The organism is Candidatus Krumholzibacteriota bacterium (genome assembly GCA_016932415.1).
Taxonomy (GTDB): Bacteria; Krumholzibacteriota; Krumholzibacteriia; order Krumholzibacteriales; family Krumholzibacteriaceae; genus Krumholzibacterium.
The window spans coordinates 1-57671 of the sequence record JAFGCX010000025.1; the positions used below are offsets into that span (position 1 = coordinate 1).

Genomic DNA, 57671 nt, shown 5'->3' on the forward strand with positions numbered 1-57671 from the left:
CATAACGGGTTATTGACGATTTTTTGTTCGTAATTGCGTCCCATGAAAAACATGCTGAGATGCGTGTAAAAGTTTCGTGATCTATTCTACCAGGGATGTGTTAATCCGCATTATTGTTTCTGAACGCGCTTTCAACCTCCAAATGCTTTCATGCGGTCGAGGGGAGATATTATTCGTGCTAAATCCTTCCTCGAGACATGGGTGTATATTTCAGTCGTTTTTGAGCTCTTGTGTCCCAGCAGTTCCTGAATATACCTCAAATCGGTCCCGTTTTCAAGCAGATGCGTCGCGAAACTGTGCCTGAGGGTATGCGTGCTGACCTGTTTGCTTATCCCGGCGCGGTGTGATGCATTTGTGATCATGTTCTGAACGCTTCTCGGAGAGATATACCGTTTTTCATCAGCTCCCGGAAAAAGCCAGGCCGAGGGACAATAAGCCCTTGTATAGTCGCGCAGCACTCCCAGTGCCACATCGGAGAGGATCGTGTACCTGTCCTTCCTGCCCTTTCCTCCCCTGACATGGATCAGGTGGCGTTCCGGATCTATGTCGCGCGTCTTGAGGCGCACCACCTCCCCCAATCGCAACCCCGCCGAATAGACAACCATCATTATCGCCAGGTGTTTTCTGTTTCTCACAACGGAGAAAAGACGCTGCACTTCCTCCATGCTCAGCACTGAAGGAAGCTTGCGGGCTTTTTTAGGCCGGGGTAACTCGCTGATCACAAACGATTTCCTGAGTACATGAGCATAGAGGAATTTCAGGGCGCTGACCGCCTGGTTATGATATGAGATCGATACTTGTTTCGTTTCTGTCAGATGAAGAAGAAAAGTCTCTATCTCGACTTTCCCGAGCTCAAGCGGGCTTTTCCTGAAAAACGCTACAAAGTTGGTTATCTGCTGGAGATAGTTTTTTTCGGTCTTGCGGCTGTATCCGCGAAGCCGCATCTGGCGGCGCATCTCGTCCTTGAGCTTTCCCATTTTCCCTTCCCTTCCGCCACCCCCGCCGCGCCAACAGGGAATCACCATCCAATTCCGGACCCTTCCGATGATATACTATCCCGCGCCAGGCATCAAGAGTTTAACATCCAATCGACAATCCGGTTGCCTCTTTGACAGGTGTTTTGTTTTTTCGGGAAATATTGCCCGTGCGCCACGCTATTTAAGCGAAAATCCCGATGTACCGAGGAATTCCCCTAGAGCTCGGTATTCGCCGTTGACATAGGTGATCAGCGGCACTTCAGAGATATCGAGCCTGCCCTCGGCCATCAGCGCCGCATCGGCGTGCTTGGCGACGACTTCTCCGATAAAGAGATGATGGACGCCGAGTTCGAGGACTTCACGTAATTCGCATTCGATATTCACGGGGCATTCGGCAACAAGTGGAGCATCGATCCTGCTTGCAGGCAACGGCGTAAGCCCGGCGCGTTCGAATTTGTCACCATTTCTTCCAGAGACGACTCCGCAAAGATCGACCTGGCGGACAATACCCGCTGTCGGCAGATTGACTGTGAAACAGCCGCTTTCCTTTATCATCCTGTACGAATGACGTCCAGGTCTTATCGATACATGCATCATCTCCGGATCGGAGCAATTTACTCCGCACCAGGCTACGGTGAGAAGATTATGCCCGAGTTCCTCATGGGCGCAGCCGACGAGGACCACGGGGACGGGGGCAAGGATCAAAGGGGTTTTGATCTCTCTCTTTTTTTCTTTCATTATTACCTTCTTTATTCCTGCATCATGAAAAACGACTCCGGAAGCTGCGGGGCACCTCACCCGGGAGATGAAAACCGCCCACATCATCTTCAAAAATATCCCTTTTATCAAGGACAAAAGATGATCGGTCAGAAACACCTGGGGCTCTTGACATCCGTCTCAATAATTTGTATTCTGTCAAAGCGATTAGGGACGATCAACTCCACAAAAGGAAAGGGATTACTATGATATCGTTGTCCGGCCTCAGTTATCGATATTCAAACAAAAATCCGCTGCCAGAAAGAAAACCCGGTTTTATCGCGCCTGCCCGAATCAGGGTTTTTCGCGTTATAACACTGGTACTGGTGATTCCCTCCCTCTTTCTTCTTACCTCATGCTCGAGCAGTACGTCGCCTGGAGGAGGCGACGAACCTGAAGCCGCGACATGGTTCGTCGACCAGGCCGGCGGCGGGACTGGATCTGGAGAGAGCTGGGATGACGCCTTCACAAACCTCTCGGCGGCGGTCACCGCTGCGAAAGCGGGAGACGAGATATGGGTGGTAGCCGGAACGTACACATCCGGCACTACCGATCACGACAGGCCCGTTGTTAGCCTCAAGAGCGGAGTATCCCTCTACGGAGGATTCGACGGATCGGAAGCCGCCCTCGCTGAACGCGATGTCGCGGCGAATCCAACGATTCTCGACGGCAACGACATGGCGTTCCACGTCGTCATCGGCGCCGATGGCGCCGTTCTCGACGGGTTCACCATCACCGGCGGCAACGCCAACGGGGAGGGCGAGGCCGGCCGGGGCGCCGGTGTATTCTTAAGCGGTATTTCTATGACGATCTCTCACTGCATCATAGAGAACAACTACGCGGAATTCGGAGCGGGGATCTACGCGACCGCCGATAACTCGACGATCAGCACTTCGATCATCCGCTTCAACGAGACCGGTGGGATGGGTTCCGATTATGCGGGCGGAGCGGGCTTTCTCGCGATGGATGCCAGCACGACGCAGATCACCGATTGCCATTTCTTCCAGAATGTCAGCGCGAAATATGGGGGAGGCCTTCTAAGCTACAACTCCGAGATAACGGTGACCAGGTGCGACTTCGACGAGAACTCGGTCTCCGGAAATTACAATAACGGCGGCGGCATATACATCACGAACTGGAATAACACGGCGCTTGAACCTGTATTCAACGATTGTGAATTCAGTGGCAATACCGCTTGGTATGGGGGTGCGTTCTATATGTACCAGTGCGTCGTTCATATCGATGGGTGCCTGTTTGACGGAAACATTGCCAACGGGGGCGGCGGTGCGATCAACACATATTACGCCTCGCCGCTGATACAGAATACCGTATTCAACGATAATGACGCTGCGGCGGGAGGAGCGATCTATTTCTATTATCCTCGCGGAGGCGATCCTGCAGACCTGTTCAACTGTCTTTTCATCGGAAACAACGCTATCACCGGATACGGCGGAGCGATCATGTGCAACAAGACATCTCCGAATGTTACGAATTGCACCTTCGCGGCTAATTTTGGATCTGTATGCGGCGGTATCTATATCCACACCGACGAGGTCCCCGTCGTAACGAACTGCATACTATGGGACAACACGACTTCAAGCGGCGGAGCGCAGATACACGAGAACGGCGCCGGCGAACCACTGATACAGAACTGCTGCATCGATCAGGCCGATTATGAAGGAATTGGAAACACGATCCGCCTCGATCCTTTATGGGTCACCGGGCCCGATGGAGATTATTACCTCTCGCATGTAGCAAGCGGACAGACCGAGACAAGTCCCTGCGTCGACGCTGGGAGCGATCAGGCGAGCCTTTTCAATTTCGACCTTCGCACGACCAGAATAGATATGGTTGTCGATTCCGGTGTCGTCGACATGGGATATCATTATCGCCGCTTGATCGTCGGCGCGGGACCGAGCCTTCAGTAAACGAGTCCGGCAACTGGTGACAAAAAGGATTTTGCGCGGGGGGATCATTTTCTGTTCGACAGGCGGCCCCCCCTGGTTTACTTCGCCGCGGCCGCCATCACCTCCGCGCCATCCACCCAGACAGCCAGGTACGGCAGCTCTGCGCCCTTGCGCTTGAGATAGAGAAGGAACGGCCTGCTGAAGATAATCGATCTTCCCTCGCCGCCTCCTTTTTTAAGGAAGAATACGCCCTCGGACTCAAGCTGTACCCCGCTGCTATCGAGCCTGAACCTGACGTCCTGCCTCGCTTCAGCGATGAAATATTCCCTGAATCCTTCATTGCGAAGATACCTGCCGAGAAGAGGCTTGAAGGAGCATTCCGTGGAAAAATCGACGATTGGAACCAGCAGGATATCTTTTTCGCCGATCAGCTCCGGACTGGCAGCTGACACCTTCCGCGCGATTTTTTCGTACGTCTTGATCAACGATTCTTCCGGTTCGACGCTTGCCAGTACAAGCTCCTCTTCTGGATCATCGGTTTCAAGCCGGATTATCATCTCCCCTTTCGGGCTATACTCGAGGATTTCAACCTGGCTTCTCAGGTCTGCCGATCCCCCCTGCGCGCCCGGGCTGATCCCAAAAGCATGGACTTCCATGCTTCCTGCTGACCCCGAAAACTTCATCGGTCTTTCATATTCCTGAAAAGGCACCCTGAATTTCAGCATTTTGCTGAGAAAAGCGTAAGCAAGTATCCCATCGTCATCATTATATCTGCTCTCGATGATGGGAGCATTCCCTCCGAATCTGACCCTCAATTCCCTGTTGCTCTTCCCCACGATATCGTCGGCGCCATATCCCGTCATCACAAGGAAGTCCCTTTCGTTGAGGCCGAATGACTCCCCCGTGACGCTGTTCAACAGGTCGGCCATCTCGATCTGCCTGTCGAGAACGATCTTCTCCCCTACGATCTCGGTCGCCATCCTGTCCCAGGCGATCTGGAAGGTCGCGCAGAAAAGAACAGCCTTCCCGGGCTCGAAATCATTATCGAGAACGGATGTTACGATAAGACCCACTTCCACTTTTTCCGGATCCTCAGCGGATACACTACCGGCTGATCCGGTCCCGCCGTTGACAACCAGGACAACGAGCAGAATCGCAACAAACAGGTAAATCCGTTTAACTCCAGCTATTTGATTCATTTCCATTATTTTTCCCTTCCTATTATTTAACCCTGCCTGATCTGCGGATATGGATTAACCTTTTTATCCTCGATAATTGCCTCCTTTTTAGATCGCTTCCCCGGATTCTCTGCATATTTGACAGGGAAAATTGGACTGATGTTCCTAAAAATCTGGATTATCCTGGAACAAATATTATTTTAATTCATTAAATATTCTTGACTGTAAAATGTTATTGTAGTATTGTGGTACTACAATTCTTGTATTTTGCTGGAGACCCGGTCTACAGTGATCGACAGCTTTCAAATATGGCTCTGGAATTGAAAGGATCTGCCTGATTTGAACGGATTTATAAAGATATCAAACGCTGCCTCCCTCGCGTTTCACGCGACGGCATATCTGGCCAGCCATGAAGGCGAACGTATCTCAAACAGGGAAATATCGGAAAGGTTCCTTGTCTCGGACGCGCATCTCGCCAAGATCATGCAGAGGTTGCAGAAAGCGGGGATCGTAAAATCGGTCAGAGGCCCCAACGGCGGATATCTGCTCACCCGTTCGCCGGACGATTTTACCCTTACAGAGATATACGAGGCTATCGAATCGAAAATCGAGACTGAAGGTTGCCTGCTTGATGAAAATGTTTGCGAGGGGGGATGCCTCCTCGGAGCACTTATAACCAGACTGAACAAGGAGGTATGCGAAAAACTGGAGAATACAAGACTGTCAGATGTCAGGATTTAAAAGGACAAGGGAAAATGGACCGGAAGGGGAAAAAGGCATCGACATAGCCTCTACCGGAAAAAAAGCAGTCTTAATTTATAGATCGAGTCAATCAGAAGGAGGATAGGGATGAATTTAAGAATGAACGCGAGATTCCTCATCGGGGTCGCACTGGTAATGCTCTTCGTCTTCGTGTCAGCTTCGCCTGGTTTTGCCGGCGGCAATAAAAAAGCCTGCTCGGCTGGCCTTTGCGAAGCAGCTGCCCTTTGCCAGGGTGAAAAAGACCAGGACAAGGTAAAAGAATCCAGGCCCTGCGGCATGCACGAGGGGAAAAAGTGCGAAAATGCCACCGAAGGCAAAGAATGTTGCAAGCTGGCCGGCGAAAAATGTGAACACGCGAAGGGTGATAAGGCGTGCTGCAAAATGGCGGAAAATAAGTGTGCCCATGCCGCCGGTGATACTGCCTGCTGCAAGCATGCCGGGGAAAAATGCGACCACGCGAAGGGTGATAAAGCATGCTGCAAAATGTCCGGTAATAAATGCGATCGCGCGAAAGCTGATAAGACGTGCTGCAAAATGTCTGAGAAAAAGTGCCCCGGATCTTCCTTAGACAGCGCTGGCTGCAAGCATGCGCAGGTCAGGTGCGACGGGTGCGGGCTGGTCAAGGGATCTCCCGGCTGTTGCAAGATAGCCAAAGGTGCGAAGAACGCCGAGCTCTGTCTGAAGTGTGGTCAGATCAAGGGCAGCGACCTGTGCTGCAAAAAGGGCCAGGAAAAGTGCCCCGACTGCGGTCTCGCTAAAGGTTCTCCCGGTTGCTGCAGGATACCCGAAGGCGCGAAAAAAGCAGAACTTTGCGTTAAGTGTGGATTTATCAAGGGCAGCGAGGATTGCTGCAAGATCGAGAAGAAGAAAGAATAGTGTAAATGCGATGCGTGTTTTTCCGGCAGGCTACCGCGCGGTCCTGTTGATCGCGTTTCTCATACCTGCCTCTTCCGGAGCTTTCGAAAGAGACGAGGCCCGGGATATGATGAAAGCCGTCGAAGCGGGGTTCGCTTCGGCCAGCCCGGCCGGTCCCGGAAACACCCTCGAAGACTACCTCGCTTACGCGGCCCTCAACAATCCCGGTTTGAGGGCCGCCTTTTACAGATGGAAATCCCGTCTTGAAGGTATTGACGCGGAATCTTCCCTTGCCGATCCGGTTTTTTCCTATAGCTATTTCATTGAGAATATCGAAACGAGGGTGGGCCCGCAGAACCAGAGATTCGGTATCAGGCAGAAGTTTCCCTGGTTCGGCACCCTCGGGGCAAAAAGAGATATGGCCGCTGAATCGGCTGCTGGCCTGTATCAGGCTTACCTGTCGGAAAAACTCTCCCTCTTTCTGCGGGTCAAGGAAGCGTACTACGACTGTTACCTTCTCCGGCGCGAAAGGGAGATCATCGAAGCGGGCGCCGGTCTGCTCGCTCAGATCGATGCTGTCTCCAGGACACGATATGAAACATCGAGCAGGCGCTACAGCGATCTGGTCAGGCTGGAGATCGAATCGAGCCTTCTCGAGGAGCGGCTTATATCTCTGGGCGACAGGGAAAAAGCCGCCTCGGCAAAATTAAGAGCTTCTCTTGATCTTCCCGGAACGGCAGAGATAGAAGTATCTGACAGTATTGCCAGGTTCACCCCATCTCTCGATTTTGAGACTGTAAAGAATGATATTCTCGCGAACAACCCCGATCTGAAAGCGCTCGGCCATATGATCGGAAGGGAAAAGGCCGCTCTGTCCCTTGCCCGCAGGGAAAGATGGCCGGATCTTACGATAGGGTTCGACTATATCGAGACCGGCGATGCTATCGATCCGACAATGCCCGGCAGCGGCAAAGACCCCTGGTCGGTCAACTTCGCCGTAGAACTGCCGATCTGGCATGGGAAGAACAGCTCCCGCGGGAAAGAAGCGCTAGCCGGCATCGAGATGACCAGATATCTCCTCAGGGACCGGAAGAACAGTCTTGTAGCTCTCGCCGAAGAGGTTTTTTCCGAATATATCGAAGCGGGGCGCGATATTGATCTCTACGGCAACGATCTGATCGCAAAAGCAGAGCACCTTCTAATCGTCACATTTGAAGAATATAAAACAGGAACGGCGGATTTTTCGGAACTTGTCGACGCGCAGCGCCAGCTTCTCGATCTGAGGCTTGAGCGTGAAAAAGCGATGGTCGTTGAAGCGAAAAAATTGGCGCTGATTGAGATGCTGACAGGGAAAGAACTCATGCAGGGTTCTGATTGAAAGGAAGTCATTGATGAAAATAATTACCATAATCTTCGCAGTGGTGATCGCCATAACTGCGTACGCAGGATTTTCTAACGCGCAGGTAACCGTGCCCAAACTTGTCGACGCCGGATCGATTGAAACGATAGGGTTGAAGAAACAGACCCTCTGCCCCGTCATGGGCAACCCGGTCGATCCAAAGATTTTCACAGATATTCAGGGCCAGCGGGTCTATTTCTGTTGCGCGATGTGCATCGACCAGTTCAGGGCAGCCCCCGGTAAATATTTCGAACAGGCGCGGATCGACTCGGTACTTTTCGAGAATATACAGACGACCTGCCCGATTTCCGGAGACGTGATCGACAGGAAGTTCTTCACCTGGTACAAGGGCCGCGGTATCTACTTCTGCGGCGAAGAATGCAAAAAGATATTTGATTCCGATCCGGAAAAACAAATGGGTAAACTCGGCAAAGAGGAAGAAAAAAAGATCGAAAAAGAAAAGATGAAAGTCGAAAATGAACAGTAAAACAGCTTTAAATAGCAGGAACGGGCTGATACTCCTCGCGGCCATTGTTCTCATTGCTTTTATGGCCGGGTACTTTTCCCGCGGAAATCGCGATTCCGGGGAAATCCCGGGCGAGCATGAGCATTCGGGCAGCGTTACAGCCGAAGTATCGCAAACGGCCTTGTGGACATGTTCGATGCATCCTCAGATCAAACTTCCCTCTCCGGGAAAATGCCCGATCTGTTTCATGGACCTGATCCCGGTTGAAACCGGCTCCGGCGATGACCGCCTTGAAGAACGGCAACTGAGAATGACACCGGCCGCAATCAAGCTCGCCGGGATCGTGACAGCTCCAGTCACGCGTGGGTTCGTCGAAGCTGAGATACGGGTGACTGGCGACATCACCAATGACGAGACCCGTGTCACCTATATATCATCCCGGATGCCCGGGCGGCTCGATCGTCTTTTTGCCGATTATACGGGGATCGAGGTGAAAAAAGGTGATCCTTTAGTCAGTATCTACTCCCCCGATCTTGTAGGCGCGCAGGAGGAACTTCTCCAGGCAGCCGTGATGAATAACAAGGAGAAAGGATCGAACAGGTTCCTGGAAAAGGGTGCAGAGCCGACCCTGGCGGCAGCGAGGGAAAAACTGAGATTGCTCGGCTTCGATAAAAGCCAGATAGAACAGATCGAATCTTCAGGAAAAACGACCGATCACATGACGATATTTTCACCGGCCGAGGGAACGGTAATTGAAAAATCCGCTTTCGAAGGGATGTATGTAGAGACAGGCACGAAGATATACACTATATCGAAGATGTCGAGCCTGTGGGTGAATTTCGACGTTTTCCAGAGCGATCTTCCCTGGCTGAGGGAAGGACAGCCGGTCGAATTTGCGACACCCTCGCATCCTGGAGAAAAATTCACCGGTATCATTTCTTTCATCGACCCTGTTTTCGACGATGAGACTCGCACGGTATCGATAAGGGCTGAATTCGACAACTCCGGTGGTCGGTTGAAACCGGGGATGTTCGTCAGCGGCAATATTAAAGCCCGCCTTGACAGGCTCGGCAGAGCTGTCGACGATCGGGCGGCAGACCTCTCGGAAGCTCCCCTTGTGATCCCGGCCACATCGGCTTTGCTGACTGGTACGCGGGCAGTGGTCTACGTTAGATTACCCGGCGGATCGGAGCCTCTTTTTGAAGGGCGCGAAATAGCCCTCGGCCCGAGGGCCGGTGAATATTACATAGTAAGATCGGGCCTTGAAGAAGGAGATCTCGTCGTCGTGAACGGAGCATTCAAAATCGACAGCGAGCTTCAGATAAGGGCAAGACCGGGTATGATGTCGTCGATCGGATCGGGCACTCCACGATCATCGAAAGAGAATGAAGAAAAGGCCGGTCATCAGGTTCGGCGGCAAGGTTTCCAGTCGCTAGGGCCTGTCTATGAATCATATTTCGCCGTACAGATGGCGCTGGCAGGAGATGACCTCGTTTCCGCGTCGAAAGGAAACGCCGCTCTCGTCAATGCTCTCAGGCAGGTCGACCGTTCTCTTTTCGAAGGAAAACTCGCCGGATCATGGAAAAAATTATCGGCCGATCTCGTCAGGGAAGCTGAAGCGGGAGAATCGGCCAGGACGATATCGGAATCGCGCGAAGCATTCTACAACCTGTCGAAATCGATGATCAGTCTTCACGATAATTTCGGACATCCCGGGAAGAACGATTTTTTCCTTACCTATTGCCCGATGGCCGACGGCAACAGGGGCGCCTTCTGGCTTCAGGCGGTCGACACTGTTTATAATTCCTTCTACGGAGCTTCCATGCTCCGATGCGGCTCGATTGAGAAAACCCTGCCCCCGGCAAGGTAGACGAAAGCAGGGATCGTGGAAAGTTCCAATGACAATTCCAGCGCCGGAAAGAACTCCTTCCTCGATCGGATGATCTCCTTCTGCCTTCAGAACAAACTGATAATGACCCTGTTGACACTGATCCTCGTCTTCTGGGGTATAATGGTCGCTCCTTTCGGCTGGAGTACCGGGATCTTCCCCCGCGATCCCGTTCCCGTCGACGCGATCCCCGATATCGGTGAAAATCAACAGATAGTCTTCACCGGCTGGAGCGGCCGCTCTCCCCGTGATATCGAGGACCAGATCACCTATCCCCTCACCGTGTCGCTCCTCGGGATTCCAGGCGTCAAGACGATCCGAAGCTTCTCATATTTCGGATTCTCCACGATCTATGTCATTTTCGACGAAAAGACAGATTTTTACTGGTCGCGTTCCCGGATACTGGAAAAACTCAGCTCTCTCCCCGATGGGACTCTCCCCGCTGCGGTAAGTCCGACGCTGGGTCCCGACGCGACCGCCCTGGGGCAGGTATTCTGGTACACACTGGAAGGGATGGATAAAGAGGGTAGCCCCACAGGCGGATGGGACCTTCACGAATTGCGTTCAATACAGGACTGGACGGTAAGGTATGCTTTGATGTCAGCCGGCGGAGTGGCCGAGGTCGCCTCGATCGGCGGATTCGTGCGGGAATACCAGGTCGACGTCGATCCTGACGCGATGCGCGCCTTCGGCGTGACTCTTCAGGATATACTCGCCGCCGTCCGGGCGTCGAATCTCGACACCGGCGCCGGCACGATCGAGGTAAACAGGGTCGAATACGTGATCCGCGGCCTCGGTCTGATCGGCGGGACTGCTGACATCGAAAACAGCGTCATCAGGGAATCGGATAATGTACCGATCAGGGTGAAGGACGTAGCGGCTGTCTCGCTCGGACCGGCTGCGCGCAGAGGCGCTCTCGACAAGGGTGGCGCCGAAGCGGTAGGCGGAGTAGTCGTCGTGAGGTTCGGAGAGAATCCGCTGAAAGCGATCGACAACATCAAGGCGAAGATCAGGGAGATCTCCCCGGGCTTGCCGAAGAAGACTCTCGCCGACGGAACAGAGTCCCAGGTGAGGATCGTTCCTTTCTACGACAGGACCGGCCTGATATACGAGACCCTCGGCACTCTCAACACGGCTCTGATCGACGAGATTCTCGTTACGATAATAGTGATCATTATCCTGATGGCCCATATAAGAAGCTCCCTGCTGATATCGGGGCTCCTTCCTCTTACGATCCTTCTTGTCTTCATCGCCATGAAACTTGTCGGCGTCGACGCGAATATCGTCGCGCTGTCGGGGATCGCGATCGCGATCGGCACGATTGTCGACATGGGGATCATAGTCTGCGAGAATATCATCAGGCACCTCGCTATGGCAGTCCCCTCAAAAAGTACGTTGAAAGCGGTCTATGATGCCACCTCCGAAGTCGCCGGGGCCGTTCTGACCGCCATAGCGACCACCATCATCTCCTTTCTCCCCGTTTTTACCATGACCGCTGCCGAAGGGAAGCTCTTCAGACCTCTCGCCTATACGAAGACTTTCGCCCTTTTATCCTCGGTCGTGATAGCGCTGGCAATCATTCCTCCTTTCGCCCATTTTCTTTTCTCGAAAAGAAAGATCTCTCGCCGCGCGAAAGTCCTTATCGCATTTCTTATGGTCCTTGCCGCAATCACGGCCGTCGTCTTTTCCTTATGGCTTGCCGCGCTTGTTCTGAGCCTTGTGGCTCTTTATATCTACCTGGCTCCGTCGATCCCCGCGAGAGCGAAAGCGGCGATCCCGTCATATCTCAACTACGCGATTGTTATCACTGTCGGCATCTTCCTCGCCAGGCACTGGCGGCCGCTGGGATACGGCAGGTCTTTTCTATCGAACTTCGCTGTCGTCGCCATTCTGCTCGGCGGATTCCTTTTTTTCTTTACGATACTTCTGAAGATCTACGAACCGGTCCTGAGGTGGAGCCTTGCTCACAGGAGACTGTTTCTATCTATTCCTCTGGTGCTGGTATTTCTGGGAGTAATAATATGGCTCGGATTTGGCCGGATCGCCGGATTTCTTCCCGAAAGAGCGCGGTTGGCCAGGCCTTTTACCGCGATTTCACACGTTTTCCCGGGCCTTGGCAATGAATTCATGCCCGATCTTGATGAAGGTTCTTTCCTTTACATGCCGACAACGATGCCTCACGCTTCTATCGGTGAGGCTCTTGATATCCTTCGAACGCAGGATATCGCTTTTTCTTCCCTCCCTGAAATAGAGTCTGTAGTCGGTAAGACTGGAAGGGTCGATTCCCCCCTTGATCCTGCTCCCGTCTCGATGTTCGAGACGATAATCAATTACAAGCCTGAGTATGTCACAGATAAAAATGGCAGAGTGCTAAGGTTCCGTTACGACAAAGATTCGGGGAAATATCCACGAAACGAGAATGGAGATCTCATTGAGGACGGGCGCGGCCGTCCTTACAGGAACTGGCGCGACGGCATCGACAGTCCCGACGATATCTGGAAAGAAATCCTCCGGGCTGGAAAGATGACGGGGACGACTTCCGCTCCGAAACTTCAGCCTGTCGCGGCGCGCCTTGTCATGCTCCAGTCGGGGATGCGTGCCCCGATGGGAGTAAAGATCAAGGGACCCGATCTGGACGCGATCGAGAAGACCGGGCTGTCTATTGAAAAACTGCTCAGGGAAGTACCGCAGATCGATCCCGCGACAATCGTCGCCGACAGGATCATCGGGAAACCGTACATCGAGATCGACCTCGACCGCGAAAAACTGGCAAGATACGGTATTTCGGTCGGCCGGGCGCAGGAGATAATCGAAGCTGCTGCGGGAGGAATGGATGTGACTGCCACAGTCGAGGGACGCGAACGCTATTCGGTCCGTGTAAGATACAAAAGAGAGCTTCGGAATTCGATCGAAGGCCTCCAGAGTATCCTCGTTCCGTCACCCACCGGGACCCGGATACCTCTCGCGGAACTCGCCGATATCAGGTTGGTAAAGGGTCCCATGGTGATAAAATCGGAGGATACCTTTCTGGTCGGGTACGTGATCTTCGATAAAAGATCAGGGTATGGCGAAGTCGAAGTGGTCGAAGCGGCGGCAGTTTATCTTGAAAGCAGGATTGAAAGCGGCGATCTCGAGATCCCGGCCGGAGTGAGCTATGCTTTCGCCGGAAGTTACGAAAACCAGGTCAGGTCGGCAAAAAGGCTCCGGGTCGTACTTCCCCTTTCCCTGCTTCTCATCTTTATCATCCTGTACCTGCATTTTAAGAATATACCAGTCTCTCTTCTCGTATTTTCAGGGATATTCGTCGCGTGGTCCGGAGGATTTATCATGCTCTGGCTCTACGGTAACGGGTGGTTCCTTGATTTTTCCCTGTTCGGAGTCTACCTGCGCGATCTTTTCCAGATACGCCAGTACAATCTTTCAGTGGCAGTCTGGGTAGGCTTTCTCGCCCTTTTCGGAATCGCCAGCGATGACGGGGTGATGATCTCGACCTATCTTGACAAGGTATTCAGAGAGGTCAGACCATCTTCTGTCGATCAGATCCGCGAGGCTACGGTCCGGGCGGGAAAGATGAGAGTCCGCGCGGCCCTCATGACATCTGCGACGACGATACTCGCCCTGATTCCCGTACTGACCTCTACGGGAAGGGGCTCTGACATAATGGTTCCAATGGCCATCCCGTCCTTCGGAGGAATGAGCGTGGTGCTGATAACTATCTTTCTTGTTCCAGTACTCTACTCCCTCATCGCCGAAAGGCGCCTTTCGCGGTAAGTCATACCGGATCGGGGTAAAAATATTTCATCCATCTCCCGCGAAGGGACTTGACATCTTCCTAATATAGGACTATATTAGTCCTATATAAAGGTTATCGATTTCCCGGTGCCTTGGCGGAAAGGGAAGTCGGCCGGACGGGACCATCGAATGAATGATCTGCCTGTCTGGGTATTAACTGGAGGTACTCCCATCGACTCATCGCAGTCCATAATTGACAATGAAGGTTTCTCTGCCAACCCGGTCGAAGCTCCTGGAGATTTCACCAACAGGCTGATCTCGGAAAGCAGCCCCTACCTGCTTCAGCATGCCCATAATCCGGTGGACTGGTACCCATGGGGGGAAGAGGCCTTCCGGAAAGCGAAAGAAGAGGACAAGCCGATCTTCCTCTCGATCGGTTATTCGACGTGCCACTGGTGCCACGTCATGGAAAGGGAATCTTTCGAGAATGACAGGATCGCCTCCCTTCTCAACGGCGATTTTATCTCGATAAAGGTGGACAGGGAAGAAAGGCCGGAGATAGACGATCTCTACATGAAAGCTGTCCAGATGATGACCGGACAAGGTGGCTGGCCGATGTCGGTCTTCATCACCCCCGGTGGCCTTCCCTTTTTCGGCGGCACCTATTTCCCGCCTGAAGAAAAATATGGAAGGCCGGGATTCACTGATATTCTTACAAGCATCTCGAAAATTTGGAATAACGACAGGAAAAAGATAGAAGATTACTCCGGGAAGATGCGCGATGGATTAATTTCAATAAATGATTCTGAAAAAAAGACCGTGATCTCCGGATCTCTGCTGGCTGATTTTCTTTCGAACATGAAAGATTCTTTCGATCCGGAGTCTGGAGGGTTCAGGGGAGCTCCCAAATTCCCGCAACCGGCGCATATCTCCCTGCTGCTGAAAATCTGGAAAAGAGATGATGACCCCGATGCCCTCCGAATGGCCGAATCGACTCTGAAAGCGATTATGCGCGGAGGGATCTACGATCATATTGGAGGCGGGTTTCACAGATATTCGACCGACTCGAAATGGCTGATACCTCATTTCGAAAAAATGCTGTACGACCAGGCTTTGATGGCGAAGGTATATATCGAAGCATTTCAGGTGACGAAAAATAAAGAGTTCGCGCGGGTCGCGCGGGAGACTCTTGATTATATCCTGCGCGACATGACTGACATAAACGGCGGTTTCTTCAGCGCTGAGGATGCCGATACCAAAGGAGCTGAAGGCACTTTCTACGCATGGTCTCCGATTGAAATAATCGACGCCTTGGGAGCTGAAGATGCCGCCGTTTTTAACAACTATTACAATGTTACCCGGGAGGGGAATTTCGAGGATGGCCTTACCATTCTCAATATTACCGGATCAACTGACGCTCTTGCAGAACAGACAGGTAATGACCCTTCCCGGGTCCAATCGATCCTGGCGGCGGGACGAAGCACCCTTCTCGAGCGCAGATCGCTTCGGGAACGGCCGATGGTGGACGACAAGATAATAACCGCCTGGAACGGCTTGATGATCTCAGCGATGGCCTTCACCGGAGGTGCCCTTGGCGAGAAGAGATATACGGAAGCCGCCGGCCGAGCGGCACGATTTCTCCTCGATCATTCGTTCGAAGATGGAAGACTTATGCGCTATTACCGGGATGGAAAGACGCGCGGACTGGGAGTGCTTGACGATTACGCCTTTCTACTGCTCGGGCTTATAGACCTCTACCAGGCGACGCTGGACAGCAGTTGGTTGAAGGAAGCTTCGATTCTGGCCGGCAAAATGACAGCACTTTTCTATGATGATAAAAATGGAGGTTTTTTCCTTACAGGCTCCGACACCGATGTAATCCTTGTCCGCGATAAACCCGCTTATGACGGCGCCATTCCCTGTGGGAATTCCGTCGCCGCGCTTGATCTTCTCCGGCTTGGACGCCTTCTTTTCGATGAGCACCTTTCGGAAGAAGGGGAAAAGACCCTTGAAGCTTTTTCATGGAGAGCGGAGCGGTCACCAGCTTCCCTGCCTGTGATGTTGGGCGCGGTCGATTATTACCTTGGCCCTCCGGGGAAATCGTTATAATCTGATGAGGTCGGCGCGGTACGGAATACTGCCGATCGACTGATACTTACAGTGGAGGATGTGGATTATGGAGATACTTCGCAGAAATACTGATTATGCCCTGCGGGCCCTTGTAATACTGGGCCGGACGGAACAAGACATGCCGGTTCCGGCGAGTAAGCTCGCCGAGCGCGAAAAGATCTCGTATCCGCTTACCTGCAAGCTGCTTCAGAAACTTCAGAAAGCGAAGATCGTGCAAAGCAGGATGGGGCCATCTGGCGGATTTCAGCTCAGGAGAGATTCCTCAGATATCAGCCTGCTCGAGATCATCGAGGCGATACAAGGTCGTATTCTCGTCAACGCCTGTTTCAGTGATGACTTTCTTTGCGAAAAAAGTCCAACCTGCCTTACGAAGGCAAAGCTCCAATACCTTCAGGACCATCTGGAAAACTACTTCAGCGGGCTTACTCTCGCCGACATCATTGAAGATAAGGGAAAAAGAAAGAAAACTGTCAGGATAAGATAAAGGCGCCGTTCAAGCGCGGCGCCTCGAAATGATTTTTCAGACAAGTGGCCTGGATCCCCTTACACCTTTTCGAACTCTTCCTTGCCGGCTCCGCATTCGGGGCAGATCCAGTCTTCTGGAAGGTCTTCAAAGGCAGTTCCCGGATCGATCCCCGCTTCCGGGTCACCGATTTCCGGATCATATACATAACTGCATACCGTGCATTCCCATTTATCCATTACGCCCTCCTTTGATCATAAGATACCGATTCCCGTCAATCTTCCATGAATGTCGTCGAATCCATATCGAACCAGTAAAAACTGTCAATCAATGAATTCTTTTCCGCCAGCAGCAGATTGTAATGCCCCAGTTCTTCTTCGGCAAGACTTAAAAAGAGGCTTTTCAGATCTTTTTCGACAGCCTTGTCTGCTTCCTTCTGGTAGAAGTCATTGGCGTTTCCCTCCGCCTCGATGGCGATATCGAGAGCGGCAAGAGCTCCCGCCACCTCGCCAACGGCTATGCCGCGGATCTCCGACTCCCTGATCTTGCTTGGAGAGGGAATGAATTTCTCGTTAAAAAGTTTCTTGTACCATGATTCGAGTTTTTCGCGATGGCCCTGTTCGTCATCGGAGAGACTGAGAAAGATCTTTTTCCCGCCGGAGTTGGTGATACTTCCCCCGATATTCCTGTAAAAGTTGCTGGCGCCGATCTCCTTGTATATCGCGTTGACGAGAGCCTCTTTCATAGCGTCATTCCTGTCAGGCATTTTCTATTCTCCTTTTGACCGTATAACGACGATTGATATCTCATCTTCCAGAGGTATGCCGGAAGAGAATTCCCTCAATTCTGCCATGATATTCTTTATTATTTCTTCTGGCGTACCTTCCCACGTTTTTTCCAGGCAAGCGGCGATCCTGTCCCTCCCGAATATCTCATCTCCGGGGCCCTTCGCTTCCACCAGGCCATCGGAAAATATGCAGAATACGTTCCCTGACTCGAAAGGGACCTTGCTCTCCCTGTAGGTGAAGTTCGTGTCAACGCCGAGGATAAGCTGGGTGTTGAGAAGAGAGCCTACCTTTCCTCTGTCGTGGACGAGAAAGGGTGGCTCATGTCCGGCAATGGTGAAAGTCATCATCTTGTCTTCGAAATCTATCAGAAGGCAAAGCAGAGTCAGGAAGACTCCCTGCCCCTCGAATTTCTCGCCGAACCTCTCATTCAGGTGGCAGACTATATTTTTCGGGCTGAGCAGCTCCATCTCCATCTTCCCCGAAGATGAAGCTTCAATGTATTCACCGAGCAGCCTGGCGGCAAGGGCATTGATCTCTGTTGTTTTGATACTGTGCCCCATCACGTCGTATAGCATCAGGAAGGTGCCCTTTTCTCTTTTGTCGCGCCCCCTGATCACTTCAGAAATGATATTGTCTCCCCCGAGGAGCCTCCCGGGAAGAGATATCGAAGTGATCTCGATGTCTGTCGTCCCGCTCAACGAGGTCAACTCAAATTCGTCGGGAACATGATAAGACAGGGAATGTTCCTTGTCCTCGGCACCGTCATTGCTCCAGCTTTTCTGCACCGTCATATACTCGTTAAGGAGCAGATACCTGTGTCTTCGCTCTTCTTCGGCAAGCCGTTCGAGCAACCCCCTGACACCGGCCGGAAGAGTCTTGTCTTCGCTCCCCTTGTAATAGTAGTTGAACGCGGCGGTTTCCCTGGCGATCGCCCTGGAGAGCACTTTCAGCACCTGCCCGACTTCAGTCAGACCGGCTTCTTCCTCTGTCCTCTCCGAATCGTCTTCCATTATTTCTCCAAACGATCTTTAATGCTGCCTGCCTGAAATGCTAGTCTTCCTTTAGTATCTCGTCGTCGTATTCGATCTCGAATCTCAGCTTGTGCTTTGCCTCTTCCTGGGCCAGGCGTAGAAACAACTCTTTCATCTCCGGGATATCCGTCTGGCCGGCAAGGTCCTGATAGAGTCTGAAAGCGGCTTTTTCAGCCTTCATCGCTATTATCAGCGCCTTCTGGTAATCGAAATCTTCCGAGGGATCGACATCAACGAGGTAATCGGCGATCTTCAGGTCTGTGACCTTTTTCTTCTCGGGAAGTTCCAGCCTGCCTTCCTTGACACCGAGGAGTTTCGCCTTATGTCCCTTTTCCTCTTCGGCAAATCCAAGGAAGACCTCTTTCATATTCTTGTGCGGGACCTTCTCCGCCAGTTCGGTATAGAACCTGGCCGCTTTTTCTTCCTCTCCGATAGCGAATTCGATGATCTGCTCTATATTGTCGAAACTCATCATCTTCTCCTTCATCTTTTACCGTTTCCACGGGGACAATTTAAGTTTCAATTATCTGTATTCCGGTTTTTCGCGACTGCCCGCCCCTGCGTCTTTCCCGACATTCCAGTAAAAGGCACGCACAGTATATTAATAGATGCTCCCGGCTTTTTCAATCTTCAAATACTCCGCTTTCCAAAGAGAGTTCCCGCTACACAACGGTTTTCCCTCTTAGGCAGGTATTTTTCATCATGGTCCGATCATCTGCTACGGTTCGATTAGTCGACGGGAAAGGAGATCCTTCCCTTCCACTCTATCTCCGGCGTTTCCCTGTTTATATAATCGATCAGTCGTAGCGCCACGCCTATCGTCTGGACAGCGCTTCCGAGATCCCATTCCGGGTCATATTCATCGTCGACAGTATGGTATTTGCCTAGAAAGAACTCCATAAGCCTGTTTCTACCGCTCTCGAAATCCTCCCCGGCGCTGAGCCATACAGACGGTATCCCTTTCCTTGCGAAACTGAACTGGTCGCTTCGATAGAAGAACCCCTGGTCTGACATCGAGAAGTACGAGTACTCCAGGTCTGCATCATGAAGGATCCTTTTAAGGATATCTTCGATATTTGAATATTTCGCCCCTACCCCGACGAAATTGCGCGACTTCTCCCATACCGGGGTCGATTCGAAATTGATATTGGCTATGATCTTTGAAGGGTCGAGAGTCCCGGCAAAATAATGCGATCCGAGCAGGCCCGCCTCCTCCGCCTCGCAGGCGAGGATTATCACCGAATACTTGAGATCCTTTTCGTATTCCTTTATATGCCTGGCGGTCACCATCATCGAAGCGACCGCCGAACCGTTGTCGACGGCGCCGTTGAATATCCGGTCTCCCTCCAGCCGGGGGTTCATCCCGAGGTGATCGATATGGGCGCTCAGCACGATCGCTTTCCCGGCATACTTCGGGTCATTACCCGGAATAAAACCGACCACATTTCTCGTCGTAAAACTGCGGCGGCTGCTTTCGCCGGTGACCATAATATCGACTCCAAGATCGACCGGCCTGAAGCCGCCACTCTCCGACCTGCCGTACAGATCTTCCATCGACATCCCCGCGGCAGCGGCTATCTGGACGAATTTCTCTTCCCTGATCCACCCCCTGAAAAGAAGGTCGTTGTCTATCGCTGAATCGAGATAGACCTCCTCGCCACCCCATGAATTCATAACCACATGCCATCCATACCCTGCCGACTCGGTGGTATGGACGAGAAGGATCCCTTTTGCTCCCCGTCTTGCCGCCTCCTCGATCTTGTAAGTCCAGCGCCCGAAGTAGGTCAGGGCGCTCCCTTCGAAAAGGCTCTCGTCGGACTCGTCGCTACCCTGTGGTTCATTCACGCGGACGATCACGATCTTTCCCTCGACGGAAACATCTTTATAGTCATCCCACGACCAGTCGTCCGAACTTATGCCGAATCCGGCGAACACAACCTCGCCGGTCAGCGAAAACTCTCCACCAGCGCCCGTATAGCTTCCGACGATATCGTCGGGATAGGACAGGGTCACCCCTCCCGCTTCACCGCCGAGGCGGTCGATGCTGAATCCGTTCAGCGTGAATTCCTGGTAATATCCTCTGGAGAGATCATTCGCCGCGCCGGATAGAGCATCCGCGCCGGAAATGGAGAATCCCTCCCCGGTGTAAGGTGCTATTTCAAGCACCTGGAAGAGGCTCTGTATATATTCCTCGGCGAGCTGCGCGCCCCTCGTCCCTGGAGCCCTTCCTTCGAGCAGATCGCTTCCGAGAAACTCGATGATCCCGCGGATCTCACTCTTCGATACTGATCTGTACGCCTCCTCCAGCCCATCGGCCGATGCCCCGCGCGGAAATAACAGCGCCCCAGCCAGAACAATAATCAATGTATCTCTTAACATTCCTTCAATCCTTTCATCGGATACGGCGTTCGATTGAATTATGGCCTTACCCTGTTATTCGAATATTTCGTAATGAGCTGGTCCCTGAGCCCGGAGTAGATACCGTGTATCTCCCCCATCCGCTCCAGAGTTATCCCGGTAAGGTATTTCTTCGCTTTTTGAGGGTCTTTTTTATACAGACGGGCCGCTTCTTCATCGATCTGAGCCTGCTGCTTGAAGAAGGAGTCTTCCAGCGGATCGCGCAGAGCCTTGACGTCCTTTATCGCCTCCTGCCATTTAAGGTAGAGGAGATTGTCGACAAAATCTATCGCCCATCTGACCGAGCCCTCATCATACTTTTCGGGATCCCATACCTGGTAAGCCTGATGGATCTGCGTCACACCGGTATAGATCGGCACATACGCTCCGACATGCTGGTTATCTACGAAGAACCAGTAGATTCCTCCTACGGGATCGGGAAGCCATGACCGCAGCTGGGCGACCATCCCGTATCCCCCCTTGGAGACGTTTCTGCGAAAATCGATATCGAGAAGGTTTCTCAAGTCAGGCGTGGGGAAAGGTGTCGCGAGAGGGCTCTTCACGAGATTTCCCTCGTCATCCGGCACGAGCCAGTCGAAATCGGCCGTCATATCATAGATCGTCCCCTCGAAAGTCGAGCGCTGGAAAGCGATCACGTCACGTACGGAGATGAGTGTGTCCGGCCTGGCGGAAAATGGATAGATGGAAAGCGGTTCGACATACTGGTGATATGAGTCATTCTTCTTCGCCGGTTTTTCGAGCCACCTGTCGGGCCACTCCCTGAGACCGGCGCAGAAAGTCGAATAAAAGAGCCACGATCTGCTCGTAGCCCATTCTCTTGGAAGGGGAGCGTAGATTTCCTGCCATACGAATGGGGCTCCCCCTGCCGGATCGTACCAGCCCCTGTCGATAGCTTCCTGCATGTAGTTGGACGAAGCGATGAACTCGCCGGAACGGGAAAGATCGATCTCGCCAATGATCGACCAGTTCGGGACCATCGCCACGTGATCGTCTGGAAGTCGTCTTGCTGCCCAGAGAGCTCCAGGTTTTCCACTCCCGCGTTTCCATCCCGGTCCGATGCTGAAAAGCTCGAGGATCCAGGCTTCATCAGGATCGGCGATCGCTATCGTCTCCGATTCCGGTCCGCACGAAGGAAGAAAACCGTATTCGTCGACAAGAGACGTGATCAGCCTCACAGCGTCTATCGCTTTCCTGCACCTCTGGAGGGCGAATATCATCGCCTGCTCTACGGTGATTATCTGCTCGCCTTCTCCCTTTTCGAGACCAAGTTCATCCCGCTGGCTCGTCGTGCTCTCGCCTATCGCCAGCTGGTATTCATTTATATGCGAATATCCCGAATGGAAATAGGCGAAAGTCCTTTCTACCTGCGGTATCTCCCCTATCACTTCCCATTCTCCGTGGGCGATAGAGGGGTCCTGGATTCCCCAGTAGACGGGAGCCATACTTCCCTTCCCGTGTCTCATCGCCGGAACATAGACTAGTCGTGAATTGTCGCACGCGTCGGTATGCGAGGTTATCACTGAACCGTCGACAGTGGCATCCCTGCCGGCCACGACTATCGTGCAGGAACCGGCCGGCGACAGGTGCGATGACGATACAAGCAAGGCGAGGCAGAATGATATTGTTGTCACGGGGTTCTTCATCTCGATATCTCCTTCGGTGAAAGACGCTGACCATCGATTGTAAACAAAGCATCGACGGCCGAACAAGTGAATTGTTCGCGTCGGTAGGCATCCAGCCTCTCGAGCGATCTTAAAAAGAGACTTTTGCAGTCTGCCAATAATATGTACAATGCGAGTACACTATATCAGGGATCCCTGTTCCATCGTGACCGGTAGGAAGATGACCCTGCTCCGGGAGGCTGATAGAATGAAAGGACGATTCCTTCAGACTGCTTTCCTTTTTTGCCTGGCCGTTGTCTTTACAGTCGGGCTGACTTTTGCGACTGTCGAGCTTCCTTACAGGATCGATCATATTATCCAGGGCAGAGTGACTACTCCCGGTTTCGATTCCCATGCAGATGAGGCGAGCCGTCTCCAGACAGAGCTGTTCATCGATCATTACAATCTCAGGGAAACAGGATATTTTTTCTTTGCCTTGATGGTCATCCTTCTCATAACCGGATTTGCCACGCGCAGGACAGCCCTGGCGGCCGCTGGAGCTTTTACTTTCATGCTTCCTGTTTTCGCGCAGTTCGCCGGTGTAATGTTCTTCCTTGCCGGCCTGGGAATATTGAACATCCTCTGGCTACCCCTTCTCGACATTTCATACGACCTTCAACAGCTCGGGATGGTCATCCACGCTCCATACGACCTGTTGATGTGGCTGCTGGGAAAGGCCGGTATCAACGGCTACCGGTATATCGTCAATTTCTTCATCGGAGGAGGGCTTCTTCTTTTTTTTCTGGGAACATGGGCCTGGCTCATCGCCCGGGGCGGCAGGAAAAAGGTGGCAGATATCTGGATATACAGGTTCTCCCGCCATCCGCAATACGCCGGATGGATAATCTGGAGCTACGGGGTCTACCTCCTGCTTCTTCGTGGACTGTATCCGAAACGTTCATGGGGAATAGGTGCCAGTCTTCCTTGGCTGCTGTCGACGATCTTCATCATCGGAGTGGCTATGGCAGAGGAGATACGGATGGCCCGTCTCCATGGAAGCAAGTACGAAAAATACCGCTTGAGCGCGCCTTTCCTTTTTCCTTTGCCCCTCTGTATCAGACGGCTTTTCTCGGTGCCGCTGAGATTGATCTTTAAAAAAGAGTTTCCCGTCAGAAGACGCGAAGTTGCCGCTGTCCTTTCCCTTTACACAGCCCTGCTCCTGTCGATATCGGCTCTTTTCTATATGGACGGAACCCGAACGATATCTCTCCTCTTCAGACCAGCCGCCAGCCGCCAGGAAGAACTTGAGGATATCACCAGAGATATTGAAGTGGAGGATCGCAGGATACCCCGGTATCGCCTGGCGGAAAGGTTGAGATCGTACGGAAACCCATCTGTGGAACATTTCGTCAGGCTGCTGGGCAATGAAAAAGATCCGGTCAGGTTGATCGCTATAGACGCTCTTGGGAAGCTTGGGAGTGAAAAAACCCTGCCGGTTCTCGTTGGATTGCTTGATGATCACTCTGCCGATATACGCTGGCATGCGACTATCGCTTCCGGGGCGATTTTTTCAAGGCTTCGGGATAAAGATGTCGCTCTCGCCGACGTCGACGCAAATACGAAGACGGAGAAGATTCCCGCCGCGACCCGGGAAATGGAGACGATCTATCAACTCGCCCGGGAGGCGCTTGCCGCCAGGCTCGACGATACAGAATCATATATCCGTATTGAAGCGATGAAATCGCTGGCTTACGCCGGATCCGACACAATAGTCGAAAGAGCAAAGCGGTACATGGGCAGCGACGAGAAGTGGTTCCGCGCGGGTACGATCGACGCCCTCGGACTTCTGCGCTCGGAAAAGGCTGTAGATATAATTCTTGCCGGGCTCGTCGACGATGACGCGTATGTCAGGCGCCGCTCCGTTATCGCCCTGGTTATGTCCCGATCGCGCCGGGGATGCCCGGTACTGGAAAAGGCGGCAGGCGACGACGACAGGGAAGTCCGCCTCTACGCCGCCGAAGCGTTGAAGCGCCTCTGCCCCTGACCTTACAGGCCGATTGAAGTATAATCACTAAAAACCCTCTTTGACTCGGTCTGGCTCTCCATTTTTCGGATTATTTGTCACTTTATGTTATTTTTTATCTATTTTTTGCTTTTCGCGATCGTTGATTTTGGTTATACTACCACCTTGCGACGAGGCGCGGCAGCACAAAGAACGATTTTTTTAATTTCCGCGGGGGAAAGAATCGGGAAAAAAGATCATGACAGACCGGTTGATGACGACGAAAGAACTGGCCGCTTATCTGAGCCTTAACGAAAAGAAGGTATACAGCCTTGTGAAAAAAGGGGCTATCCCCTTCACGAGGGTGACGGGAAAATACCTCTTCCCGCTAGACTCGGTAAACAGATGGATCGAGGAGAGCATTATAGCCGCTTCGACCGGAAAAAGCACCGGAAAGATCACCATCACGGGAAGCCACGACCCTGCCATCGACCTTCTCGTATCGGAAGTGAACCAGAGACATTCTGATATCACGATGTTGATGGCGAGCGTGGGCAGCACAAGAGGGATGGAGATGCTCAGGGATGGAAGGGCGGACATGGCAGGCATCCACATCCTCGACCCCGATTCGAGCGACTATAACCTTCCATGGATAGAAAAAAACGCCCCCGGATTAAGACCTGTAGTCGTTCATTTCGCGATGAGAAGCCAGGGACTGATAGTGGCAAAGGGGAATCCTCTCGGTATTGCCGGGATCGAGGATATCGCCGCAAGGCGGCTTAAGTTCGCCGGAAGGCAGAAGGGCTCGGGCACAAGGATGCTGTTGGGGCACCTTCTCTTCAGAGCCGGCCTCGCCGAATCCAATATCGAGATGCCTCTCGGCGAGGCGGCGACGCACACCGAGATCGCCCAGGCGGTCCGCGCCGGGCTTGTCGATGCCGGATTGGGAGTGCAGGCAGCGGCGATCGCGGCAAGGCTCGATTTTATAAATCTTACCGAGGAAAGCTTCGATATCGCCATGTCGAAGAGAAATTTTTACAGCGAGCCGGTGCAGAAATGCCTCGACACAGTCAGGTCCGAGGCGTTCAGGGGGAAAGTGACGTCGATGGGCGGCTATGACATGAAAGATTCCGGATCTGTCATCTCATGGGGATAAGAGGCGCTCGTGATGAGACGATCCTGGTGAAAATGATTGAATTTAAACGCGAGATTAAGCCCTTTTCAGCACGGAGCTGAAAGAAAGGAACATCAGGATTTGAAATCAGAAATAAACAAAAAGAAAACAGAGTGGCCCGCTGTCATTCTTCCTCTACTGGCAATCCTTATCGCCGCTTTGTTCACGATGAATTGCTCGGAAGACGACCCCGAGCTTCTCGTCTCGTCGAGAGCTTACCAGGGACACGCGTCTGACGCCGATATCAATAATTTCGTAAGGACCTACCCGCACGCGATCGGGACCCGTCTCGATGATTGTCAGACCTGCCACCGCGCCGGAGCGGTCACTGATGACCAGATGGAGATCATCCAGGCTAACCCGTGCGACTACTGTCACTATATTCTGCATCCCCCCGAGGGATGGACTGGATTACCTACGACCATGATAGAGACTCTCAACCCTTACGGGCGTGACTACCTGGATGCGGGAAGGGACAGGATGGCCATAGTCGATATCGCTTCTTTCGACAGCGACGGCGACAGTCATATCAACTCCGACGAGATCGACGACCTCAGGTACCCTGGCGACCCTGGCAGCTACCCGGGGCTCGAACTCTGCCCAGTACGGACGATCACCCTTGAAGAGATGAAAAATATGCCGGTGACAACGCAGTTTGGACTGGCCAACACGACCAAGCAGCAGTACGACTACTATGCGACATATACCGGCGTAAAGATCATCGATCTTCTCGATGCCGCTGAAGTAGACCTTGATGGAGCTGTGAGTATCGATGTCATGGCTCCCGACGGGTACGCGAAGACATTCTCGGTCGAACAGATCACGCAGCAATACCCCGATCATCGCTTCTATCCTGGTCTCGGAACAGCCGATCTCGGGATCGATTGCGCTTTTGTCGAATATCCGGACGAGACATACGGCCTTTCCTGGGGTGAACTTATAGGAGTGGAACTCGGTCAGGAATTCTGGCATATCCTGGCCTACGAAAGGGAGGGTCAGCCTCTTGAAAGATCATATCCCGACCCGGCGACTGGAAGGATAGTCGGAGAAGGTCCGTTCAGAAATATCATACCCCCCGGAACGGGCGACGATGAACTCGACAGGCCCGATCGCGGAAAGAACCAGGAAACATCCGGCTGCACGATGCCCGAATGGAACTACAACTACGACGCTGATCACAACGCGGGAAGCATGGTCAAGGCGGTTGTCATCATAAGGATTAATCCGGTCGATGAGGGCTGCGAGGAATTCGATATAATCAACGGCGGATGGGCGATGGTAGACGGCGATTTCATCCTGATCTACGGACATGGAGTAAGCGCGGACTGATGCGGTATCTGATGCAGCTGGCAGCTGCTGTCATTTTGATCCTCTTCCTCCAGTCGGCGGCGGCTCGTAATGCCCTGGCCGGAGAAGAGAGCCTGGCGATCGAAAGCAACGCCTCGATATGGTGGATCATAAATGAAGAGGTTGAGAACGGTCTTTTCCAGAACGGATCCCTCGATCCCGCCGCGGGCAGCGCTTCCGGGTTTAATTTCAGAGCCGGCAGGCTCGCCTTCTCCTGGCGATCGGCCGATGGCAGATACGAAGCACTAGTCAGGATCAGGCTTGAACAGAGGGCAGACATGCTTGATCTTTACGGCACCTGGAATTTCAGGCCATGGCTCCGCGCGTCGATCGGACAGATGCGCATCCCTTCTACCAGAGAAGGGATGACTCCCTGGTACGACCTCGATTTCATAGGAAAATCTTCTTTCGCGAAACATATATCGGACTATTCTCTCAGCCGCACTCCATACATATCATCGGTCATGGCGGTCAAATCGTACGACAGGGACCTGGGAGTAGCTCTGAAAGGCGCCGTCACGTCAACGGACCGCGACCTTTTATCATGGTTCATCATGGTATCTAACGGGATCGGAGCTGGCAGCTATATAGGAGGAAGGGAAGATCCGGGATTTGTCTATACGAACGCGGTCGGAGACTATTATTACGGCCTCAGGGTCGAGGCCTCCCCTTTGTCGATTGTGAGACTTGGCCTGCATCTAAGCAGAAATATTCACGACAACATCGCACTCGGCGATCGCGGGCCCGTCCTCGATCTGGACAGATCGGCACGTACCGCTGACCTTTCCGCGAGCCTTCCATCCGGGCAGCGCCTATACGTTTTTTACGGCGATGGAAGAATGGATGACTATTCCCTCGCGCAGCATTACCTCTATGAATACGGTGGCTGGGGGATCTCTCTGATCCAGCCACTGGACTCGGGAAGATTTGAGCTTTGCGCCCGTTTCGATCGTTTCACCGCTGAGTACGCGACCGGAAGTCTCGAGACGGTCGATGAAAACATCACCTTCGGAATCAATTTCCGTCCCGACAGGCGGATCAGGCTCATGCTCAATTATCTCCTGAAGAACAGGTCGAATTCATCCGAGCCGGATCTCGAAGACAATATCCTCTACCTTGATTTCCAGTTCAATTTTGATACGAAGGTATAGTTATACCCTCTCATTCAGCCCTGCCAGCCTCTGCCCCGGAAGGGTCACAATTGCTCTCCGGTCTGTACGTGACGGGACATCATCCTGATACTCCGCAAATCCCACACCAACACTAAACAGCCGAATTTATGACAGTTATGACCCATCACCCTTTCGAGGCACACCGATTGCAGTCCAGAACCCCGAGTGGGTACCCGTGCAGCCAGTAATGGATTGAAAAAATTGAGGAGGGATCCAGTATGAAAAGGATCAGTATAGCTACGCTTGCGCTAGTTCTTGTGATAAGTCTTTCGGGCATTTCTCTCGGCGCTGACCGGTGGGAGGAACAGATAACGATATCACCACAGGTACTTGTGCTCGATTTTGCGGGGACGAGGATCTCCATTCACTCGATAATTCCAGCCGCCGATCTTGTTAAAAACTCGATCTACATCGAGGTAAATGGCGCGGGGCCGATAGCGCCTTGCGGCCTGGGTGTCGATCTGCGGGGAAATATCGTTGTAAAAGTGAGAGTCGACGATATAAGGCAGTACGTCGCGCCTCCGTCGGCGGAGATCGCGTTGCGCGGCCTTTATGTCTCGGGAGAGGAACTCTTTGCGACCGGAACGGTCGGCATTAGATAGATCTGTCCGGGGGACCGCGGAATTGGCCTCACCGCCTGTCCCCCTTTTTTTTCATATCTTTCTTGACTGATTTAACATACTTGCCGAAATCTTTATCCTTTTTTCGTTTTTCCACGTACGACATCTGATGAAATTCCGATTCCCGTATCAGCTTCATATAGCTCTTATACCGTTCTTTGTCGAGACTACCGTTATCGACAGCCTCGAGGACCGAACAACCCTCTTCGTTCGAATAAGTGCAGTTACGAAAACGGCAATTAGGGGTCAACTGAGTGATATCCGAAAAACTTTCATCGATCCCCGTATCGAGGCCGATCAGGCCCAGCTCGCGCATTCCGGGATTATCGATCAACATCGCTCCGTTATCGAGAACTATCAGCTGGCGGCGCGTAGTGGCGTGTCTTCCCTTACCGTCTTTTTCCCTGACCTTCCTTGTCAGAAACTCTTCCCTGCCTGTAAGATGATTTAGAAGGGATGTCTTTCCGACTCCCGAGGATCCGAGCAGGCAGTATGTCTTGCCAGCCTCGAGGAAACTCCTGATCTCATCAAGCCCGGATCGAGATTCGTTACTGAACGCAATGACCCTGGCTTTGATGCCGGCACTGCTGATCCCGCCCAGCATTTCCTGAAGTTCATCGGAACTTACCAGGTCGGTCTTGCTCAGCAGAATGGCAGAGTCGATCTTGCCCTCTCCGACCATCGCCAGGTAACGCTCAAGCCGCCTTAGATTGAAATCGGAATCGGCCGCCTGCACTACAAAAGCTGTATCGATATTTGAAGCGATGAGCTGATGATCGATCGACTTGCCCGCGGACTTTCGCGTCAAGATTGTTTTTCTCGAGAACAGGCCATGAATTATTGCAAAGGTGCCTGAATCGTAGTACGTGACAAAGACCCAGTCTCCAACGCATGGCAGATCGGCATCATCCTCTGAATGATAAGATAATCTGCCGGCGAGCTCGGCTGGCAATTCACCATTTTCATTCCTGATGATATATCGCGACCGGTCGACGGCTGTCACCCTGGCAGGGTGAAAATCCTTATTTTCCGATTCATCGAGTTGGCTCTGAAACCACTCATCGAATCCGAGATCCTTCAGTTCCATGATTGTCTCTGAATTCCCTTTTTCCTACAGGAAACTGTACGTTATCCCGAGGGCTACCGCCTGCTTGATCTGACGCCGCTTGGAAATATCCCTGTCGTAGAAGAGTTTGAAATTGAAATTGACATTGATATATTTCGAGATCTTCACAGTCAGGAGATTATCCAGGTTGACATCTGTCTCATTGAACGCCTTGAAAGCGGTGAACAGTTCGAGCTTCGATGTGAGCTTCGTGTTCTCGGTTATCTTCCAGTCGACATCTGTCACTGATTCGGCTCCGATCTCATTCTTTGTCTTCTCTATCTTGTCGTCAGTTTCCGGATCATCTGCGTAAGGCACCGGGTAAACGCTTGTCAATGTCTGTTTCATAGAGAAACCGATCCTTGTCTTTACTATCTTGTTCGACTGATAAGCAAGCCCGATGCTTTCTCGAAAATACCCCGGGTCCATGAAAGCCGATATCTGCGTTTTGGGATCAGTGTCATAGACATATCCAGGGGCAAACTGCGTCTCCCCCGTGGCAGCGACGAAAGGATCTGCCAGCCACCCCAGTTTATATGTATAAACGCTCTCCAGCTTGATCTCGTCTATCGACTTCTGAGTCTCCTGGTCTCCCGCCTTCGTCGACCCGAAGCCGAATTTGCCCGAATTGGTCCAATTGGATCTTTCCTGGTCGTTTGTGAATTTGAAATAGAGGCTTGTCTGCCAGGCGAATGAATTCTCCCCGCCCTGGGCCCAGTTGTCGAATGTAGTCTGAGTAATATTGAGGGCGCCGACCATCTCTTTTTTCCAGCCATACTCCGGCTTCTCAGCCTTCTCTTCCTGAGCTGACAGGCAACCGCTGAATGCGATCCACGTCGCCAGCATCAATATGAAAATCCTTGTTCTCATATCATCTCTCCTTTCAAACAGGTGGCGATATCATTCGCTCAGTGATTATACAGATGTACATCCTGCTGCGGGAATGGTATCGATATCGAGTTCTTATCGAATTCGAGTTTCACTTTTTCATGAGTATCGAAAAAGACGCCCCAGTAATCAGTTCCTTTGCACCATGGCCTGACGTTGAAATTGACCGAGCTGTCAGCGAGCTCGCCAACGACGACTACGGGGGGCGGGTCGTCAAGCACCCGGCTGTCTTCTCCGAGAATCCGATTCAGGATTTCTTTCGCTTTCCTGATATCGGAAGAATACGCGATACCGAACTTCATGTCGACCCGGCGCGTTTCCTGTGTCGAATAATTAATGATCGATGAATTTGATAATACTCCGTTCGGGATGATCACTGTCTTATTATCCGGTGTCGTCAGGATCGTATTGAGGATCTGGATGCTCTTTACAGCACCGGCGTGTCCAGCCCCTTCGATAAAATCACCGACTTTGAAAGGTTTGAAAAGAAGAATCAGGACGCCGCCGGCGAAATTGGACAGGCTGCCCTGAAGGGACAGTCCGACCGCCAGCCCGGCCGCTCCCAGAATGGCGACGAATGAAGTCATCTGGATGCCTATCATCGAAGCGACGCTTATTACCAGCATGGCCTTCAGCGAGATCCTGACCAGGCTCATCAGAAAATGTTGCAGGGAAAGATCGGTTTTACTCCGTTCCATCGCCCGTCCAAGCGCTTTTACAAAGAATTTGATGACCCAAAGGCCGATTATCAGCGTCACCACGGCCAATATCAGTTTTGGCCCGTACGCCATAACCAGTTCCATTGCTTTATCAGTGTAAGTCTGAAGGTTGCCCATTAATATCTCTCCTGCTTAAATACAATCCAAAATGATCATCTGATCCTGATTTATAATCTGACAGCAGAAAGAATAGGTTATTTGATCGATGATTACAAACAATTTTGGGCGGCGGGACATATGCTTCTGTCCCGGATTTGATCTCTCCCCGGCGGATCAATCATTGAATTTATCTTTCCATTACAGATCCACTAAAGACGGTATAAGTGAAAAAAGCGTAGTATTCCTTGAGGTTCAGAATAAAATCTGGTGATCCCGGGGAACAAAGAGACCGATACATCGCCCTGTCCTCAGAGGAAGCATCCGGTTGAGCCTTCCCCCAGAGCATCTCGAAGAGCTGGGTCAGCGCCTCGCGGATATCGTCATTCAGCGGGGCCTGGAAGTCCCTGATATATGTCTTTCCTTTCGCTCCTTTCAGCCCGGCCCTGCGGAACCACTTGAGCGCTCTCATGAATTGTTCGTCCGGGTCCCTGCCGTTGAGGTATGAAGCGACCGGCGAAGATGATGAATTAAGCCTCGCTTCCAGCATCTGGTGTCCCGGAAGAAGGCTTTGTGAAGACCATGCCATGATAGCGACAAAGCCCCCCGGCCTGACTACCCTGGCAAATTCACGGAGGATAGGAAGCAGGTCACCCGTTGGATACCCGGCGCAATCAGCGCTCCATACCCAGTCAAAGTATCCGTCATCAAAGGGAAGGTCCCTGATATCACCCTGCTGGAAAAGGATCCTGTCCGAAAAACCCGCTTCCCTGATTTTCTTTTCAGCATAATGGATAAAATCTTCTGACAGGTCCAGGCCTGTAATGACTCCTGAAGATTCGGCCGCTTCTGCAAGAAGAATCGATTGCAGCCCCGCCCCGCATCCGGCGTCAAGACCCCGGCTTCCCGCATTGACGGGCAGATCTTCTATTACTGAACGAAGGATCGGCTCGCGCAGGACATTAGAACCTACAAGTTTCTGAATATACTCGTCTTCGTCTATCGTCATCCTTCTAACCCAGCGCTCGATATCTCTTCGATTATATTGTCAACCCTGCTTTTCCTGACCACGCGACGAAATCTCGATAATCCTAGTCGAACGCCTGATCGGTCTTCCATTCTTTCCATACATTTCCGACCAGTTCCGGCCCCGGCTTCAAAGTTTTCTTCCCCGGTTTCCATCCAGATGGTGTAGCTTCCGTCCCTTTCGATTGTCTCACGAGCTGGAACGCCTGGATCTGCCGGATCGATTCATTGACGTTCCTTCCGACCGGAGGCGTCAATACTTCGTAACCCTGTACTATTCCATCCGGATCTATGATGAACCTTCCCCTTGTCTCGACACCGGCATCCTCATCATAAATACCATAAACCCTGCCCACTTTTCCACCGGCGTCAGAGAGCATGGCGTAGGGGACTCCACCTTCGACCATCTTTGACAGCTCGTTATCATTCCACATCTTATGAACGAACATGCTGTCAACGCTCATCGAAAGGACTTCGACGCCGAGTTTCTGGAATTCAGGATACTTTTCAGCAACTGCTGAGATCTCGGTCGCTCAGACGAAGGTAAAATCACCGGGGTAGAAACATAGCACTACCCATTTTCCCAGATAGTCTGATAATTTGACATTTATGAATTTACCCTTATGATATCCCGGCGCGGAAAAATCAGGGGCTTTCTTGCCGACTTGTATCATACTCTTGACCTCCTTTTTCTCGATGACCTTTTCAGGTGTCTCTTCGGCGGGAGGCTCACCTACCGGTCCTCCCGTAGGCCGGGCGCATCCGCCCTTTACTTCCTCTGCCATAACACATCCTTTCGCTGTTTTTCGATTCTCCCAATACGTTCCAATGATACCATATATAAAAAATCAACCAATATTTTTCCCGCGGCTTCCGATCGGGCATTCTTCCTTCATGCCTCTGGCAGTTCAGGCATCCCTTGATACCGTACTACTGCTTCTGGTTTGCCGCAGAAAAGAAAACTGTTATTCATGTGATCGCGCTCATCGAGGCCTATGCGCCGGAAGAGGTCTCCCCAGCTTTCGAAATCACCATATTCTTCAGCAACCGCTGACCCGACCGGCTGCGAATCGAGTTCCGGGTGATCTTCAACGAATCTGGCGTATACATGCTCGGCGTGGTCTTCAAATTCAGCGTTGAAGAGAAATGCTCTCGAGATATTGAACGCGGCGAGGATCGAAGAGATAGCGGCGTATGTATTCACCATAATGGATCGCACTGCCGGGGCAAGGAACCATGGGTCTTTAACGCCATCTTCCCTCATTTTTTCGTCTATCACCCTCAAGTGCCAGTATTCGTTATCCTGCGCTTCCCTCCCCCATGAGACGATCCGGAAGGCTCTCCGTACAAATTCCCCGTCACCGTACCTGCCCGTCATCTGCCTGTACTGGCGTATCTCCCACGCCCTGTAAGGTACCGAGGCCAGGGCTTCGATAAGTTTCGCCTTGGCCAGGGTGGTTTTTCTGCCCGTCACGATATCCATCATGAAAAAAAAGAATCTCGCCGCCAGGGAATACCTGTACCGCTTCCTCAATAACGTCGCTTTCTGTTCTTTACGCAGATCGATCATACCGATATCTCCTTATTGACCCCCGCGCCATGGCTGTATCAATCAAAAGATCAGGTTCCTGATCGGTTCCCGGATCAGGCGCTAAGCTTCCTGGCTATCCTTGCGACATGCGCGCCCTGGAATCGGGCGCCGAGAATATCCGTCTCACAGGGCTTCCTGCTTCCATCCGAACCGGCGATCGTGGAGGCGCCGTAGGGTGAGCAGCCGATCACGCTGTCTGTCTTTGTCTGTTCCTGGAAAGCGTATGGAAGCCCCACAATCACCATCCCGTGATGCAGCAATGTTATATGGCAGGTCAGTATCGTCGATTCCTGACCGCCATGCTGCGTTCCAGAGCTTGTGATAACGCTGCCCGCTTTTCCGACGAGCGCTCCTTTTGCCCAGAGCGGACCTGTCGCGTCGAGGAATTGGCGCATCTGGCCGCACATATTCCCAAACCGCGTCGGCGTGCAAAAAATAACCGCGTCCGCTTCTCCCATCTCTTCAACCGTGCATATAGGAACATCCGCCTGTGCTTTCTGCGCCTCTGCAGCTCCCATCTGGGCGATCAGATCATCGGACAGGGTCTCGGGCACGCGCCGGATGACTGATTCCACTCCTTCTACCGATCCGGCTCCCTCGGCGGCTGCCTGCGCGAGCTTGTAAATGTGTCCATACATCGAATAGTACAGTACGAGTACTTTCATAACGGCCTCCTTTTAGTTACAGGATTCAAGAATTCCATTCCGTCCCGGAGTATAAACACCCGGCAACCTGATATCTAAACACATGAAACAACGGCTATCCGGCCCGAATCTGTTCTCTCAGCCAAGGGCAACGTCGAGGATCATCATGATCGAAAAACCGATCATGGTGGTCATTGTCACCAGGTCGATATTTTCCTGTTTGGACTGTGATTCCGGAATCAGCTCCTCAACGACGACGAAGATCATCGCCCCGGCGGCGAAGCAGAGGGCATAAGGAAGGACAGATTGCATTTTAAGCACGAACAGCGCTCCCGCCACGCCGGCGATAGGCTCGACTATCCCTGATGCCTGCCCCATGAAAAAGCTTTTTCCCTTGCTCATCCCTTCCCGCCTCAGCGGCATCGCAACGGCGGTCCCTTCGGGAAAATTCTGGATCCCTATCCCGATAGCCAGCGCGATCGCTCCACCGATCGTCGCCGATGGAAGCCCCGCCGCCACCGCTCCGAACGCCACGCCGACAGCAAGTCCCTCAGGTATGTTATGCAGGGTTATGGCAAGAACAAGGAGAGTGCTTCTCTGCCATGAGGTCTTTACTCCTTCTGACTTGTCGACACTGAGACCTGGATGCAGGTGGGGCAGGAATTTATCGGTCAGCCTCATCAGGATCCCACCGGCCATGAACCCTGTCGCCGCCGTCAACCATGGGATCTGACCCAGCTGGGAGGCCATCTCTATCCCAGGCGCCAGAAGAGACCAGAAGCTTGCCGCGATCATTACTCCTGCGGCAAATCCAAGCATCGAATCCATAAGCTTCTGGTTCACGCCCCTGGTAAAAAGGACTATTGCCGCTCCGGCAGCCGTTACTCCCCAGGTGAACAGTGTCGCGATAAACGCCTGCATGACGGGATGATACTGTTGTATGAAATCGACCATATCGTGTTTCCTGTCGATTTTGAAAAACCCGGCCGATCAGAACTTCCTTTTATATATATGGCAGTAGGGCTGTTTTTTGTTTCTGCTGTAATAATCCTGGTGATAATCTTCAGCTTCCCAGAATCTTCCCGCTGGAAGAACGCTTGTAACGACTTGATATCCTTTTTGTTTTAATATTTCTATTAATTTCTCCGTGATTTTTTTCTCTTCTTCGGTGCGGTAAAAGACCGCCGAAAGATATTGCTCACCTATATCAGGACCCTGTCCATTGGCTTGCGTCGGATCATGGATCTCGAAGAAAAACTTCGCGATCTCTTCATAATCCACGACTGATGGATCATAGATCACCTCCACCGCTTCAAGATGACCTGTGCCTCCTCCCGTCACGTCGCGATATGTCGGATCGGCCAGAGATCCTCCCATATATCCTGAAGTGGCGGAGATGACCCCTTCCCTGCCCTCGAAAAGGTATTCCACTCCCCAGAAACACCCTCCCGCAAAATAAGCTTTTTCTCTTCTGGATACTTCTTCGCCCGGGACGAAGACAAGGGAAATGGAATTTACGCAATGCCTGACATTCCTCTCGGTGAGCATCTCTCCTTCAAAAACATGCCCGAGATGCGCTCCGCAACTGGCGCAGAGGATCTCGGTCCTTATCCCGTCGATGTCGATCTGCCTTCTGACCGCTCCGGCTATCTCATCATCGAAGCTCGGCCATCCGCAGGATGAGACAAACTTGTCGCTCGAGACGTAAAGAGGCGCGCCGCATCGTTTGCAGTGATAGATTCCCTTTTCAAAAAATTCGTTGTACTTGCCGCTGAAAGGGGCTTCAGTCCCCTTATGCAGGATCACTCTTTCCTCTTCCTTGGAAAGCTTGTTGTAGTGTTCTTTATCCATTGTCCCCGCCTCCGCGTGAGAGATCAGGAATAGAACTGCACAAACTGTGACTGCCAGATTTTTATCTCTCCGCATCGCCTGTCCTGTCAGCTTGAGTTTCCGGCCTCATCGAGGTCCCGAAAGAGGTGCCCGGCACGGCGCCTCCTCATGCCCTTTAGAAAGCACCCACCATTCCGAGAACTCCCCTGTTGCGCTCTTCGGCGAGGTCTCTTGTATATTCGGCGATAAACCGGAGATTGCGGGAAATAAGATAAGTATAGCTAAGTGTCGCCGTTTCATAGTCAAAAACCTTCGAATCGACAAGATTGTAAAGACCGGTGAAGAAATACCTCGAATTATCGATATCGGGGGCGAACATCATCTCAACGACATATCCATGAGTTTCCAAATCATCCGATGATGTGAGGAATTCAGGGTTGGTATCCTTGCGATAAAGATACTGGGCGGTCAGTTCAACCGGGCCCATACCGAACGTCAGATCGGGGCCATAGTATGTCACATCGTTCGTCCTGCCGGATCCCGGTGATTTTTCCTTTCCGGCGTAATAAAAACCTCCAATGGTAACAATATCCCCTATCCCCTGATTCAATCTCAAGGCATAGTTCTTGTAATCATCCTGATCGAGTTTGTCGTCTACCGCTTCCCCTTTTCCGTTCCCGTTCACTACCATCGCCACCAGATCGCTACCGGTCTTTTCCAGAGTATAAGCGAAGACCAATCCCCGGTCATAAGTGAGGTTGATCGTCGAAGATCCGGGGCTTACCTTGTATACGAGATAATCTTCGTATGTAAGGCGCAGTTCGCGCTTCATAAGGGGATCGCAGACCTGAAACTGCCCGGCAAGCACATCTATCTTCGAATTGAAGACATTTCGAAAATGGATATAAGCGTCTTCAACCCCGGCGACCTCACCGCGCTCCGACATGAAAAAATAGAAGTAATACCCGATATTCTTGTAAAGCGTGCCGCCGGAAAGCAGTTTTAGGCCCCATGGTATCTGCAGATCGTTTTCTACTCGTTGATCCTCATCAAAAGCGGCGAAAAGATCGATCCTGGCTGCGAGGGGGAAATCCTTGTTCAACCATAACAGGTCGTCGCCAGCGGTAATGTAGTCGCGTTTGTTCTCTTTCTCCGGAATAGTGAAGGCGTTAGCGGCAAACTCATCGCCATAGTCTTTCAGACGCGGGATCACCGAATGACAGGTATTGCAGGAGATCTTGTATTTCCTCGCGAAGGCTGGGATTGCGTTTCCCTGCTGCGGGACAAGCATCCCTGCGAGCAGAACCAGGCAAAAAACAGACAAAAAACATCTCGATACCTTCATCTTCGATCTCCTCCTTGCTTACCATTCAGTCCGCGTCGAATTTATGTCAATAACATCAACTGCCGTTGATCTATAGAAAATGGCCCGGCATTATTATTCGTATATTTCTACCCATGTCGTCGCCCTGTTCACCAGGACAATCTCACTCTCCTCTTCGGGGACTTTGAGATATTCCGCGACCGGCCTGACCAGTTTCTGATAATTCAGTACTGCGTTGAAGACGACTATTCCCGGAGCTATATCTTCTGGAAGTTCAAAAGTATATGTCTCTATCTTTGTCTCGCGCGGACCTATGCGGTAATCGACTCCGAGCCTGTGCGTGTTCCATTGCATGATCGTCATGTTTCCATCCGAATCAAGGTACGGCATCCGGAAAATTCGGTCACCTTCCGGGATTCCGTCCCGCTGAACACCTTTGAAATCAGGCAATCCCAGAGGGATCCCCATGTCCTGGTAAGCGAGAGTCTTTGCCGCTATCGTGAACTCTTCCCCTTCAAACCCTTTCCTGTCAACGCTGAGATGATACTTTTTCCCATCAGCATCGGTCGCTGTCACATCAAGCCAGAGGATCCTGTCTTCGACGGAACCGGTCGGGAATTTATGCCCCGTCTTGGCGTTGAACAATTGCACCTTGAGAAGCACCGATCCGTCTATCTCGACTTCCCTCTCCTCTGGATGCATCCTGATCTCGACGACTCCGGCCACCTTGCCTGGATCATGCGCGCCATGAAACAGGTGCTGCGCTACCATGTCTTCTGCGGCCATTATCGCGCTCTGGCCTGGAGCTTTCGGCATATGGCACTGATGGCATGGTACTCCTTCTGCCGCGTACGGACCATCGTTCCATTCGATCTGTGTCGATTTCACCCAGATACCGAAAGGGTTTTTCTCGTTATGGCAGGTCGCGCAAAACTTCGCTTCCTTTATATAATCTACCGACCTGGTAATATGGTGCGGTGATACCAGCCCCTCTTTCGGGCCATACTTGGTCTTTCCGGGACTGCTTATGAAATCGAAATTGAACGGCGGGTCCTCCTTGAAACCTGATATCGTATGGCATATCTCGCAATTGACACTCTCATTGGCCCTGCTGTTCTCCGAAGGCCGTGGTGGCGGCACGTCTCCGGCCAGAAAAGCCATAGGCGTGTGGCAACCGTTACAACCGTCGGCAACAGGCTTGAAACTTGGATCTTTCTTCGCGTGCTCGACGGCGAGGTCGAAATATTCGATCTCATCCCAATGATGAGTATAAGCCTGCGACATCATCGACTGCTTCCATTGCTGGTAGATATCGATGTGGCAGCTCTGGCAGACCTCCGCCTTCTCGAACCGATCGTATGGTATCTTTCCCTTAGCCTCCTCTCCGGCGGGAATCTGCTGAAAAGCGAGTATTCCTGAAAAAAGAAGCAGTAAGAAGATAATAGATTTGGTCCTGTTCATTTTACCCTCCGGATCGAAGTGTCCTAATAAAGCCCGGGGCGCCCAGCATACATGGAATCATCAATAATTATGCTGATCTTTGTTGTTGATTCGCTTGATGATGTGTATAGACTGCTTTTCTGGAAAGATGATAGCACAATGAGAATCATTTTCAACAAAATATATTTTCAATTTTACCGCCGCCCGCTTTGATCCCTGAAAATCATCACAGGTCCTCATTCCTCATCATACGGCAAAAACCCGGGTGCCTTTCTGTACCCCGTCTTCTTCTCATAGGCGTACGCTATCTCGATCAGGACCGGTTCGCTCCATGCCCTGCCGAAAAAAGAGATCCCGACCGGCAGAGCGCCGACGAACCCCATCGGCAATGTTATATTCGGGTATCCCGCCTGCGCGGCCGGAGATGAGCTGCCCAGCTGGAAACAGTCACCGTTAATATGATCTGTCTGCCAGGCGGGACTTCCAGTGGGAGCTATAATCGCGTCCAGGCTGTTTTCGTTCATTACCCTGTCGATCCCTTCATCCCTGATCCCTTTGATCATTCCGGCCAGAGCTTCCTTGTATTCAACGCTTTCCAGGCTTCCTTTTTCCTGGGCCATTTCGAGATATCTCTGGTTGAAATATTTCAGTTCCAGCGGATCGGACCTGTTGAACTCTATCAGATCCTCAACTCTTTTGACCGGCGCCTCCGGGCCGAGGGACTGAAAATATCTGTTCAATCCATCCTTGTACTCATAAAGCATGATCTCAAAGGAATAATCACCGACTTTACCGTCAGATATCCTGTCGATCTCGATAATCTCGGCTCCCTCGCTCCTGAGAAGATCCACGGCGTCATAAAAGAGGGAATCGACCTTGTAATTTACTCCCAGCGGAGCCTTGTACAGTCCGATCCTTTTTCCCCGCAGTCCTTCGGCGTCAAGGAACTGCGTGTAATCAGCATGGTATTTCCCCTCGCACGCGAGGGTCTTCGCGTCTGACGGATCTACTCCGGCTATCGCCCCGAGGCAGATGGCGGCGTCCCTTACTGTTCGGGCCATCGGCCCGGCAGTATCCTGCGTAAAGGAAATGGGGATTATCCCTGACCGGCTCACCAGCCCGACCGTCGGCTTGATACCGACGATACCGTTGCTGCTCGATGGGCATACGATCGACCCGTTCGTTTCGGTCCCTATGGCGATCATCGTCAGGTTGGCCGATACGGCCACAGCAGATCCCGAGCTTGATCCACAGGGATTTCTGCTGAGAATATATGGATTTTTAACCTGGCCTCCGACAGCGCTCCAGCCGCTTGACGATAATTCTCCGCGAAAATTCGCCCATTCGCTGAGATTCGCCTTCCCTATTATCACCGCTCCGGCTTCTCTGAGCTTACCGGCGACGTGGCTGTCTTTGAGGGGATGAGAATCCATCAACGCTCTCGAACCGGCGGTCGTAGCCATCTTGTCACGCGTATCTATATTATCCTTAAGCACGACCGGTATTCCGTGAAGAGGCCCCCTGATCTTCCCCTCTCTCATTTCGATATCGAGCTTGACCGCGATTTCGATCGCGTCGGGATTGATCTGGATCATCGAATTGAGCCCTGGTCCGTCGTTATCGATCTTCTCGATCCGCTCAAGGTACGCCTTCACCACATCTTCGATCGAAAAAGAATCTGCTTCATATCCCGCCCTGAGTTCGTCGATCTCCATCTCGAAAAACCTGAAATCGTTATAATCCGCGCTCCCGGTCTCTTTGCCGGGAGATTGACATGACACCTGAAACATCATGACAGCGACGAGAAGAACGGCGAGCCCCGAGAAACGGGACCAGCGGCGACTGTTACCTGATTTCATGTATTTGTCCTGCCTTTCGCTGCTTCTCAGCCACGTATTGTCAGTGATCATTTTTATATCCTCCTTGCGTCACCTTTAGAAGCTCTACCGGCCCGGCCAGCAAATGATCCCGGCGATCCCATCCCGGCTATTAAATCCCGCTCGTATTCATACCAGGTACTATTTCATCTCCCTGTCTCGAATCCTTTTCGAATAATCGGCGAACCGCCTGGCGTAGATCACTGAAGTGACCCCATTATCCTCAAGCCCCTTGAACCGTTTTTCAAACAAAAGCTCCGCCCTGCGCGTGGCATGATCGAGGTTTCCCTGATATGAATAAACGCTCAGATAAGGCGCGACATCACCGCTCAGATCGATATCGATATCGAGGTATTGCGCCGGCTTTGTATCGAAATCGAGACTGGCGAACGAAATATATCTCTGATTCCTGTTTTTCTCGGTATTGAAATAGATCACGCCTTTTTTGATATCGGCAAGCATGCTCCATTTGTTCCATCCCTTTACTTGAATGTCTTTCAGAAGTTCCAAAGCGTATTCTTTCGGAGCGATGCCGTCAGCCTTGTCAAAACCATCAAGACCTCTCGCCGCGCGGACGAACCTCGGTGTCTTTGGAAGAATCTTCCTGATCATCCCCTTAAAACCGCTATACTTCTCGAGTCTTTCAAGTTCCAGGGCGTACTCCGAATTGCAAAGCACGGGATATTTGACATCCTCCCCCCTGTGGATCACAGGGATCCCGTCGATGAACTCTATTATCGCGAAATCGCCGTTCCTGTCGGAGACGAAATAGTGCCATGACCACCCCTGAAGATTTATATCACAGGCGTTCCATACTACTTCATCGACAAGGGAGCAGTTGTCCAGCTGATACTGTATCCAGAGGCATATGAACAGGGTCGGGTTTGATTCATCATGCTTATGCCTCGTTTTTCCGAGACTCATCTCAAAAACTGACAATCCCTTTTCATTGACTCCTCCGTCAGGGAAATCTATCCCCTCGCTGTTAAATGTTACCGATCCATACTTCGAGACCCAACTGATCTTAGGCTCCGGTTTATCTTCGAAAGGCACGATCACCTTTTCATATTCAGATGGTGAAGCGATCAGTTCAAACCATGTGATCCCCTCCCTGTAGACATTTCTCTTATTGACGCATACCAGTCCTGGAACATCAAACCCCGGAGTCTCATCAAGGTTGTGCCCGACGAAAAGAAGCGAATCGGCCTCGAACGCGAAGGTCGAACAGCTGTGACGTCCCTCCTGTGCCGCGGACAATGAATCTTCAATCGACTCGATCAGGGAATCTCCATCGACTGCAAGCGTAGAAGATCTGTAGTCTTCAAGAGCCTTCTGAAGCCAGGATGAACTGAGCTCTTCCTTCCCGTTTTTCAACCTTACTTCGTATGGCTTCCCGCTTACAGTACTCCTTGTACCGGCAAGCCGGATAAAATCTTCCGGAGTCTTTATCTCATCTTTAAAATGTTCGTATTTTCTTTTCATATGCCGGGCTGCTTTTTTTGAATCATGCTCGCGTCCGTTCCTGATAAAGACGCACTCTGATTCTTCCACGAATTTCAGCAGATACTCGATGATCTGAATGGTATCCCCGCCGCGCCTTATCTCCTGGGCGATCGGAATTTCAGAAAGGAATAAAATAACACAGAGCAGGATCATTGAACGTCTCATTGATACTCCGATCGTGCCCGCGCCCTGTCTCAACTGTCGCGTGGCGCGAGTAGCATAAATACCTGTTTTAAAGTATTACTGTTTTTTCATGTCATCCGCGTCATATTATGTCCCAGATCATAGGCTTTTTTAAGATTCTCTTCCCGAAACGTGTCATCCTTCGGCATCATGCCTCCGAGGATCAGCATTGAAGCGCTCTTCACACCGATACCAAGAAGTCGGTCTTCAATCATGATCTTTCTCATGCTTTCCGCGATCCCTGTTTCTTCAAGGTGTTCATTGGTATGGCCCGCGGAGCATATGACGACTGCCTTCTCTATTTCTACGGTGCTATGGCGTGTTTCTGATTCATCATAGTAGTAGGCGTAACCATACGTCATCACCCGGTCGAACCAGCCTTTTAATTTTGCCGGACAGTCACTCCACCATACCGGATAAATGAATGCCAGGGCATCTGCTACATCGATCTTCCTATGTTCCGCGCTGACATCTTCAGGCACTGGAAGAAGCGGATCGAGACCTACTTCGCGCTTATACTGCTCGATTTTCATCTCTGATTCGAATCCCATCCTGTACAGATCTGCCAATTCAAAAGTATGTCCGGCGTCCACCAGACCCCTGGTAAAGATTTCCAGCACTTCCCCGCAGAAAGATTTTTCGCAAGGGTGGGCGAATACAATATAAACGTGCAATGTCAGTACCTCACGCCCGAAGGAGCGACAGCCGAAGAACTACCGGCATGCCGGCTACTCGACCTTTGTTATCTCAACGCTGGTCTGCCTTATGTAATTAGAATCGCCCTCATATTTTACCCTTACTATCACATCTGCTTCTGTATCCACATCCCAGGCAGGTCCGCATCTGGCGATCATGGCCATCTCGTAATCATCCGCTTCCGCGGTACCTTCATCCGCGAGCCAGCTACTCCAGACCTTGCCGCCATTGATCACCCATACGCACTCCACCTCCACCCCCTGGGGAATGGCGGTCGAATCGCAATCGATGATTTTTATATATGCCACCAGGCTTGTGCAGTCAGGCGGAGTCATCGGCATAAAGTTACGCCACAATTCGCTTGAAAGATATAACCTGGTGCCGTCGATATCCATTGTGTCTGAAATGGTCGATATCTCCGGAGGCGTCCCCGTAGGATCGTTGTAAACAAAAGGCCAGGACGGACAGCATCTATGTACAGTACGGGGTTCTTCAAGGCAGGAATTCATAGAGACGATCAAGATCAACGGAATCATCGCGGCCAGAGTCATTCTGACGGTTGTATTCATCGCTGACACCTCCAAACATCCTGCCTGGGAGCGCTGACGGATAACTCAGCCCGGTGCTACCAGGAATCCGCGCCAGCCACCCCATACAAATGTGGCCTTTCCTAAAAGACCATTTTGAAATTAATACCTGAATACGTACTCTTTCTCCCATCCGGACAGATCACCGGGAAGACCTCGATTCGGGATATTCCCGGAGCATCATCAGTGTCGTGTCCTGCCCTCGTCATATTCAATACTCCGAAGACGAGCGAGGCCGTACCGGCTCCACCCATGACAATGGCGAAATCATCGCGCAGATCATCATCGTCAGTCATCGCATAACCTGCCGCTACCAGGCCATACGATATTATCCCCGCGGCCACGCCGAAATATCCATTCCTCCGATTGGGCCTGTCGGCTGCCAGTGAGACGGCGTTTGCGACCGAACTCCCTATGTCGATCACCAGTATGCCAGCTACAACGTATGATGCTGAAGAATAACTGACCTGTTCTGAAAAAAGTTCGGACGGCAGGAGAATCACTATTGTTATTGCGATGGCCAGGATAATTCCCGAAGATGATCGATGCGATATCCGCTTCATAATTGCCCCGTAAAGGAATGCCGGGTCGGTTGGATCCTGATAAATCACATCATGGCCCTGTCAGCATTTCTCAAGAAAGAAAACCAGCACCGCGGAAGAAATGGCTCTGCCCCTGTGTCTGTGGCCCGGACCTTCAGGGATAAAAATACCATCGCCCGTCTTGTATATGACCTTCTCACCAGTATATTCGATTTCCATCTTACCTTCAAGAAGATAGCCGTGATGCCCTTTCTCACACCAGTGAAGAGGCATTTCTCTTGAATACTCGACCAGCCTCATCCGCATTCCGTCCTGGTCGATATATTTGTGCCGTACACCTTCCATTGGAGATTCCCACTCCAGTGAATCAAAATCGATTTTACGCGCAGTCATTTCGCTCACCTCTGTGACAGACTATTGTTTCTCGACCTGTTTCTGATCGAGGATATCACGTAATTTTACAGCCAGGTTATTAACAGAAAACGGTTTTTGTATAAATTCCCTGTCCTCTTCAAGAATCCCATCGGCGCCTGCCATGTCCGCGGAGTGCCCCGACATAAACAAAACACTGACTCCGGGATGACGTTTTTCAACCAGCTTTGCCAATTCGACGCCGTTCATCTCCGGCATAACAAGATCGGTTATCAACAGATCGACCGTGCTGACCCTGGCATCTATCACCTGGAGCGCCTCCTCCGGGGTGAAAGCGGTCAATACCTCATATCCCAATGATTCCAGCATCTTTCTCGTCAGTTTAAGCAGGCGCGGCTCGTCTTCGACTAGGAGCACCGTTTCCTCCCCATGAAGCGAAGATGTCCGCGAGATATCATTTATTTCCTCCCCCTTCAACGAGATAAACCTCGGAAAATATATCTCGAATTTCGTTCCGGCTCCGGGTTTGCTTGCCACTGTGATATCACCGTTGTTCTGTTTCACTATGCCATATACAGTGGAAAGCCCCAGGCCTGTACCCTTGCCTATCTCTTTGGTCGTAAAGAAAGGTTCGAACAGATGCGACAGTGTCTCATCGTCCATACCGGATCCGCTGTCCTGGACCATAAGCCTGACATACTCGCCGGGTTGAAGGTCGGGGGAGCTATCCCCGGAATCAGCATCGATGACGACATTGGAAGTACTGATCACTACTTCGCCCGCACCATCTATAGCGTCACGGGCATTTATGCAGAGGTTCGCCAGTATCTGGTCGATCTGGCCTGGATCCATTTTGACCTGCCAGAGGCCTTCCCCGGGTATCCAGACAAGCCCTGTATCCTCACCGATAAGACGTTGCAGCATTTTCAGCATGCCGGTCATTGTCTCATTCATATCTATGACTTTACGTCTGACCGGCTGCCTGCGTGCGAAAGCCAGCAACTGCCTTGTAAGATCAGCGGAGCGGTGCGCCGCTTCCTGTATTTCCCTGATATCGGCATATAACTGATCCCCGGGGTCCAGCTGTAATAACGCCAGTTCGCTGTATCCCAGGATAACGCCAAGTATATTGTTGAAATCGTGCGCGATCCCCCCTGCCAGACGCCCGACCGATTCCATCTTCTGAGCCTGGATCATCTGTTCTTTATAATTAAGCCGCTCCTTTTCGAGCCGCTTGCGTTCTATAAGCTCCTGTTCCAGGCTGCGGTTCGACTCCTCGACCTCAAGCATTTTTTCTTCCAGCTTGCGGATGAGAGCAGTATTGTAATTTTTATAGAATACCGACTCTTCCATAACCTGCTTATTCGCGACCGGCTTTTTCGTCTCGAAATTCTCCAGTATCTCAAGAAGGATCGCGAGAAACTTATCCGGTCCGGTAGGTTTGATTATGAATCGATCGGCTCCAAGGTTGAGAGCTAACTCTTCATCTTTAGGATCGGTATAAGTCGCTGTATAAAATATGAAGGGAATCTCTTTCAGTTTCTCGTCCCGCTTCCATTCACGGCAGAGGGCATACCCGTCCATCACCGGCATGAGGATGTCGCTGACTATCATATCCGGTGGATTAAGCCTCGCTTGTTCCAGTGCTTTTTTTCCGTTTGAAGCCTGATCGACCTGAAACCCGTTGGCAGAAAGAAGGACCTGCAACATATAAAGATTTTGCTCGTCGTCATCGACAATGAGTAATCTAGCCATCGCTTTCTCCCTTCCCCGCGGCCTTTTTCCCGGCAGGCAGGTACTTTTCGAACTCTGAGACGAATGTCGCGGGATTGATCGGCTTTTCGATATACCCGGCGCATCCCGCGTCCATAATACGTTCCCTGTCACCAGGCATGGCGTACGAAGTGACCGCAACAATGGGGATTTTTTTGAGCTTCTGATCGCGCGCGAGTTCTCGCGCGATAGCATATCCATCCATAACGGGCAGCTGTATATCGAGCAGGATCAGATCGGGGACGATCTCGCGGACCATTGAAATGCCTGTTTTTCCATCCATCGCTTCCACTACTCTATATCCGGAATTTTTAAGTATAAATGAGATAAGATATGCGTTTTTTTCATTGTCCTCGATCAACAGGATCGTGGGTTTCATGCTTCAGCCCTTTCAACAGGTAATGTAAATATAAAGCAGCTGCCTTTTCCGTACTCGCTCTCGACAATGATGCTACCTCCCATCGACTCTGCCAGTCGCCTGGATATCGATAGCCCAAGACCTGTCCCTTCATACTTCCTCGTTGTGCCGGTATCTGCCTGACGGAATGGTTTGAAGAGAGTCTCGATATCTTCCTCCTTGATGCCTATTCCCGTATCTGTTATCCGCGTTTTCAGAAACCCGTCCGCGAACGAGCATTCGATCCGGACTTCTCCCCGCTCGGTGAATTTGACCGCGTTGCTGAGCAGATTCAATAACACCTGCTGCACACGTCTTGAGTCACCCTTTATCATTCCAATATCCGGATTGACCATTTCGGTGATTTTCAATCCCTTTTTATCAGCCAGCGGGTTGATTTTCTGAATGCTGTCGCGTATGACTTCCCGCATATCGAATCCCTCATACGCAAGTTCGACATGGCCTGCTTCTATCTTTGAGATGTCGAGAACGTCATTTATCAGATCGAGAAGATGTTGCGCGCTTTCCTGTACCATTACAAGCTGCTTTTTCTGTTCGGGAGTCAACGTTCCGACCAGGCCCATGAGCAGGATCCCCGAGAATCCGATTATGGAATTGAGCGGTGTGCGCAGCTCATGCGACATCGTCGCGAGAAATGCCGATTTAAGGCGGTCCGACTCTTCCGCGTGATCCAGGGCTATTTCCAGTTCAGCAGTACGCTCTTCAACCCGGTGTTCCAACTCCGCGGCATGCCGCTGCAGATCCTGATGCAGGCGACGGATCTCTTCATTCGCTCTTATGCGCTCTGTTATGTCAGTGCCTACGCTGAGTATTTCCGAGACCTGGCCATCAGGTCCCAGTACGACCCGGTTGGTCCAGCTGATCCAGACCCGTTCGCCATTGCGCCGGATATTCTCATTAATATTCTGTTCGAATTCTTTCGGATCGGCGCATATCTGCTCCATCAACAGTCTCAGATCGCGTCCATCACTTTCAGTCGTGGGAACGATTGTTCCTATTACATGCTTCCCTGTTATCTCGCCGGTGGAATAACCAAAGAAACTCTGGCCGAACTCATTGAGAAAAGTGATCTCTCCTTCGGAATTCCAGCGAAGGATTATACTATTGGCCTGTTCGACAAGCTCGCGGTATTTCCGTTCGCTCTCGGCAAGCTGCTCTTCCGTTATTTTTCGGTTCGTTATATCCCGCACTATCGATTGAACAAGTACCTCTCCGCCGAGTTCCAACTGGTTGAGACTTACCTCTGCCATGAACCGTGTTCCGTCCAGGCGTCTGTGTTCCCATTCAAAAAACTGGTGTCCTTCTTCATTTGCCAGCCTGATTTTCTCAAGAGCTTTCTTTTTCGAATTCTGGCCATCAGGCTGAACGTCTGGAGAAAATTTATATGGAGGAACACCGATTATCTCATCCCTCCCGCATCCAAACATGGCAAGAGTCTTCGCGTTACAGTCAATAAACCGGTCTCCGCGCATAAGCAGGATCGCGTCACCCGCAGTCTCGAACAAAGTCCGGTACTTCAGTTCGCTCTCGAGCAATGCCTGTTTTATATTTTCCTGCTCTGTGATATCCCGGACAGTTTCGATCGCTCCCGAACGATTTCCTTCCTTGTCGAATATAGGCGCGGCAACGCCCCACAGGTGGGCACCCTCTCCGTTCCTCAGACGTGGAATGAACGACTCGGCATAGATCGAATCACGTTCCCGCCTGACGTACTTGTAATTTTTCTCCATTTCGGGAAACGATAGGTCGAGCAGGTCGATAAGGATAGGACGTCTTTCTCCAAAAAATGGTTCGGCATAAGCATGATCACCTTTGCCGAGCATCGCTTTCTTACTTACGCCTGTCATGATTTCGCAGGCGCGGTTCCATGCTATGATCCGTCTATCCTGATCGATAACAAATGTCGCGTCGGGTAGAAATTCTATGATGTTTAAGAGCTGTTGCTGCAAGGCTCGGTTGGCCGATTCGGTGTGCATGCAGTCCGTTATATCATGGAGGATTACCAGCAGGTTCTGATCCTGTTTGATCCAAGTGCTGAATTCGATTGGAAAAAGGGTGCCATCCTTTCTCATTATCGTGCATTCAACGGTGCTGGCTTCGTCGGTCTTAAAAAAACCTTCTCCTACCCCGTCACCTGTTGTATTTTCAGGGATCAAAAGATCTTCGATCGTGAGCGAGAGAAGTTCCTCGCTGGAATACCCTGTCAACTCGGTTCCCCGCCGGTTAGCGGCAATTATCTTCCCATCAGCGCTGGTTACAAGCAATCCATCGGGGGATTCATCGAAAAATTTCCGATATATTTCCGTGGGAAGCGCTCCCCGGATATGTTTTCCCGCTTCACTTCGAATCCCAGCTTTTTTCATCGCAATTCTCGCTTCTCAGGACCTGTCCCTGGAGATTCCCTTGCTCATTTTGAAGCCGATCAGGAAAATCGCAAGCCCCGCTATTACTCCCGGAAAGCCGACTTGGTATATGGCCTGGTCTGAAAGGTGATTGAGAATATGAATAAGGGCGGCGATGATCACAACACTACCGAAAACGATCAGGACCTGACCGATAGACGATCCGTTTTTCATGATAATATATCCCCCTGTTACCCGTTCAATATATCACCTTTCGCGAAACCTATCATTAAAAATCTGTTTCCGATCGAGGCTGGGGTTGATTCAAGTTGTCGCTATCCATTCTGCCATAACCTCGAGCGAAAGGCCGATATTGCCGACTTGGCAGTGATTCTGGCCCTGTTCTTCTTTCGTGAATACCCTGCTTGTCACGCTTTTCGCGTTCTTCAACGCTTTTATCTGCATGTCAAGCATCTTGAAAGGAATGAAATGATCGTCTCTCCCCGTCATCAGGAGAACATCCTGAGTGACCAGGTCGGAATGAATATTCTGTTCGTTAAGATCGAGGTATATCTGGAGAGCATCGAGAGGCTTGTCTTTCCTGGTAATATACTTCAAATGATCTACCATCCACGGGGCCATGCCATCTCTTTTTTCGAATTTCATCGTGGCCATCTTATCCATGAAATCCCTGCAATGTTCGATGCACCACAGATGAAGATGCCTGAGTACCGGCGGCATGCTTTTCATATAATCGATCGCGTGTCCGGACGAGATCACTCGTTCGATCCGGTGTTCAAGCGCCGCGGCCCTCAAGCATAACCACCCACCGAGCGACAGGCCGATAAGTGTGCATCTCCCGGTATCAAGATAGTTTATGACCGCGCTGACAGGCTTTTCCCATTCGTATATCAGAGGCAATCCGTATTTTCTCAATGCCGCACCCTGTCCTGGACCTTCGAACCCTATCACCTCGTAGCCAAGTTCCGAAAAATATTTCATCATTGAAAACCACTCTTCGATAAATGAATCGAATCCCCCGTGCATCAGGATCGTGCCTTTTTTTCCAGCTGCCGGGGGGATCCTCATTACCGGGAGGAAAGCGCCTTCGTAAGGCACCGTCAGTCTCTCGATCTTTTCACTCGCGAAGGCGGTGTCAAAAAGATCGAGGAACCTGTTATATACCTTATCTTTTTCGGAGTCCCTGGCCTTTATATAGAATTCGGCCGCTCGATAATAAAAAGCCGCGTTGATCAGCCTCTCTTCTCCAAGCGCTTCCTCACCCAGGCTTACCATCACGTTTTTCCAGTCTTTGAAGCTCCTGATTTTCCTTCCCGCTTTTTCCATATCCTCGCGTCTCGCGTACCCCAGCGAGTACCACCTGTTAAGCTGGAAGTTAAAAAGCTGCTTTCTGTGGAACTCGCGATATCCGACGGGAAAATCGAATTCGATCATTTAAAACTCTCTTTTCGAGCTTTTCGCCCCATCCTACTCATCCTCCGACCCATGCTTCTCGACTCTTTTCGCGTAATCTCCCCTCCTCAGATGGAGAACGACGTTCTCAATCAGAAAGACTCCGACAAGGACGATCAGCACCAGAAGCGTTACGATAATTGCGGCCATATTGTACTCCAGAGCTATCATTGCTCCTATCGCGGCGAGCATCCAGATCCCCGCCGCTGAAGTGACCCCCTGTATCAACCCTTCGCGCGCCAGCATCACGCCTGCTCCGAGGAATCCGATACCCGTGACGACCTGCCCGAGTACTCTCGCTGGATCACCCGTTGAACCGGCCGTCACGCTTCCGAGACGGACGAACAGCATCGTGCCGAGACAGATCAGAATACTTGTGCGAATGCCGGCAGGTTTCCCGCGAAGCTGACGTTCAATACCAATCAGCGCTCCGCAGAGACTTGCCAGTCCTACCGCTATCCAGAAATCAAGCCTGGTTGGATCCATTGGTCATTTACCTCCGATGATCAGCCTTTTTACAGCTCACTGTCTGATCTTATTCAAAGTCTGCGTTCCTTTCCTCGCCATTGCAGAGCATTCTTATCATCCTTTTCTTCATCATGACCCGCCTGATTAAAGGATTGAATCCATCCTGGCTTCACCCTGCCTGCTTTTTACAAACATGATCGATTCGTAAATAACGATTGCCAGCAAAGAGCCGGCGGCACTTGCGATTATGTCATACGGATCAAAGTGCGTACTCGCTCCCCACATCGGCTTTATCTCCTCTATCGCCAGAATTATGAATATAAGAACGGAACTGATCCACACGAACAATCTTCCATATTTCGGGTCCCTTGTCAGAATTGCGTTCACGAAAGCGAGGCTTATAAGCCACGCGGCCAGGAAATTCGGCAGACAACCGGTCAATAATCTCAACGCGGTTATGTGGGAGAAAGAGGGTCTTAAGACTTCTTTGTTGAAAGAGATCAGCCCGAATAAAGCGGCGAAAAGGACCGCGTTTATAACAATGATCCTTTTTTTGCTTTTTCGCTCGATATTTCCTTTCATCATCAATCACCGCTCCTCGACTGGCTGAATCGACCTGTCCTGTTTTACATAGATCAACTTGTCTGTTTCAAACCCGAGTGAATCCGCTTTCCTGACGAAGATGTCGATCAAATCCTTTTCAACTTCAGGCGTTCTCGACAAAAACCAGAGGTACGATTTGTCCGACCCTGAAATAAAAGCATACTGGTAGTTTTCCCTGTCCAGATCAAAAATGACATACGACCCGTAAAACGGTCCAAAAAACGATACTTTCAGGTATCCGGTACTCTCCTGCTTAACGAAGTAAGCTTTCCCCTCCGCTTCTTTCCAACTCTTCCTGCTGACGGAGAATCCTCTGTTGACTATTTTTACGCCGCCGTCATCGTGCATCGAATACTCGGCGGTGACATTATCAAGGCCCCTCTCGAACGAATGATCAAGGCGGGCGATCTCATACCATTTTCCAAGATACCTGTTCAGTTCGAAACCTTCGACCGGACTGACATTCTCTGGAATCCCCAGGCACCCCGGCAGCAGAAGCAGCAGAACCCCGGCAATGGATATTCTCATAACTTCCTCCTCTGACGCATTTCTATATCTCTGTCATTTTGCCATCCACAGCCTTATACCATCAAGTATCATCTGGACGCTCATTGAAAGTACTATCAGCCCGGTCAATCGTATCAGGGCTCCAAGAATATTGAATTTCGCGAGGCCTTTGCTGATCGAAAATGACATGAACATAAGGATCATATTGACCGCGAGGGCAGACAGAGTGGAGAGTGAAGTCACGATGACTCCCTGGTTTATGCTCATCGTGATCATCACCGTTATAGTCGCCGGACCTGCTATCATTGGACAGGCAAGAGGAACGATAGAAATGTCGGAAAACCTGTCGTGCCCATCCTGCCTGAAAAAGACACCTTTACTGAGAGCTCCGAATCCAGCCCAGAACAGAACGATCCCTCCCGCTATTTTCAACGAATAAAAATCTATGTGAAAGATCTTTCTCAGAATAAATTCTCCGGCTACCATCGAAAGCATCAGGATAAGAAAGGCTACGATGGTGGATTTTATGGCGACGGGGATTATTTCCTTCCGTTCCTCCTCGGACGCGAATACCGAGAGCATCGACACCTTGCTGACGGGATTGATCAGCGCGAGAATGTACAGCATGTTAATCAAAATCGCTTTGACCACTTTTTACTCTCCCTTTACGGTCTTCACCCTGGACTGCCTTAACTCTTTCCAGAAAGGCTTGTAAAGAAAACTGTCCTTATCCAGATTGCAAAGCTGTTTGAACATCGGTTTTGTGACGGTAAGGGCAAGTAGATCCGGCGGTAGGAACTTTCTCATGGCAATATCCGTCGCGCCGATGATCGCTTTCGGAAGATCCAGATCGCCTAATAGCGCTGCCATCTGGCCGCAACCTGATCCAAAAGAAGAGATCGCTGGAAACCCTCCCGGTGAAGCATTGTGGTATTCCGCTCCGGTAAGCAGCAGGCTTAGCTGATCGGGATTAACAAAAAAAGTTACCGTTCTCAGGTAATCATACTGATTTTCTTTGAGAGGTCCGATCACGATATACTTGTGCTGTTTCCTGTATGGGGATTGATTTTCAAGCCACTTCTCTATGATGGCAGGGGAAGATTTCAGGCCTTCCTTTTCAGCGAGGAATTTCACCAGATTGTCGCGCGGCATCGACTCTACTCCGCAAAGCCAGTACCCGCCTCCCGGACACTTTATATTATCCTCGGAAACGATGATGCTTTTCCCTTCTGCCCAGTCTTGATAGGAGGAAAAAAAACACCGTCCCGGTTCGGCGAACGGTGCGAAAGGTTCTTTTTCCGGAGCATCATAAAGTCCGATCGGAACCATGGTAATGCCGGCAATCTCGATAAGATCTCTAGCGTCTGGCTGCATATGAATTCTCCTTATTCTTAATTCCCCGCTTTGTTTTCTGCTGCATGGATCCGGTCAGTAATCCGCATTATGCCAGATTTCATCGATATTCATATATAAGAATCTTGAGGCGCGGGAAGTCTTCTTTGGTCAGTTCTTCTTCCAATCGTCATAGTACTTCAGCAGCATATTTTCCCTCTGGCTCGCGGCGATCACCGGATATATCTGAAATGTCCCGTGACCGGATAGTCGAAGAGCATATCGGCGATCTCCGGCCCTCTGCCAATGTTGTGGGCGATCAGTGGCCTTTTTTCGTCAGGTGAGCGCTCGTATGTCACAATACCTATATGAGGCAGGCCACCGGGCAACATCCATGTCACGATATCTCCCGCAGAGTAGTCGCCAGGGTCTGTGCTGATTCCCAGTACTTCTCCATGCCGTCGGAAGAATACCTGGAGATTCGGGACTCTCCTGTGATCTATATTGGGATCGGGGCTGCCCGACCCCCAAAAGTCCGGATATTCATCAAACGCGCCGGTCATGTCGACGTGGACCATTTCCTGCAGGTCGATTCCAACAGCTCGATAGGTCCGGATGATCAGATCGGTACAGACGCCGATACTATCCGGAACATCTCCCCCGGGATAAGCGATAGCCCTGTATGCCCCATCGTAGGTCACGCCGTGTCGAGTACGCTCGATCGCGGCTTCGACAAGCCGGCCTGTGAGGGTAGAATCCGGATTCTGCGCGAAAACTCCCGTAGCGACAATTATGATCAGGGTGGCGGCAATTATCTTCACTGGCCTGCCTCTGCGATACCGCGTATGACGATCCAGCCCGAAAAGGGTTTAGTTGCCATAGACATCTGTACTGAGATATTTAAGCCCCGAATCGACCATCAAGGTGACAACGCAGGCGTCCGGGCCCAATTTTTCCCCCACCCGGATGGCCGCGGTGACATTCGCCCCTGACGACGTCCCTGCGAAAAGACCTTCCTCCCGGGCCAGGCGCCTGGTCATTTCTTTCGCCTCTTCAGTTTTGACCGCGACAGTCTCATCGATCAGGCCTGGATCCCACAGCGGAGGCTTATAACCAATCCCAACACCCTCGATCTTGTGGGGGCCGGCTTCTCCGCCCGACAATACGGCTGATTCACCGGGCTCGACGGCTATTGCCCTGATCCCGGGATTATATCGCTTCAGCACCGTCGCTACTCCACGAGACGAAGCCCCGGTACCCACAGACTGGACAAAAGCGTCTATCTCGCCATCTGTCTGGCTCAATATCTCTTCAGCAAGAGGATAATATCCAGCGATACTGTCAGTATTGTTGAGCTGGTCTGTCCAGTAAGTATGCGGTTTTCTGCTTGATTCCCTGGCCGTTTCGATCATATCGAGAATCAATTTCTTTGTGGTGCGTCCGCCTTCGCTCGGTACAAGGGTAAGCTCGGCCCCGAAAGCCGACATCTGGTTCAACTTGTCCCTGCTGAACGCGTCGGAAGTGATAATATGAAGCTTGTACCCTTTAGCCACGCATATCAAAGCTAGCGAAACACCAGTGCTTCCTCCAGTGTATTCGATAACAGTATCCCCTGGTTTCAACCTGCCATCTTCCTCCGCTCTTGAGATCATCGCCTGCGCGGCCCGGTCTTTCATGCTGCCCGTCGGATTTTCCCATTCCAGCTTCACAAAGATTTTCGCGCAGCCTGGCGGAACTACCTTTCGCAGTCGCACGATGGAAGTGTTCCCTATCGCCTGGAGTATATTATTATCAATACCCATGGTCGACCCCCGCATTCACTTGTTCGATCTTTAATTTTCGAAGGAAATGTGCTGCCGAAATTAAACATCCCGTCAGAAATATTCATAAGTGACTCGCCCCTTACGGATCCAACTGTCCTTTTCGTTATTCCCCCCTTTTCAGCAGTTTGAGTCCAATTATTTTGTCAACACATGGCTCAACACTTCCAAAAGTTTTTTCTTTTTATATGGCTTGGCAACTATACCCCTGAAACCATATTCAGAATAGTTTGCCATAACAGGATCATTGGCGTATCCGCTTGAGACGATTACCTTCGCTTCAGGATTGATCTTGAGGATCTCCCTGATCGCGTCTTTTCCACCGACTCCTCCTGGAATCGTAAGATCCATGATAACAACATCAAAAGGCTCGCCGGCATCCATCGCGTCTTTATATATCTTGAGCATCTGCATGCCATCCAATGCCGTCTCAATTGCAAAGACTTCATTTTTGAGCATTCGCGAGACGACATCACATATCATCTTTTCATCATCCATGACAAGCACTCTGGTGGTTTGATCTATTTTAATACTTTTTGAAGAAGGTCGCCCTTTTTCGATCAACAGAGATTGATCAGATGCGGGCAGATACAACTTGAAGGTCGCGCCTTTACCATGTTTTGAATCGACACTGATGCTTCCACCATGGCTCTTGATGATTGAATAGACCGTTGTGAGACCCAACCCGTTACCCGCGTGCTTCGTAGTAAAATAAGGATCGAATATCCGGCCAAGATGATTCCGGTCGATTCCAATACCTTCATCTGCCACGGTTATCTTGATATATTTTCCTTCGTCCAGCCCCTGGATCTCGTTTGCTGAAATATCGACATTCACCATTGTGATATATAGATGACCTCCATCCGGCATAGCTTGTTTGGAATTTATCGTGAGGTTGGAAAAAACCTGTTGTATTTGTCCTCTATCCGCCTCGACCGGCCAAAGGTCATCTCCATGCTTAAAAACCGGTAATACATTGCTGCCCGAAAGATCAAACCGAACGACTTCCTCTATCAGCGTGTCCAGGTTGACCCTCTCCTTTACGGGCGCCCCTCCCTTGGAAAAAGTAAGCAGTTGCTTTGCGAGCCGGATCGCCCGATCCATTGATTTTCCGGCATCTTCAAGCGGTTTGAAGCCGGGGTGATCTTCGGGAAGTTCTTCTTTAGCCAGCAAAATATTCCCGAACAGCCCCATCAAGATATTGTTGAAATCGTGTGCTATTCCCCCTGCCAGGATACCGACACTTTTCAAATTTTCTGTCTTTCTCAATTCTTCTTCGGCCTTTTTTCGCTGTGTTATATCTATGAACACGCAGATAACCGCTGCCATTATCCCATCATCGTCAAAAACCGGGTGCGCCGTAAAAAGCGAGGGGAATGTTTCTCCTGATTTCCTTTCCAGCGTCGATTCTCCGCTGCAGCTTTTTCTGTATTCATTCATTTCTTTAAAACACCAGGCTACTTTATCGATTTCCTCCCGTGAATAAAGGATCATGATCGGCTTGCCCAGGACTTCTTCCGCCGCGTATCCGAATATCTGCTGGGCCCCGGGGCTGAAATCGACTATTTCCCCATTTTCACTGTCCCCTTCGACCTTTACAAAGGCTACATTCTTTGCCGCTTCAAATACCGCGCGGAGGTTCGCTTCGCTTTTGCGAAGAGATTCTTCGGCCTGCCTGCGATCCATTATCATCTTGTTGGCATTTTCTGCCATCTGGTCAAGTTCGGCAAACTGTATTACACCCCTGTCGATCGGATCGTCGGAAAATACCGCCCGATTGAAAAACAAGCTGAACAGATTGAAATCTTTTTTAAGTCTTCGGTTCAGCCTGCTGAATATAAAAAGC

General features: G+C 51.2%; 53 protein-coding genes (1 of these 53 running past the window's edge). 14 read left to right on the forward strand and 39 right to left on the reverse strand.

The window, feature by feature from the left end:
• Window positions 1-131: 131 nt before the first annotated feature.
• Both JW814_09010 and JW814_09015 read right to left on the reverse strand, forming a co-directional pair.
• Window positions 132-977, reverse strand: coding sequence for a tyrosine-type recombinase/integrase (locus JW814_09010; protein MBN2071580.1), 846 nt, complete (start codon window positions 975-977; stop codon window positions 132-134).
• A gap of 177 nt (window positions 978-1154) precedes the next feature.
• Window positions 1155-1715, reverse strand: coding sequence for a flavin reductase family protein (locus JW814_09015; GenBank protein ID MBN2071581.1), 561 nt, complete (start codon window positions 1713-1715; stop codon window positions 1155-1157).
• A gap of 224 nt (window positions 1716-1939) precedes the next feature.
• Between JW814_09015 and JW814_09020 the strand changes: the two genes are divergently transcribed.
• Window positions 1940-3661, forward strand: coding sequence for a hypothetical protein (locus JW814_09020; protein ID MBN2071582.1), 1722 nt, complete (start codon window positions 1940-1942; stop codon window positions 3659-3661).
• A 77-nt stretch (window positions 3662-3738) separates the two neighbouring features.
• On the opposite strand, the gene JW814_09025 is transcribed toward JW814_09020, so the two are convergent.
• Complete coding sequence (locus JW814_09025) at window positions 3739-4845, reverse strand: hypothetical protein (GenBank protein MBN2071583.1); 1107 nt, start codon at window positions 4843-4845, stop codon at window positions 3739-3741.
• Between the two features lie 312 nt (window positions 4846-5157).
• Between JW814_09025 and JW814_09030 the strand changes: the two genes are divergently transcribed.
• The 8 genes from JW814_09030 (at window position 5158) to JW814_09065 (ending at window position 16534) form a co-directional block, all read left to right on the forward strand.
• Window positions 5158-5559: an Rrf2 family transcriptional regulator gene (locus JW814_09030; protein MBN2071584.1), complete on the forward strand. Its 402-nt coding sequence runs from the start codon at window positions 5158-5160 to the stop codon at window positions 5557-5559.
• Window positions 5560-5667: 108 nt separating this feature from the next.
• Window positions 5668-6456: a hypothetical protein gene (locus JW814_09035; protein ID MBN2071585.1), complete on the forward strand. Its 789-nt coding sequence runs from the start codon at window positions 5668-5670 to the stop codon at window positions 6454-6456.
• A gap of 10 nt (window positions 6457-6466) precedes the next feature.
• Entirely contained in the window at window positions 6467-7813 is a 1347-nt protein-coding gene (locus tag JW814_09040) for a TolC family protein (protein ID MBN2071586.1), read from the forward strand.
• 13 nt (window positions 7814-7826) lie between these two features.
• Window positions 7827-8321 (forward strand): hypothetical protein, encoded by a 495-nt coding sequence (locus JW814_09045; protein MBN2071587.1) that lies wholly within the window; start codon window positions 7827-7829, stop codon window positions 8319-8321.
• Complete coding sequence (locus JW814_09050; protein ID MBN2071588.1) at window positions 8311-10170, forward strand: efflux RND transporter periplasmic adaptor subunit; 1860 nt, start codon at window positions 8311-8313, stop codon at window positions 10168-10170. Before JW814_09045 ends, JW814_09050 begins: the two co-directional genes overlap by 11 nt.
• A gap of 69 nt (window positions 10171-10239) precedes the next feature.
• Entirely contained in the window at window positions 10240-13959 is a 3720-nt protein-coding gene (locus JW814_09055) for an efflux RND transporter permease subunit (GenBank protein ID MBN2071589.1), read from the forward strand.
• A gap of 150 nt (window positions 13960-14109) precedes the next feature.
• Window positions 14110-16029, forward strand: coding sequence for a thioredoxin domain-containing protein (locus JW814_09060; GenBank protein ID MBN2071590.1), 1920 nt, complete (start codon window positions 14110-14112; stop codon window positions 16027-16029).
• A 67-nt stretch (window positions 16030-16096) separates the two neighbouring features.
• Window positions 16097-16534: an Rrf2 family transcriptional regulator gene (locus JW814_09065; protein MBN2071591.1), complete on the forward strand. Its 438-nt coding sequence runs from the start codon at window positions 16097-16099 to the stop codon at window positions 16532-16534.
• A gap of 59 nt (window positions 16535-16593) precedes the next feature.
• Here the strand turns inward: JW814_09065 and JW814_09070 are convergent, their stop codons facing one another.
• From JW814_09070 to JW814_09095, 6 genes are all read right to left on the reverse strand, one after another.
• Window positions 16594-16752 (reverse strand): rubredoxin, encoded by a 159-nt coding sequence (locus JW814_09070; GenBank protein ID MBN2071592.1) that lies wholly within the window; start codon window positions 16750-16752, stop codon window positions 16594-16596.
• A 35-nt stretch (window positions 16753-16787) separates the two neighbouring features.
• Window positions 16788-17279 carry a ferritin family protein gene (locus tag JW814_09075; protein ID MBN2071593.1) on the reverse strand — a complete coding sequence of 164 codons (492 nt, stop codon included), beginning with the start codon at window positions 17277-17279 and terminating at the stop codon, window positions 16788-16790.
• Between the two features lie 3 nt (window positions 17280-17282).
• Window positions 17283-18311, reverse strand: coding sequence for a SpoIIE family protein phosphatase (locus tag JW814_09080; GenBank protein ID MBN2071594.1), 1029 nt, complete (start codon window positions 18309-18311; stop codon window positions 17283-17285).
• 40 nt (window positions 18312-18351) lie between these two features.
• Entirely contained in the window at window positions 18352-18807 is a 456-nt protein-coding gene (locus tag JW814_09085; protein MBN2071595.1) for a ferritin family protein, read from the reverse strand.
• A 254-nt stretch (window positions 18808-19061) separates the two neighbouring features.
• Window positions 19062-20711, reverse strand: coding sequence for a M28 family peptidase (locus tag JW814_09090; GenBank protein ID MBN2071596.1), 1650 nt, complete (start codon window positions 20709-20711; stop codon window positions 19062-19064).
• 38 nt (window positions 20712-20749) lie between these two features.
• Window positions 20750-22393 (reverse strand): C69 family dipeptidase, encoded by a 1644-nt coding sequence (locus JW814_09095; GenBank protein ID MBN2071597.1) that lies wholly within the window; start codon window positions 22391-22393, stop codon window positions 20750-20752.
• Window positions 22394-22619: 226 nt separating this feature from the next.
• Here JW814_09095 and JW814_09100 point away from each other — a divergent pair, with 226 nt between their 5' ends.
• The 5 genes from JW814_09100 (at window position 22620) to JW814_09120 (ending at window position 28648) form a co-directional block, all read left to right on the forward strand.
• Window positions 22620-24395, forward strand: a complete 1776-nt coding sequence (locus tag JW814_09100) for a HEAT repeat domain-containing protein (protein ID MBN2071598.1) — start codon at window positions 22620-22622, stop codon at window positions 24393-24395.
• A 217-nt stretch (window positions 24396-24612) separates the two neighbouring features.
• Window positions 24613-25509: a helix-turn-helix transcriptional regulator gene (locus tag JW814_09105; GenBank protein MBN2071599.1), complete on the forward strand. Its 897-nt coding sequence runs from the start codon at window positions 24613-24615 to the stop codon at window positions 25507-25509.
• A 99-nt stretch (window positions 25510-25608) separates the two neighbouring features.
• A complete protein-coding gene (locus JW814_09110) occupies window positions 25609-26856 on the forward strand; it encodes a hypothetical protein (GenBank protein MBN2071600.1) in 1248 nt (415 codons plus the stop codon).
• Complete coding sequence (locus JW814_09115) at window positions 26856-28025, forward strand: hypothetical protein (protein ID MBN2071601.1); 1170 nt, start codon at window positions 26856-26858, stop codon at window positions 28023-28025. Before JW814_09110 ends, JW814_09115 begins: the two co-directional genes overlap by 1 nt.
• 239 nt (window positions 28026-28264) lie before the next feature.
• Window positions 28265-28648, forward strand: a complete 384-nt coding sequence (locus JW814_09120; GenBank protein MBN2071602.1) for a hypothetical protein — start codon at window positions 28265-28267, stop codon at window positions 28646-28648.
• Window positions 28649-28676: 28 nt separating this feature from the next.
• Here JW814_09120 and rsgA read toward each other — a convergent pair whose 3' ends face one another.
• The 30 genes from rsgA to JW814_09270 all read right to left on the reverse strand — a co-directional run.
• Complete coding sequence (gene rsgA, locus JW814_09125) at window positions 28677-29753, reverse strand: ribosome small subunit-dependent GTPase A (protein MBN2071603.1); 1077 nt, start codon at window positions 29751-29753, stop codon at window positions 28677-28679.
• 24 nt (window positions 29754-29777) lie between these two features.
• Window positions 29778-30641: a DUF3078 domain-containing protein gene (locus JW814_09130; protein ID MBN2071604.1), complete on the reverse strand. Its 864-nt coding sequence runs from the start codon at window positions 30639-30641 to the stop codon at window positions 29778-29780.
• 38 nt (window positions 30642-30679) lie between these two features.
• Window positions 30680-31495 carry a mechanosensitive ion channel gene (locus tag JW814_09135; GenBank protein ID MBN2071605.1) on the reverse strand — a complete coding sequence of 272 codons (816 nt, stop codon included), beginning with the start codon at window positions 31493-31495 and terminating at the stop codon, window positions 30680-30682.
• Between the two features lie 169 nt (window positions 31496-31664).
• On the reverse strand, window positions 31665-32477 hold the full coding sequence (locus JW814_09140) for a class I SAM-dependent methyltransferase (protein ID MBN2071606.1): 813 nt from the start codon (window positions 32475-32477) through the stop codon (window positions 31665-31667).
• An 88-nt stretch (window positions 32478-32565) separates the two neighbouring features.
• On the reverse strand, window positions 32566-33285 hold the full coding sequence (locus JW814_09145) for a peroxiredoxin (GenBank protein MBN2071607.1): 720 nt from the start codon (window positions 33283-33285) through the stop codon (window positions 32566-32568).
• Between the two features lie 107 nt (window positions 33286-33392).
• Entirely contained in the window at window positions 33393-34070 is a 678-nt protein-coding gene (locus JW814_09150) for a hypothetical protein (GenBank protein ID MBN2071608.1), read from the reverse strand.
• A 74-nt stretch (window positions 34071-34144) separates the two neighbouring features.
• Window positions 34145-34756 (reverse strand): NAD(P)H:quinone oxidoreductase, encoded by a 612-nt coding sequence (gene wrbA, locus JW814_09155; GenBank protein MBN2071609.1) that lies wholly within the window; start codon window positions 34754-34756, stop codon window positions 34145-34147.
• Window positions 34757-34873: 117 nt separating this feature from the next.
• Entirely contained in the window at window positions 34874-35689 is an 816-nt protein-coding gene (locus tag JW814_09160; protein ID MBN2071610.1) for a ZIP family metal transporter, read from the reverse strand.
• A 36-nt stretch (window positions 35690-35725) separates the two neighbouring features.
• Entirely contained in the window at window positions 35726-36661 is a 936-nt protein-coding gene (locus JW814_09165; protein MBN2071611.1) for a bifunctional methionine sulfoxide reductase B/A protein, read from the reverse strand.
• Between the two features lie 79 nt (window positions 36662-36740).
• A complete protein-coding gene (locus JW814_09170; protein MBN2071612.1) occupies window positions 36741-37910 on the reverse strand; it encodes a hypothetical protein in 1170 nt (389 codons plus the stop codon).
• A gap of 93 nt (window positions 37911-38003) precedes the next feature.
• Window positions 38004-39350, reverse strand: coding sequence for a hypothetical protein (locus JW814_09175; protein MBN2071613.1), 1347 nt, complete (start codon window positions 39348-39350; stop codon window positions 38004-38006).
• Between the two features lie 215 nt (window positions 39351-39565).
• Window positions 39566-41188: an amidase gene (locus JW814_09180; GenBank protein ID MBN2071614.1), complete on the reverse strand. Its 1623-nt coding sequence runs from the start codon at window positions 41186-41188 to the stop codon at window positions 39566-39568.
• A 159-nt stretch (window positions 41189-41347) separates the two neighbouring features.
• On the reverse strand, window positions 41348-42874 hold the full coding sequence (locus JW814_09185; GenBank protein ID MBN2071615.1) for a DUF5329 family protein: 1527 nt from the start codon (window positions 42872-42874) through the stop codon (window positions 41348-41350).
• 86 nt (window positions 42875-42960) lie between these two features.
• Window positions 42961-43566, reverse strand: a complete 606-nt coding sequence (locus JW814_09190; protein MBN2071616.1) for an NAD(P)H-dependent oxidoreductase — start codon at window positions 43564-43566, stop codon at window positions 42961-42963.
• 54 nt (window positions 43567-43620) lie between these two features.
• A complete protein-coding gene (locus JW814_09195) occupies window positions 43621-44157 on the reverse strand; it encodes a hypothetical protein (protein ID MBN2071617.1) in 537 nt (178 codons plus the stop codon).
• Window positions 44158-44258: 101 nt separating this feature from the next.
• On the reverse strand, window positions 44259-44738 hold the full coding sequence (locus JW814_09200; GenBank protein ID MBN2071618.1) for a hypothetical protein: 480 nt from the start codon (window positions 44736-44738) through the stop codon (window positions 44259-44261).
• 60 nt (window positions 44739-44798) lie between these two features.
• On the reverse strand, window positions 44799-45110 hold the full coding sequence (locus tag JW814_09205; GenBank protein MBN2071619.1) for a cupin domain-containing protein: 312 nt from the start codon (window positions 45108-45110) through the stop codon (window positions 44799-44801).
• 21 nt (window positions 45111-45131) lie between these two features.
• A complete protein-coding gene (locus tag JW814_09210; GenBank protein ID MBN2071620.1) occupies window positions 45132-46844 on the reverse strand; it encodes a response regulator in 1713 nt (570 codons plus the stop codon).
• Window positions 46837-47241, reverse strand: a complete 405-nt coding sequence (locus JW814_09215) for a response regulator (GenBank protein ID MBN2071621.1) — start codon at window positions 47239-47241, stop codon at window positions 46837-46839. Before JW814_09215 ends, JW814_09210 begins: the two co-directional genes overlap by 8 nt.
• Entirely contained in the window at window positions 47238-49643 is a 2406-nt protein-coding gene (locus tag JW814_09220; GenBank protein ID MBN2071622.1) for a PAS domain S-box protein, read from the reverse strand. The genes JW814_09215 and JW814_09220 overlap by 4 nt, the downstream gene beginning before the upstream one ends.
• Window positions 49644-49658: 15 nt before the next feature.
• On the reverse strand, window positions 49659-49856 hold the full coding sequence (locus JW814_09225) for a hypothetical protein (protein MBN2071623.1): 198 nt from the start codon (window positions 49854-49856) through the stop codon (window positions 49659-49661).
• Window positions 49857-49946: 90 nt separating this feature from the next.
• The gene (locus JW814_09230) at window positions 49947-51077 is read right to left on the reverse strand and encodes an alpha/beta hydrolase (protein MBN2071624.1); all 1131 of its coding nucleotides are present in this window, start codon (window positions 51075-51077) and stop codon (window positions 49947-49949) included.
• 33 nt (window positions 51078-51110) lie between these two features.
• The gene (locus JW814_09235) at window positions 51111-51581 is read right to left on the reverse strand and encodes an MgtC/SapB family protein (GenBank protein MBN2071625.1); all 471 of its coding nucleotides are present in this window, start codon (window positions 51579-51581) and stop codon (window positions 51111-51113) included.
• A gap of 126 nt (window positions 51582-51707) precedes the next feature.
• Window positions 51708-52148: a hypothetical protein gene (locus JW814_09240; GenBank protein ID MBN2071626.1), complete on the reverse strand. Its 441-nt coding sequence runs from the start codon at window positions 52146-52148 to the stop codon at window positions 51708-51710.
• A gap of 3 nt (window positions 52149-52151) precedes the next feature.
• On the reverse strand, window positions 52152-52694 hold the full coding sequence (locus JW814_09245; protein MBN2071627.1) for a lipocalin family protein: 543 nt from the start codon (window positions 52692-52694) through the stop codon (window positions 52152-52154).
• 33 nt (window positions 52695-52727) lie between these two features.
• Window positions 52728-53324, reverse strand: a complete 597-nt coding sequence (locus JW814_09250) for a MarC family protein (protein ID MBN2071628.1) — start codon at window positions 53322-53324, stop codon at window positions 52728-52730.
• A gap of 3 nt (window positions 53325-53327) precedes the next feature.
• The gene (locus JW814_09255) at window positions 53328-54047 is read right to left on the reverse strand and encodes a DUF169 domain-containing protein (GenBank protein ID MBN2071629.1); all 720 of its coding nucleotides are present in this window, start codon (window positions 54045-54047) and stop codon (window positions 53328-53330) included.
• Window positions 54048-54238: 191 nt separating this feature from the next.
• On the reverse strand, window positions 54239-54805 hold the full coding sequence (locus JW814_09260; GenBank protein ID MBN2071630.1) for a DUF1287 domain-containing protein: 567 nt from the start codon (window positions 54803-54805) through the stop codon (window positions 54239-54241).
• 69 nt (window positions 54806-54874) lie between these two features.
• Window positions 54875-55822 (reverse strand): cysteine synthase family protein, encoded by a 948-nt coding sequence (locus tag JW814_09265; GenBank protein MBN2071631.1) that lies wholly within the window; start codon window positions 55820-55822, stop codon window positions 54875-54877.
• Window positions 55823-55963: 141 nt separating this feature from the next.
• On the reverse strand, window positions 55964-57671 hold the 3' portion of the coding sequence (locus JW814_09270) for a cache domain-containing protein (protein ID MBN2071632.1). The gene runs 1100 nt beyond the window's last position; only the last 1708 of its 2808 coding nucleotides appear in the window; the start codon falls outside the window, past its right edge — the gene reads right to left on this strand; it ends in the stop codon at window positions 55964-55966.

Bases quoted from the DNA above. Each gene is read 5' to 3' on its own strand.
- JW814_09010 (MBN2071580.1), bottom strand. From the start codon at position 977: ATGGGAAAGCTCAAGGACGAGATGCGCCGCCAGATGCGGCTTCGCGGA.
- JW814_09015 (MBN2071581.1), bottom strand. From the start codon at position 1,715: ATGAAAGAAAAAAAGAGAGAGATCAAAACCCCTTTGATCCTTGCCCCC.
- JW814_09020 (MBN2071582.1), top strand. From the start codon at position 1,940: ATGATATCGTTGTCCGGCCTCAGTTATCGATATTCAAACAAAAATCCG.
- JW814_09025 (MBN2071583.1), bottom strand. From the start codon at position 4,845: ATGGAAATGAATCAAATAGCTGGAGTTAAACGGATTTACCTGTTTGTT.
- JW814_09035 (MBN2071585.1), top strand. From the start codon at position 5,668: ATGAATTTAAGAATGAACGCGAGATTCCTCATCGGGGTCGCACTGGTA.
- JW814_09040 (MBN2071586.1), top strand. From the start codon at position 6,467: ATGCGTGTTTTTCCGGCAGGCTACCGCGCGGTCCTGTTGATCGCGTTT.
- JW814_09045 (MBN2071587.1), top strand. From the start codon at position 7,827: ATGAAAATAATTACCATAATCTTCGCAGTGGTGATCGCCATAACTGCG.
- JW814_09050 (MBN2071588.1), top strand. From the start codon at position 8,311: ATGAACAGTAAAACAGCTTTAAATAGCAGGAACGGGCTGATACTCCTC.
- JW814_09055 (MBN2071589.1), top strand. From the start codon at position 10,240: ATGATCTCCTTCTGCCTTCAGAACAAACTGATAATGACCCTGTTGACA.
- JW814_09060 (MBN2071590.1), top strand. From the start codon at position 14,110: ATGAATGATCTGCCTGTCTGGGTATTAACTGGAGGTACTCCCATCGAC.
- JW814_09065 (MBN2071591.1), top strand. From the start codon at position 16,097: ATGGAGATACTTCGCAGAAATACTGATTATGCCCTGCGGGCCCTTGTA.
- JW814_09070 (MBN2071592.1), bottom strand. From the start codon at position 16,752: ATGGATAAATGGGAATGCACGGTATGCAGTTATGTATATGATCCGGAA.
- JW814_09075 (MBN2071593.1), bottom strand. From the start codon at position 17,279: ATGCCTGACAGGAATGACGCTATGAAAGAGGCTCTCGTCAACGCGATA.
- JW814_09080 (MBN2071594.1), bottom strand. From the start codon at position 18,311: ATGGAAGACGATTCGGAGAGGACAGAGGAAGAAGCCGGTCTGACTGAA.
- JW814_09085 (MBN2071595.1), bottom strand. From the start codon at position 18,807: ATGATGAGTTTCGACAATATAGAGCAGATCATCGAATTCGCTATCGGA.
- JW814_09090 (MBN2071596.1), bottom strand. From the start codon at position 20,711: ATGTTAAGAGATACATTGATTATTGTTCTGGCTGGGGCGCTGTTATTT.
- JW814_09095 (MBN2071597.1), bottom strand. From the start codon at position 22,393: ATGAAGAACCCCGTGACAACAATATCATTCTGCCTCGCCTTGCTTGTA.
- JW814_09100 (MBN2071598.1), top strand. From the start codon at position 22,620: ATGAAAGGACGATTCCTTCAGACTGCTTTCCTTTTTTGCCTGGCCGTT.
- JW814_09105 (MBN2071599.1), top strand. From the start codon at position 24,613: ATGACAGACCGGTTGATGACGACGAAAGAACTGGCCGCTTATCTGAGC.
- JW814_09115 (MBN2071601.1), top strand. From the start codon at position 26,856: ATGCGGTATCTGATGCAGCTGGCAGCTGCTGTCATTTTGATCCTCTTC.
- JW814_09120 (MBN2071602.1), top strand. From the start codon at position 28,265: ATGAAAAGGATCAGTATAGCTACGCTTGCGCTAGTTCTTGTGATAAGT.
- rsgA (MBN2071603.1), bottom strand. From the start codon at position 29,753: ATGGAACTGAAGGATCTCGGATTCGATGAGTGGTTTCAGAGCCAACTC.
- JW814_09130 (MBN2071604.1), bottom strand. From the start codon at position 30,641: ATGAGAACAAGGATTTTCATATTGATGCTGGCGACGTGGATCGCATTC.
- JW814_09135 (MBN2071605.1), bottom strand. From the start codon at position 31,495: ATGGGCAACCTTCAGACTTACACTGATAAAGCAATGGAACTGGTTATG.
- JW814_09150 (MBN2071608.1), bottom strand. From the start codon at position 34,070: ATGATCGATCTGCGTAAAGAACAGAAAGCGACGTTATTGAGGAAGCGG.
- wrbA (MBN2071609.1), bottom strand. From the start codon at position 34,756: ATGAAAGTACTCGTACTGTACTATTCGATGTATGGACACATTTACAAG.
- JW814_09160 (MBN2071610.1), bottom strand. From the start codon at position 35,689: ATGGTCGATTTCATACAACAGTATCATCCCGTCATGCAGGCGTTTATC.
- JW814_09165 (MBN2071611.1), bottom strand. From the start codon at position 36,661: ATGCGGAGAGATAAAAATCTGGCAGTCACAGTTTGTGCAGTTCTATTC.
- JW814_09170 (MBN2071612.1), bottom strand. From the start codon at position 37,910: ATGAAGGTATCGAGATGTTTTTTGTCTGTTTTTTGCCTGGTTCTGCTC.
- JW814_09175 (MBN2071613.1), bottom strand. From the start codon at position 39,350: ATGAACAGGACCAAATCTATTATCTTCTTACTGCTTCTTTTTTCAGGA.
- JW814_09180 (MBN2071614.1), bottom strand. From the start codon at position 41,188: ATGAAATCAGGTAACAGTCGCCGCTGGTCCCGTTTCTCGGGGCTCGCC.
- JW814_09185 (MBN2071615.1), bottom strand. From the start codon at position 42,874: ATGAGACGTTCAATGATCCTGCTCTGTGTTATTTTATTCCTTTCTGAA.
- JW814_09195 (MBN2071617.1), bottom strand. From the start codon at position 44,157: ATGAATACAACCGTCAGAATGACTCTGGCCGCGATGATTCCGTTGATC.
- JW814_09200 (MBN2071618.1), bottom strand. From the start codon at position 44,738: ATGAAGCGGATATCGCATCGATCATCTTCGGGAATTATCCTGGCCATC.
- JW814_09205 (MBN2071619.1), bottom strand. From the start codon at position 45,110: ATGACTGCGCGTAAAATCGATTTTGATTCACTGGAGTGGGAATCTCCA.
- JW814_09210 (MBN2071620.1), bottom strand. From the start codon at position 46,844: ATGGCTAGATTACTCATTGTCGATGACGACGAGCAAAATCTTTATATG.
- JW814_09215 (MBN2071621.1), bottom strand. From the start codon at position 47,241: ATGAAACCCACGATCCTGTTGATCGAGGACAATGAAAAAAACGCATAT.
- JW814_09220 (MBN2071622.1), bottom strand. From the start codon at position 49,643: ATGAAAAAAGCTGGGATTCGAAGTGAAGCGGGAAAACATATCCGGGGA.
- JW814_09225 (MBN2071623.1), bottom strand. From the start codon at position 49,856: ATGAAAAACGGATCGTCTATCGGTCAGGTCCTGATCGTTTTCGGTAGT.
- JW814_09230 (MBN2071624.1), bottom strand. From the start codon at position 51,077: ATGATCGAATTCGATTTTCCCGTCGGATATCGCGAGTTCCACAGAAAG.
- JW814_09235 (MBN2071625.1), bottom strand. From the start codon at position 51,581: ATGGATCCAACCAGGCTTGATTTCTGGATAGCGGTAGGACTGGCAAGT.
- JW814_09240 (MBN2071626.1), bottom strand. From the start codon at position 52,148: ATGATGAAAGGAAATATCGAGCGAAAAAGCAAAAAAAGGATCATTGTT.
- JW814_09245 (MBN2071627.1), bottom strand. From the start codon at position 52,694: ATGAGAATATCCATTGCCGGGGTTCTGCTGCTTCTGCTGCCGGGGTGC.
- JW814_09255 (MBN2071629.1), bottom strand. From the start codon at position 54,047: ATGCAGCCAGACGCTAGAGATCTTATCGAGATTGCCGGCATTACCATG.
- JW814_09265 (MBN2071631.1), bottom strand. From the start codon at position 55,822: ATGCGGGGGTCGACCATGGGTATTGATAATAATATACTCCAGGCGATA.